Here is a 57,671-nt window from a genome sequence, read left to right as displayed (position 1 = left end):
TAATTCTTTCTGGTCTAATTGGATTTGAACGTGAGTTAAAAAATCATTCTGCAGGTTTTAGAACACATATACTAGTTGGTGTTGGAGCTTGTTTAATGATGGTATTATCTTTGTACGGATTTGAAGCGTTTATCGAGTCCTCGGATAATATTCGCTTTGATCCAGCTCGAATTCCGTCGTATGTAATAAGCGGTATAGGTTTTCTTGGTGCTGGTACAATCATGGTAAACGGAATGACTATAAGAGGATTAACAACAGCTGCTTCGATTTGGGCAGTAGCTGGTTTAGGTTTAGTGGTTGGAGCTGGGATGTACGCTACAGCAGTATTTACTACCTTGGTTATCCTTCTTAGCTTAGTTTTCTTAAATAATTTTGAAAAGTTGTTTAAGAAAGGCGTCTATTCAAATTTAATTGAAATTGTTGCATTACCAGGACTACAGATAAATAACATAATATCGATCTTTGAATCGCATGAATTAACGATTAAAAAGGTTGAAATAGAACGTGTGGATAAAGACACCCGGAACATTTTTATAAAGATTGATCAAACAGCGGGCTTAGATCGTGTTTCATTATTAGAAGAAATATCAAAAGCCGATCAGGTTAAAAATGTTATTGAACGTAATTAAACTGCATTCCTATACATCATCAGCATGAAGCACTTGAATCGAAATATCGATTAGGTGCTTTTTTATTCTTAATTTTCGTTTTAATTTTGTCTCTATTGGCGAAAATAGGGTAGAACAATGTATTTGCATCTCTACTTAAAATAGGTATAATATAATTAAAGTCAAAGATAGTCAAAGTCAATAAAGTAGAGGCATATATATTAACGAGGAGGAGCCCTTTTGAGTAATATATCTGATATCATTGAACAGCATTTAAAAGAGATATTAGAGGCAGCAAGACAAGATGCTATTGAGATAAAGCGAAGTGAAATTGCTGATCGCTTTCAATGTGTTCCATCGCAAATAAATTATGTGATTAACACACGCTTCACTGTGGAAAAAGGGTATATAGTAGAAAGTAAACGTGGTGGAGGGGGTTATATACGCATTATTCGTATAAAGTACCAGGAAAAGTCAGAACTCATTGATGAAATTATTGAATTGATTAACCCAACTGTTACACAGCAGGCGTCTATAGATATTATAGATCGGTTAGTGGAAGAAGAACTAATCACCACTAGAGAGGCAAAATTAATTATAAGTGTTATGGATCGTAATGTATTAGCATTTCAGTTACCAATTCGAGATGAAGTGAGAGCAAGAGTACTTACAGCAATGCTTACAACTTTAAAATATTTGAACGCGTAAAAAGGAGGGGAACTAATGGAGTGCCAAGAATGTAATCAACGTCCCGCTTCCTTACATTTTGCACAGGTCATTAATGGTACTAAAACAGAGATTCATTTGTGTGAAATATGTGCGAAAGAAAAAGGTTATATGACATATCCAGAAGAAGGCTATTCTCTTCATAGTTTATTATCCGGACTTTTTAATTTCGATACGTCATCAATAAGCACTCATAATTCATCTACAAGTAATCAAACAAAGGAATTACAATGTCCGAAATGTGAAATGAATTTTTCTGAATTTAAACGAGTTGGAAAGTTTGGATGTGCAGAATGTTACCGTACTTTTTCCGATCGATTAGACCCCATCTTGCGGAGGGTTCATAGCGGTAATACAAAACATAGCGGAAAAATACCTAAGCGCCAAGGCGGGAATTTACACACCAGAAAGCAAGTGGATGAATATAAAGCAAAGTTAGCACATTTAATTGAAGATGAGGCTTTTGAAGAGGCAGCTGAAATACGTGATAAAATTCGTGAATTAGAAAAAAGAATGCATGGAACGGATGAAGAAGGTGATCAGGAATGACGTTGCAACATTTCATGAATGAAGCAATTAGTCCTTGGATGCGTTGTGATGGTCCAGATAGTGACATTGTGTTAAGTAGCCGAATTCGATTGGCCCGTAATTTTGCCCATGCTGCGTATCCAATTATAGCTGAAGAAGAAGAACTTGATAGCATAAAAAGCTTTTTTCAAAATGAATATGAGCACAAGTCTTTTCAGGAATACGAGGACTTTCAATTTGTATCTATGCAAGATCTAACACCAATTGAAAAACGTGTTCTAGTAGAAAAGCATTTGATTAGCCCTCATCTAGCCAAACACGCTAATACAGCAGCATCATTAATTTCTAAAAGCGAGCAAGTATCCGTGATGATTAATGAGGAGGATCATATTCGAATTCAGCTTTATTTTCCAGGCTTTCAATTAAACAAGGCGTTGGAGAAAGCTTTTGAGTTTGATGATTGGTTAGAGGAAAAAATAAATTACGCATACGATGAAACAAGAGGATATTTAACAAGCTGCCCTACAAATGTTGGAACTGGAATGCGTGCTTCCGTAATGATGCACTTGCCAGCGTTAGCGTTGACCCAACAGATTAATCGTATGATTCCTGCTATAAACCAGTTAGGGTTAGTGGTTCGTGGAATATATGGCGAGGGAAGCGAAGCTGTAGGCAATATTTTTCAAATTTCAAATCAAATCACACTTGGAAAATCGGAAGAGGATATAGTCGAAGATTTGCAAAGTGTTGTTCAACAACTCATCGAACAAGAACGAGCTGCTAGAAATAGAATAATGGAACAATCCAGTACACAGCTTGAGGATCGAATATATCGTTCCTATGGTATTTTAGAGTATAGTCGAGTAATTGAGTCGAATGAGGCTGCTAAACGTTTGTCCAATGTTCGATTGGGAATAGATTTAGGGATGATTAAAAATGTTTCAAGAAGCATACTTAATGAATTAATGGTTTTAACACAGCCAGGCTTTTTACAGCAATATGCAAAGAAAACGTTAACCCCAGGGGAGCGGGATGTGTTGAGAGCAACACTTATTCGTGAACGTTTACAGTTAGAAAAAAAGTAGGAGGGAAAGCTATATGATGTTTGGCCGTTTTACAGAACGAGCACAAAAAGTATTAGCGTTATCACAAGAGGAAGCAGTCCGTTTAGGGCATAACAATATTGGTACAGAGCATATTTTATTAGGATTAGTTCGTGAAGGAGAAGGGATTGCGGCAAAGGCAATGCAGTCACTTGGACTTGAAATTGATAAAATCCAACAGGAAGTCGAGCAATTAATTGGTGTGGGGAAGCAACCAATGCAATCTATTCATTATACACCTCGGGCTAAAAAGGTAGTGGAGTTATCACAGGACGAAGCAAGAAAGCTCGGTCATACCTATGTTGGTACAGAACATATTTTACTTGGCCTGATTCGTGAAGGAGAGGGTGTTGCAGCTCGCGTTTTAAATAACCTTGGCGTTAGCTTGAACAAAGCACGTCAGCAAGTATTGCAACTGTTAGGCAGTAATGAGTCACAAGCAAATCGACAAGGTCGCGGAGGCCAAGCGACTAGTGCAAACACCCCTACTCTTGATTCACTTGCTCGTGATTTAACCGCGATTGCAAAAGAAGGAAACGTGGACCCAGTGATTGGTCGTGGTAAAGAAATTGAACGGGTTATTCAGGTACTTAGTCGACGCACTAAAAATAATCCAGTGCTTGTTGGTGAGCCCGGTGTTGGTAAAACTGCGGTAGCAGAAGGGTTAGCCCAACAGATTATTGATAATGAAGTACCAGAGACATTACGTGATAAACGAGTTATGACCTTAGATATGGGTACGGTTGTAGCTGGTACAAAATATCGTGGTGAGTTCGAAGATAGACTAAAAAAAGTTATGGAAGAAATTCGTCAGGCAGGTAATATCATTTTATTTATTGATGAACTTCATACATTAATTGGTGCGGGAGGTGCAGAAGGAGCAATTGACGCTTCTAACATTCTAAAACCATCTCTTGCCCGTGGAGAATTACAATGTATCGGGGCAACAACTCTTGATGAATATCGCAAATACATTGAAAAAGATGCGGCGTTAGAACGACGTTTCCAACCAATTCAAGTAGATGAACCAACCCTTGACGAGACAATTCAAATATTGCGTGGACTTCGTGATCGTTATGAAGCACACCATCGTGTAACGATTACGGATGAGGCAATCGAGGCTGCGGCTAACTTATCAAACCGTTATATAACCGACCGCTTTTTACCAGATAAGGCAATTGATTTAATTGATGAGGCAGGATCAAAAGTTCGTTTACGTTCGTATACTATTCCACCGAACTTGAAGGATTTGGAGCAGAAACTAGAAGAAGTACGTAAGGAAAAAGATGCCGCGGTACAAAGCCAGGCTTTTGAAAAAGCTGCTTCCTTACGTGACTCAGAACAAAAATTAAGAGAAGAATTGGAACAAACGAAAAATCAGTGGAAAGAAAAACAAGGTCAAGAAGACTCTGAAGTTACAGTAGATGACATTGCAGCTGTTGTTTCTATCTGGACTGGTGTTCCTGTCTCCAAATTAACGAAGGATGAAAGTGATCGATTATTAAATATGGAAGAAACACTTCATAATCGTGTTATCGGACAAGAGGAAGCGGTAAAAGCAATATCAAAAGCAATTCGTCGTGCAAGAGCAGGGTTAAAGGATCCAAAACGCCCAATCGGTTCATTTATTTTCCTTGGCCCAACTGGAGTAGGTAAAACAGAGCTAGCGCGTGCATTGGCTGAATCAATGTTCGGCGATGAAGATGCAATGATTCGTGTAGATATGTCGGAGTATATGGAAAAACACTCTACATCTCGTTTGGTCGGTTCCCCTCCGGGATATGTGGGATATGAAGAAGGCGGACAATTAACTGAAAAAGTACGCCGTAAGCCATATTCTGTTGTGTTACTAGATGAAATTGAAAAAGCACACCCTGAAGTATTTAACATTCTTTTACAAGTGTTAGAGGATGGAAGATTAACCGACTCAAAAGGCCGCCTAGTAGACTTTCGGAATACAGTTTTAATTATGACGTCCAATGTTGGGGCAAGCGAATTAAAGAAAAATAAACATGTCGGCTTTAACCTCGATGAAGGGGATCAAGATTATAATGATATGAAATCTAAGATTACCGAAGAAATGAAAAAAGCATTCCGACCAGAGTTTTTAAACCGTATTGATGAAATTATTGTGTTCCATTCATTAGAGAAAAAGCATATGAAGGATATTGTAACGCTTATGATCGAACAGCTTCAACGACGATTAAAGCAGAATGAGATTGAGTTTACGCTGACGGATAAGGCTTTAGATAAAATCGCAAATGATGGTTTTGATCCAGAGTATGGAGCGCGGCCATTGCGACGTTCCATCCAAAAAAATGTAGAAGATTTGCTTTCTGAAGAACTGCTTAAAGAAACGATTGCAAAAGGTGAAAAAGTAAAAATTGGTCTAAATAATAAAGGTGAATTTATCGTTTTACCGTAGAAAAGTTAAAAATAGCTAAAAAGATAAAGGTAAAAAGCTAGAAGGGTGCATCCTTCTAGCTTTTTACCTTCTTTCTAAATTGAAAAGCCATGATAAACTAGATATGTGGCATATCTGTGGAAAAAAGTTTATAAATTTGATAGAAACCTGTAACCTTTGGACGGGTTAATTCGTATACAATAGAGGTATAGGTTTGAAAGGAATGAATCATTTTGGCAAAACGTAAGACAAAGTTTGTATGCCAGGAATGTGGCTATGAGTCTGCCAAATGGATGGGCAAATGCCCTGGCTGTAATAATTGGAATACGTTCGTAGAAGAAGTAGAGATTACAGGTAAAGCAAATCGCCATACGGGTGGAAGCATTTCAAATCTGCAAAGTAAACCAGAAAAAATAACATCAATAGAATCAGATAAAGAACCACGAATCACAACGCAAATGAAGGAATTTAATCGCGTTCTTGGCGGCGGAGTAGTCCCAGGCTCACTCGTATTAATTGGCGGGGACCCGGGAATTGGGAAATCAACATTACTTCTGCAGATTTCTTCCCAATTAGCAGACAAGCAGTTACCAGTCTTATATATATCTGGTGAAGAGTCAGCTAAGCAAACGAAGCTACGTGCAGATCGATTAGGAATCAAATCCGATTTACTATACGTGCTAGCAGAAACAAATTTATACGATATATCTAATCAAGTCACTCAATTAAAACCTTCTTTTGTCGTGATTGATTCAATCCAAACGATATTCCGAGAAGAAGTTACTAGTGCACCTGGAAGTGTTTCACAGGTTCGTGAATGTACAAGTGAATTAATGAAACTTGCCAAATCAAATGGAATACCAATATTCATTGTTGGTCACGTAACAAAAGAAGGTTCCATTGCAGGTCCACGTTTACTCGAGCATATGGTGGATGCGGTATTATATTTCGAGGGTGAGCGTCATCATACGTACCGAATTCTGCGTGGGGTAAAGAATCGTTTTGGAAGTACGAATGAAATGGGCATCTTTGAGATGAAAGAAGAAGGACTAAGAGAAGTTATGAATCCTTCTGAAATCTTTCTAGAAGAACGTTCACAGGGTGCTGCTGGATCTACTGTTGTGGCATCGATGGAAGGAACAAGACCTGTTTTAGTGGAAATTCAGGCATTGATCTCGCCTACAAGCTTTGGTAATCCGAGGCGAATGGCAACGGGAATAGATAACAACCGTGTACCACTGCTAATGGCTGTTTTAGAAAAGCGAGTTGGTTTGATGCTTCAAACGCAGGATGCCTATGTCAAGGTAGCGGGTGGAGTGAAATTGGATGAACCAGCAATTGATTTAGCCATAGCAGTAAGTATTGCTTCTAGTTTTCGTGATCAACCAACAAAACCGGATGATATTTTTGTCGGCGAAGTTGGTTTAACTGGAGAAATCAGACGAGTTTCACGAATTGAACAAAGGGTGCAAGAAGCGGCTAAACTTGGTTTTAAACGTGTCATTTGTCCAAAAAAGAATCTAGAAGGATGGACACCACCAGCTTCCATTCAAGTTATTGGTGTAGATACTGTGCAAGAAGCACTACAAATCGGAGTTTCCAGGTAAATGGAACTAGAAAAGCGCAAGCGCCTTGAAAGACACGAAAAGCATAAGCAGAACGTTGCAGTGTGGGTGAGATTACCACACGAAACCGGACTGCTTATGACTCGAGTGTCTAGGCGCAGGAGCTAGACACGAAAAGCGCAAGCGACTGTTCAGCGACGTACAAATAGATAGGCACGTGAAAAGTAGGGTTGTTTTCCCTACGTTCATACTGACTAACTATTTGTTAGGCGCTAGGCGCAGGAGCTAGACATGGGATGATAAGGATTTCTTCCAAAATAATACAAATTGACACTTAAGTACTATTGTGGTAAAATTTTATTTTTGCTAAATTGACTGAAAATAACTGTTATGCTATTCTTTAAATATAGAAAATGCTAGTCATAGCGTGATTCAGTGGTTATTTCTTGTGAAAATAGGTAATACTAAATGACAGGAGGTGAACGTGGTGCTGAAAAAAATTGTGCATTTATTTTTTTTAATTGCAGGAGGTACCATAGGGTATTTATATATTCCGGATATTATTACATTATTAAACTTTACAGACTCTGCTTGGGTTACATCCCCGTATTTGGGATTATTGCTAGGTGCAATTATTTTATTTTTTATCACGTATTGGGCAACAGATTATATCGTAGGTTTTCTACGGTGGACTGAAGATGCGCTCATCAAGGTTCCTGTCGGTGATTTATTTTTTGGTAGTTTAGGATTAATCATTGGATTGGTAATTGCATTTTTGATCAATATTCCATTAACAGATATTCAGATTCAACTAGTTTCACAAGTCATTCCGCTGTTTTTAACTTTCTTCTTAGGTTACTTTGGGTTTCAGGTTGGCTTCAGACGTCGTGATGAGTTTTTAACATTATTGACGGTTAACCGAAAAGATCGAGATCGTAAAAAGACAGACGGACCAGAAGTTACTGAAAAAGTACAACCTAAAGCAAAGATTCTTGATACTAGTGTCATAATTGACGGTCGAATAGCTGATATTTGTCAAACTAGCTTTTTAGAAGGGACAATTGTTATTCCGCAGTTTGTTTTAGGAGAATTGCAACACATCGCGGATTCATCTGATGTGTTAAAAAGAAATAGAGGCCGACGTGGTTTAGATGTATTGAACCGTATTCAAAAAGAAATTCCAGTGAATGTAGAGATTTATGAAGGTGATTTTGAAGACATTCAAGAAGTTGATAGTAAATTAATTAAATTAGCTAAAGTAATTGATGGTATAGTCGTAACGAATGATTTTAATTTAAATAAAGTTTGTGATTTCCAGGGAGTCCATGTACTAAATATTAATGACTTAGCAAATGCTGTTAAACCAGTTGTACTACCTGGAGAAGAATTGATGGTTCAAGTTATTAAAGACGGTAAAGAACAAAACCAGGGAATTGCATACTTGGATGACGGAACAATGATTGTTGTAGAAGAAGGCCGAAATTATATTGGGAAGACAATTGAGGTATTAATAACAAGTGTTCTTCAAACTTCTGCAGGAAGAATGATTTTCGCAAAACCAAAATTACTTGAAAAAGCACAGTAAAAACGGTATAACATAAAAAGGAAACAAAAAGTGATAACATATTGTGTTATCGCTTTTTGATGTACGTCGATTTATAAAAAATAGCGGTGGAAGGGGTAACATCATGACAAACGATGTCCGTGTACGATACGCGCCAAGTCCAACAGGTCATTTACATATTGGAAATGCGCGAACAGCATTATTTAACTATTTATATGCTAAACACTTTGGTGGTAAATTCATCATTCGAATAGAGGATACTGACGATAAACGAAATGTAGCAGGTGGAGAAGAAAGTCAGTTATCATTTTTGAAATGGCTAGGTATTGAGTGGGATGAAAGTGCTGATGTGGGTGGCGACTATGGACCATATCGTCAAATGGAGCGCTTAGATCTTTATTCAAAATATGTCAATGAACTTTTAGAGCGTGGATTAGCTTATAAATGCTACATGACGGAAGAAGAGCTGGACGCAGAGCGTGAGGAACAAAAAGCCAATGGACAAGTTCCAAAGTATTCTGGCGCACATAGTAATCTGTCCGAAGTGGAAATTGCTGCATTTGAACAAGAAGGACGTAAGCCGAGCATTCGGATGCGTGTTCCTACAAACAAAACATATACGTTTAACGATATTGTTAGGGGAGAAATTAACTTTGAATCAAGTGATTTTGGTGATTGGGTCATTGTTAAAAAGAATGGAATTCCAACCTACAACTTTGCGGTAGCAATTGATGATCATTTGATGCGAATTACACATATCTTACGTGGAGAAGAGCATATCTCCAATACACCAAAGCAAATGATGATTTATGATGCATTCGGTTGGGAGCCCCCTCAATTTGGTCATATGACATTGATCCTAAACGAGGAACGTAAAAAGCTAAGTAAGCGGGATCAACACGTTTTACAGTTTATTGAGCAGTATCATAATATGGGATACATGCCAGAAGCGATGTTCAATTTCATTACGTTACTTGGATGGTCTCCTGTCGGTGAAGAAGAGATTTTCGATAAAGAAAAACTAATTGAAATATTTGATCCAGAGCGACTTTCTACTTCTGCTGCTATTTTTGATCCACAAAAGTTAAAGTGGATGAACAATCAATACATTAAAACATTAGATCATGATGCAATTGTTCAGCTTACTTTACCACACTTAGTGGATGCAGGTCGTTTACCAAGCGATATGAATGATGAGCAAAGAGCTTGGGCAGAGAGTGTAATCTCTTTATACGAGGAACAGCTTCGCTACGGTGCCGAAATTGTTGAATTAACTGAAATGTTCTTCCAAGAAAAAATTGCCTATGATGAAGAAGCTATGGAGGTTCTTCATGGAGAGCAGGTACCGGAAGTGCTACAGGTATATACTGACAAACTTATTCACCTAGATGAATTTAACAAAGATACAATTAAAGCGGCAATTAAAGAAACGCAGAAAGAAACGAAGCAAAAAGGAAAAAATTTATTCATGCCAATACGTGTTGCAACAACTGGACAAACACATGGTCCAGAATTACCTATGGCAATTGAATTATTAGGTAAAGATGTGATTGTAAAGCGGCTTGATGAAATTCTTCGTGAGTTAAAAGCTTAAATTGTTCACATTCCATTCGATTTGTAATATAGTAATAATACAATATTGAACGTTGATAAGGAGAAGTAGAAAACCGCTGGCTTATTTAGAGAGAGTCATCATCGGCTGAAAGTGACTTTAAGTGAAGTTTTCGAAATGCACCTTTGAGTCTGTTATGGAAACTAGTATATAACAGCGGTACTCTTCCGTTATAAGAGACAAAGTTGGGGGCAAATTTGCCCCAAACAGAGTGGAACCGCGCCATCAGCGTCTCTGTGTATAGTCATACACAGGGACGTTTTTTTATTTTCAACAGTTTCGTAAATTTGAATTTAATTAACTTCGGTGAAGGAAAATGCGAACTAGTGGAAAGTTTATGATTAGTGTTGACCGCTGTGGAAAAACACTACGCTTTCCGCGGGAGTCTCCGTGTTTTCCCTCCGCTGGAGTTGAGCTCATAACTCTTTTTTCTTTTATATGGCAGTTGATTGGAGTGGAGGGCAGTCGACTCCTTGAAAAAGAAAAGCACTTTTTCTTCGTGCGATGCCTTTTCAGGGAAGCTTTCCTTGTCCTGCGGGATTAATAGGCATAGGTGAGACCCCGGAGTGCGTTAAGTAAGGAAGGCCGACTAAAACCGTCCTTTGCGGACAACGGCGGCATACCCCTTGCCGGGGCAAGGAGGCTCACCAACCGCCCTAAGGTGCGCGACTGCCCGCAGCGGAAATCAACGTTGCTGTTACCCTAAGAACTTATTAATGAAACATATGTCTACTAGTAGCGAAGTGGAATTTAGCGGACACCAGAACCCTTATTCAAGCAAAATTGGAGCAAATGTGGTTGTTCGCGGACACAGGAGCCCTTATTTAGTAAAAAAAGCCTGATTTCAACCTGTTTTTACCTAAATAAGGCACCCTGAGTCCGCTAGACCCATAAAGCATGCCCGAAAAGTAAAAATAAGGGCTTCTGTGTCCGTTACCGAGCGGTTCTTGGTCACCATTACTAGTTCGCAGTTTACGATTTTTTGTCTATAACAATATAAACATTTATTTTACCTAAGGGAGGTGCTGATAATGGGTTTATTTAAGCGAATGAAAGAAGATATGGATGTGGTGTTCGAACAGGATCCTGCAGCAAGGACGTATTTTGAAGTATGTTTAACCTATTCTGGACTACATGCAATATGGTCTCATCGAATTGCACATACTTTTTATAAAAGAAATTTATTTTTTATCGCACGAGTCATTTCTCAAATTAACCGGTTCTTTACCGGAATTGAAATTCATCCAGGAGCAGTAATTGGGAAAAGGTTTTTTATTGACCACGGAATGGGTGTGGTTATCGGTGAAACATGTGAAATAGGAAATAATGTAACAATTTATCAAGGTGTGACTCTTGGAGGAACAGGGAAGGAAAAAGGAAAGCGTCACCCGACAATAAGAGACAATGTATTAATAGCGACTGGAGCAAAGGTATTAGGATCCATTGTTATTGGCGAAAATTCAAAAATTGGCGGGGGATCTGTCGTGTTACATGATGTACCAGAAAACTCTACAGTTGTCGGTATTCCAGGACGTGTCGTTGTGCAAAATGGAGAAAAAGTAAGGCGAGACCTGGATCATCATAAGTTACCGGACCCTGTATCAGACCGGTGTAATCAATTAGAAACGGAAATTCGGTTGTTAACCGCTGAAGTAGCCAAATTGAAAGAGGGGAAATCACATGACAATCAAAATCTATAATACGTTAACGCGAGAAAAAGAACCGTTTATACCACTTGAAGAAGGTAAGGTTAGTATGTACGTTTGTGGACCAACCGTCTATAACTATATTCACATTGGAAATGCTAGGCCAGCAATTGTTTTTGATTCCGTTCGCCGTTATTTAGAATATAAAGGGTTTGCAGTAGACTATGTCTTAAACTTCACTGATGTCGATGATAAAATTATTAAGACAGCTAATGAATTGGGTGAAGAAATCTCTGTACTAACGAATCGTTTTATCGATGCGTACTTGGAAGACATTACAGCACTCGGTGTGAAGAAAGCAACATACAATCCGCGTGTTACAGACACAATGGATGATATTATTACGTTTATTGCTGCATTAATTGAAAAAGGCTTCGCATATGAGGTTGATGGAGATGTCTACTTTAAACCTCGTTCCTTTGAGGGATACGGAAAACTATCGCATCAATCAATTGATGAGCTTCGTTCAGGTGCACGTATTCAAATTGGTGAGAAAAAAGAAGACCCACTTGATTTTGCGCTTTGGAAAAAGGCAAAGGATGGAGAAATTGCATGGGATTCACCGTGGGGGCAAGGTCGTCCCGGTTGGCATATTGAATGCTCGGCAATGGCTAAAAAATACCTTGGAGAAACAATAGATATTCATGCAGGCGGGCAGGATTTGACGTTTCCACACCATGAAAATGAAATTGCTCAATCAGAAGCTAATAACGGAGCATCATTTGCAAAGTATTGGATGCATAATGGGTATATTAATATTGACAATGAAAAAATGTCGAAATCTCTCGGTAATTTTGTCTTAACGAGAGAATTAATTGAACAACATGACCCGCAGATTATTCGATTTTTCATGCTAAGTGTTCATTATCGTAATCCGATAAATTTTAGCGAAGAACTATTAGAAGCAGCCAAAAATAGTTATGAACGAATTCAAAATGCGTATGAAAATTTAGCGCATCGAAAGAAATCAAGTACAAATCTGGACAATGAAATAAATGAATGGTTAGAAAAAATTGCGCAGCAGCAACAGGCTTTTGAAGTAGCGATGGATGATGATTTCAATACCGCGAATGCTATCTCGGTTCTATTCGATTTGGCAAAAGATGCAAATGTTTATTTGCAATCAAAGCAAACATCCACAAAGGTGATCGAAGAATTTCAGGATAAAATTTCTACAATCTTGTCGGTACTGGGGATTCAAATTGAAAAAGAAGAAACATTGCTTGATGATGAAATTGAGTCGCTAATTCAAGAACGTACTGAAGCGCGTAAGAACCGTAATTTCGCTCGTGCAGACGAAATCCGGGATTTGTTGAAAGAAAAAAATATTATGCTAGAGGATACTGCACAAGGGCCGCGTTGGAAAAGAGGTTAATGAATGGATTTGGATGTAAAACAACTGAAGAGTCTAGCGCTTGCATACATGGGTGACGCTGTTTATGAAGTGCGTGTTCGGGAGCATTTGATTCACTCAGGACAAGTGAAACCGAATAACCTTCATAAAAAGGCGGTTACTTTTGTCTCAGCTAAAGGACAAGCTAAGGTCATCTTGCACTGGCTAGAAATGAATTTATTGTCAGAGGAAGAAAAACGAATTGTTGCACGAGGTAGAAATGCTAAGTCTGGATCCATTCCTAAAAATTCAAGTGTGCAAACCTATCGTTATAGCACGGCTTTTGAAGCATTACTAGGTTACCATCATTTGCAAAAAAATGAAGAACGACTAGAAGAGTTGTTAAAAAAAGCGATTTATTTTATTGAAGAAGGGAGTGAATAAAATGGACCAAGAAATAATTATTGGCAAGAATCCAGTATTCGAAGCTTTGACCTCGGGACGCTCTGTTAACAAAGTGTTGATATCGGATCAACTAAATATAAACGCAAGTAAAAAAGCAAATCAACTAGCAAAGGCTGCGAATACAATTGTGCAAAAGGTGCCGAAAACAAAACTGGATCAACTAGTAGAAGGAAATCACCAAGGGATAGTCGCGTATGTTGCTTCCTATCAATACGCAGAGTTAGATGATTTGTTCCAAATTGCGGAATCCAGAGACGAGTCTCCATTCTTTATCATATTGGACGAGCTTGAAGATCCTCATAATTTAGGCTCTATTCTACGAACAGCTGATGCTACGGGTGCACATGGCGTAATTATTCCTAAGAGGCGTTCTGTTGGACTTACTGCTACCGTTGCCAAAACATCAGCTGGTGCGATTGAACATATTCCTGTCGCACGAGTGACAAATATCGCTACAACAATTGATGAACTTAAAGAAAGAAATGTATGGGTTGTGGGAACTGCTGCGGAAGGGACGGAAGATTATCGAGCATTGGATGGGACAATGCCTCTCGGACTAGTTATAGGTAACGAAGGAAAAGGGATAAGTCGCCTTGTTAAAGAAAAGTGTGATTGGACTGTAAGTTTACCAATGAAAGGAAAAGTTTCTTCCCTAAACGCGTCTGTAGCATGTAGTCTATTGCTTTATGAAGTATTTCGTAAAAGGTTTCCCTTTGGTGAATAGATGATGGATGTACTAGTTGTGGACGGATATAACATAATTGGTGATTGGGTAGAGTTAAACCAGTTGAAGGATATTGACTTAGAACACGCACGAAATCGTTTGATTGAAAAAATGGCAGAGTATAAAGCCTATACTGGATACCGGGTAATCATTGTTTTTGATGCATATTATGTTCCAGGCATAGCGAGTAAGTTAAAAGAATCAAAAGTTGAGATTATTTATACAAAAGAAAATGAGACAGCGGATGAGCGAATCGAAAAGATTGTTAAAGAACTAAAAAATGTGGTGAATCACGTCTATGTTGCTACGTCTGATTATGCGGAGCAACGAACTATATTTGGAAGAGGGGCATTACGGAAGTCCGCACGTGAGTTACAGATTGAATTGTTAGATATGGAAGTGGAAATAGAGCGGACAATTAAACAACATGAACTGGCAAAAAAACAAATTAAAATTCCACTTCCCGATGATATTTTAGAAAAATTCGAAAAGTGGCGCCGTGGCAACAAATAGAGGCCCAGAACGCCGATATGGTGCGCTCTCTAATAGCAATTGTTATTGACGATATGGAAAGGCTTACTGTATAATATTTCTATATTGACAGGGTTTCGGTCGGGAGGTCTTTTTGTGAGTGTCAAGCAGGTAGAGACAGAAAACGATAACTTAAACATGCTTGATGATGATGCGATTATTCAATTAATCCATCAAGGTGATAGCCGTGCACTCGATTTTCTAATCCATAAATATAAAAATTTTGTACGGGCCAAAGCGCGGACATACTTTTTAATTGGTGCTGATAAAGAGGATATTGTACAAGAAGGTATGATAGGTCTTTATAAAGCGATCCGTGATTTTGACTCGGACAAGCTATCATCATTTAAAGCATTTGCCGAACTATGTATTACTAGACAAATTATTACAGCAGTAAAAACATCTACACGACAGAAACACATACCACTTAATTCATATGTTTCTCTTGATAAACCAGTATATGATGAAGAATCTGATCGAACATTATTAGATATTATTGCGGGTTCAAAAGCAATTGATCCGCAAGAATTACTCGTAAATCGTGAAAAATTCGCTGACATGGAATCTAAATTGTCTGAATTATTAAGCGAATTAGAGAAAAAATCACTACACTTGTATTTAGATGGTCAATCCTATCAAGAAATATCTGTTGAATTAAAGCGCCATGTAAAATCGATAGATAATGCATTGCAAAGGGTTAAACGGAAATTCGAACAATTAATAGAATCTAGAGAAATAACATTATAGACAAGCATTGACACAATAATGTAACAATGCTACATTATTAGAAGTGACAAAACCCTAGTTACGGGGTGATAGAATGACGAAAAAGATCATTTTAGCGTGTGCAGAATGTTCAAGTAGAAACTATTCGACTAATAAGAATGTATCCACACAATCTAACCGCTTGGAAGTTCGTAAGTATTGTAAAACATGTGGGAAACATACACTGCACCGTGAAACGAAATAAGAGCATCCTTCGGGTATAGTTTGGGGGTACTACCATGAATGTTTTTAAATTTTTAAAGAATGTATCACGTGAGATGAAGAAAGTTAGCTGGCCAAAAGGGAAAGAGCTAACTAGTTATACAATTACTGTTATTACAACTGTTATTTTTGTAGCAGTGTTCTTTGCAGTAGTAGATCTTGGGATTACACAAATTTTAAATACATTTTTTGAATAATAAGGCTAAAGTTATGCTATAATGGAAATTAATAACGTTTTTCGAAAAAAACCCGATCTTACGGGTTTTTTAATATTGTAGAAATTTATCTTTTATGGCAGGTAAGAAAGTATAAATCTCTTCTTACTGCATAAGTGCAACTAAGGCTTCTGCCATAAAGGCTTGGCGAAAAGCCAAGTTTTCTAATATATGTTCGGATGTTGTCTTGATAGTTATAAAAATGCCCTCCATTTCTTTTGGGCAACTAAGGCTTTCGTCATTAAATCTTTGCGAAAAGCCAAGTTTCCTAATAAAGAAACGATGGGTGCAAACTTCATATAAAGGGAGGGAAGGGCAAGAAATTTGTCCTGTTCAAATGGAGAAAAATTGGTATGTCGTTCATACTTATTCTGGGTATGAAAACAAAGTAAAAACGAATTTGGAAAAACGTGTAGACACAATGGGTATGGAAGACAAAATCTTTCGTGTAATTGTTCCTGAAGACGAAGAAACGGAAATTAAAAATGGGAAGAAAAAGGTTTCGAAAAAGAAATTCTTTCCTGGCTATGTTCTGACCGAAATGATTATGACGGATGATTCCTGGTATGTTGTTCGGAATACTCCAGGGGTAACAGGATTTGTTGGTTCTAGTGGCCATGGTTCAAAGCCAACACCATTATTGCCTGACGAAGTAGAAACTGTTCTGAAGCGGATGGGTGTTACAGAAGCGGTTACGCAAATTGACTTTGATCTAAAAGAAAATGTACGTGTAAACGATGGACCGTTTGCAAACTTTACAGGAACGATCGAACATATTGATATGGACAAGCAAAAAGTTAAGGTTCACGTAAATATGTTTGGTAGAGAAACACCTGTTGAACTCGACTTTTCACAAATAGAGAAATTGTAAAACGGTGTTATGTAGATACCGTTGCTTTAAGTATTTTCCATATATTTTTCTCTTATAAAGAGTCTAAGTAAATACGGGCTGCTTTTTTGAGAAGGACTAGTTTGGAAATATGTGAATAGTATACTAGCGTAGGAAAAACATGAAGACTCCTTGAAAAAGAAAAGCACTTTTTCTGCGTGCGATGTCTTTTCTGGGAAGCATCCCTTGTCCTGCGGGGTCTCGCCGATCTCTTACTTCCCGAGGAGTCTCCGTATATTCAAGATGCTAAGTAAAGGTGAAAGGTAAAAGTTTTCAAATCCACCACTTTTTCTGTGGCCCCGAAAGCGAAGTGTTTTTCCGTAGCGGTAGTACGCTATAAAAACGACAATCATTTTGAAAACAGCAAAAGTCTATTAATACAACTTGCAATCTTTTCTATTTCATGCTAAAATTCTTTTGTTATTTATGTCCTCGAAATAGAGGGAAATGGCTAATATTGAGTGGGAGGGTATAACCCTATTACCACATCACGGACTTTAAGGAGGTGTGTCTCGTGGCTAAAAAAGTAATTAAGATTGTAAAACTACAAATTCCAGCTGGTAAAGCAAATCCAGCACCACCAGTAGGACCAGCATTAGGTCAAGCAGGTGTGAATATCATGGGATTTTGTAAAGAATTTAATGCTCGTACGCAAGATCAAGCTGGTATGATTATCCCGGTTGAAATCTCGGTATTTGAAGACCGTTCATTTACATTTATTACAAAAACTCCACCTGCTGCAGTATTACTGAAAAAAGCAGCTGGTATCGAATCTGGTTCTGGTGAACCAAATCGTAATAAAGTCGCTACTGTTAAACGCGATAAAGTAAAAGAAATTGCAGAAACAAAAATGCCTGACCTAAACGCCGCTGATGTAGAAGCAGCGATGCGCATGGTTGAAGGAACTGCGCGAAGCATGGGTATTACAATTGAAGACTAATACCTTATAGCTTCTAGACGAGCTTGGTTGCGATAGTGGGATTCCATTTCTCGCAACCTTTTTCGTGAATATGTGACATCTTGTATAAATGGATGTCTGGGTATGCTTTTGTAAAAGCTGTCTTGGCTTTTATAAGTGGGAGGTATTACCGCTATAAACCACAACCTGAGGAGGAAACAAAATGGCTAAAAAAGGAAAAAAGTATCAAGAAGCAATTAAGCTTGTTGATCGTACTAAATATTATGATGTAAAAGAAGCTATTGCTTTAGTAAAGAAAGCTTCTCGTGCAAATTTCGACGAAACTGTTGAAGTAGCTTTCCGTTTGGGTGTTGATCCGAAGAAAGCTGACCAACAAATCCGTGGTGCAATGGTATTGCCGCACGGTACTGGTAAAACACAACGTGTATTAGTATTCGCTAAAGGTGATAAAGCAAAAGAAGCTGAAGCAGCTGGTGCTGACTACGTTGGTGACCAAGACATGATCAACAAAATTAACCAAGGATGGTTTGATTTCGACGTTATCGTTGCGACTCCAGACATGATGGCTGAAGTTGGTAAACTTGGACGTGTTTTAGGACCAAAAGGTTTAATGCCTAACCCTAAAACAGGAACTGTAACGTTTGAAGTTGAAAAAGCTGTTAACGATATTAAAGCTGGTAAAGTGGAATATCGTGTAGATAAGTCAGCTAACATTCATGTTCCAATTGGTAAGCTTTCATTTGATGATGAAAAGCTATTTGAAAACTTTGTAGCAATTACAGAAACACTTGTAAAGATTAAACCACAATCTTCAAAAGGTGTTTATATGCGCAATGTATCTGTAACTTCTACAATGGGACCTGGTGTAAAAGTTGATGTTTCTGAATACGCACGTCGCTAATTAAATGTTGACTTTTTGAGCGGGATCAGATATACTGTAACTCGTTATATAAATGAATACGTTGTACCGTAGACAGTAGGTGCGAGAGATCGCTTAATTTCCTGCCGAGGTGTTAAAAGCAAACGATAATCTAACTATGATTATTAATTGTATATAAAACCTCCATGTCTGCATGGAGGTTTTTCTTGTCTTAACAGACGCTTACGCTTTTCGAATGTCTAGCTTCAGCGTCTACCCCCTCTAGGTCTTAAGTCAATCCTCTTTGTGACAAAGAACGTCACATAGAGGCTCGACTTAAGCTTTTCGGGGGTAAACAAGACGCTTACGCTTTTCAATGTCCGGTATAATGATGATTTTTAACAGGAGGTGGAACAATGTCAAAAGTTATCGAGTCAAAAAAGCAGGTTGTTCAAGAAATCGCTGATAAGTTTCAAAATAGCCAATCAACTGTACTAGTTAATTATCGTGGCCTTGATGTTGCTGAAGTTACAGAACTTCGTAAACAGCTACGCGCAGAAGGTATCGACTTCAAAGTGTACAAAAACACAATGACACGTCGTGCTGTTGAACAAGCGGAATTAACAGAGTTGAGCGATACATTAGTTGGACCAACTGCTATCGCATTCAGTAAGGATGATGTAGTAGCGCCAGCTAAGATCTTGAGCAATTTTGCTAAATCTCATGACGCACTTGAAATTAAAGGTGGCGTTATTGAAGGTAAGGTAGCAACACTTGAGCAATTAAGTGAACTTGCAGAACTTCCAAACTACGATGGTCTTGTTTCTATGCTACTAAGTGTACTACAAGCACCTATCCGCAATTTGGCATATGCAACGAAAGCTATCGCAGAACAAAAGGAAGAACAAGGAGCATAATATTGCATTTAGCAATATAGCTTTACGATTAAATAAAACCATATGAAATTAGGAGGATTTAAATCATGACTAAAGAACAAATTATTGAAGCAGTAAAAGAAATGTCAGTTTTAGAATTAAATGATTTAGTTAAAGCAATCGAGGAAGAATTCGGCGTAACAGCGGCAGCACCAGTTGCAGTAGCAGGTGGAGCTGGAGCAGAAGCGGCTGAAGAGAAAACTGAATTTGATGTAGTTCTTGAAAGTGCTGGAGCTTCAAAAATCAAAGTAGTTAAAGCAGTACGCGAAATCACTGGTCTTGGACTTAAGGATGCAAAAGATCTAGTAGATAACGCACCTAAAGCTATCAAAGAAGGCGTTTCAAAAGAAGAAGCTGAAGAAGTTAAAGGTAAGCTTGAAGAAGCAGGCGCATCTGTAGAAGTTAAGTAATTTTATATAAAGAGAGCCCGTCGTATACGTCGGGCTCTCTATTATCTTCTCTAAAATACACAACAAAGTAGGTGCTTTAGATGTCTGAGCATTACTTTTCACAAAAACCCCAATCTTTAAGTTCACCCAAGACATGGAATTATCAATTAAGAGGAAAAGAATACGCATTTACAAGTGATGTTGGTGTCTTTTCAAAGGATGAAGTGGATTATGGCTCGCGTTTTTTGATCACAAAATTTGTTGAACCGACGATACCGGGGGCTATTCTGGATATCGGATGTGGTTACGGTCCGATTGGTATTGCAATTGCGGGATCTTATCCTGGGCGTCAAGTAATGTTGGCAGATGTAAATGAACGAGCAATTAAGCTTGCGGAACAGAATGCTGCGCAAAACAAGATTAACAATGTGGAAATTGTAATGAGTGACCGATATTCAAATCTAACTGATTACACTTTTGCATCTATCGTTACCAATCCACCGATTAGAGCGGGTAAGAAAGTTGTTCACGCAATGTTAGAAGAAAGTAAGCAATTTTTAGCCGATCAGGGAGAGCTTTGGGTAGTTATACAAAAAAAACAAGGGGCCCCTTCAGCTAAAGAAAAATTAATGAATGTTTTTGGGAATGTCGAAGTTGTAGCGAAGGATAAAGGTTATTTTATCTTGCACTGTAAGAAAGTATAAAATTTTGAGGATTACAGTATAAGGGCAACTAAGGCTTTCGCCATTAAAGCCTGGCGATAAGCCAATTTTTCTAAAAAGCTATTAATGTTTGACCTTGTAATTCTCTTATGATATTATAATAAAATGCTAAGATGGACTTTCTTTGTCAAGAAGAATTTCTATTTAAAAGAAACGTATATTTCATCGGTATTGGGAGACAATGGTAAAGTAAAAAATTTAACACTATGGGTTTTTTTCTCAAAAAACCTTTTTTTCTTTTAATGCGTTAGAAGAAATATTTTAATCAATTGTGTAAGAATTTGCTTAAACAGTTGATTTTTTGCACTGTTAGGAAATTGCAACTTTATAGATACACTGAAGGCAGTTATCATGTAAGCTCTCCGACTCCATGAGTTTTATTTCCGATGAAAAAGTTGTTTGACGTTGTTAAGATTCGAAAAGCACACTATAACTATAGTTTGTTTTTCTAATATAATAGCCATTTTTATACGATACACTATTCGTATGAAAATGCAGGATTTGAGGGGTGAAGCAGTTGACAGGTCAACTAGTTCAGTATGGACGGCACCGCCAACGCAGGAGCTATGCACGCATCAGCGAGGTGTTAGAATTACCAAATCTAATCGAAATTCAAACCGCTTCTTATCAATGGTTCTTAGAAGAAGGTTTGAAAGAAATGTTTAAGGATATTTCACCAATTGAAGATTTCACAGGTAATCTATCACTAGAGTTCGTTGATTATAGTCTAGAGGAACCAAAATATCCTGTAGATGAATCAAAGGATCGAGATGTGACGTATAATGCTCCGCTTCGCGTGAAGGTTCGTTTAATCAATAATGAAACCGGTGAAGTAAAAGAGCAAGAAGTTTTCATGGGAGATTTCCCGCTCATGACAGACACAGGTACGTTTATCATTAATGGAGCTGAACGCGTTATTGTTTCACAGCTCGTTCGTTCACCAAGTGTCTATTATAATGAAAAAATTGATAAAAACGGAAAAAGAGGCGTTACTGCAACTGTGATTCCTAACCGTGGTGCATGGTTAGAATTTGAAACGGATGCAAAAGACGTAGCTTATGTTCGTATTGATCGTACGCGTAAATTGCCTATTACTGTGCTTTTACGTGCTCTTGGCTTTAGTACAGATCAAGAGATTATTGATCTACTAGGCGAAAACGAATACTTAAAAAACACCTTAGATAAAGATAATACAGAAACAACCGAAAAGGCATTGTTAGAAATCTATGAGCGACTTCGCCCGGGTGAACCACCGACAGTCGAAAACGCAAAAAGCTTATTGGTTTCTCGCTTTTTCGATCCAAAGCGTTATGACTTAGCGCATGTTGGTCGTTACAAAATGAACAAGAAACTTAACATTAAAAACCGCCTATTTAATCAAGTTCTTGCAGAACCAATTGTTGACCAGGAAACTGGAGAGGTTCTTGCACAAAAAGGTGATAAATTAGAGCGGAAACTATTGAATAAAATTATTCCTTATTTAGAAAAAGAGGAAGATAAAGTTGGCGAGCATATTGTTGAGCCAAATGAAGGAGTACTAGAGGATCCGATAACGCTTCAGTCAATTAAAATTATTGATCCAACAGATCCTAGTGGTGAACGTGAATTAAATGTAATAGGTAATGCTGCTATAGAAAAAAGCATTAAGAATATAACTCCAGCTGACATTTTGGCTTCCATTAGTTATTTCTTTAATCTATTACATCGTGTTGGCGATACAGATGATATCGACCATCTTGGTAACCGTCGCCTCCGTTCAGTAGGAGAGTTGTTACAAAATCAATTCCGTATCGGACTATCTCGAATGGAACGCGTTGTTCGTGAGCGTATGTCAATTCAAGATACATCAAGCGTAACACCGCAACAGTTAATTAATATACGTCCAGTAATTGCATCGATTAAAGAGTTTTTCGGTAGTTCACAGCTTTCGCAATTTATGGACCAAACGAATCCACTTGCGGAACTTACGCATAAGCGTCGTTTGTCTGCTTTAGGGCCTGGTGGTTTAACGCGAGAACGTGCTGGCTTTGAAGTGCGTGACGTACATTATTCACACTATGGTCGTATGTGTCCAATTGAAACACCTGAGGGACCGAACATTGGATTGATTAACTCACTTTCGAGTTATGCAAAAGTAAATAAATTTGGCTTTATTGAAACACCGTATCGTCGGGTTGACCCAGATACCGGTTTGGTAACAGCTCAAATTGATTACTTAACAGCTGATGAAGAAGACAATTATGTTGTGGCACAGGCAAATGCTAGATTAGATGAGACTGGTCACTTTATGGATGAAGAAGTAATTGCGCGTTTCCGTGGTGAAAACACAGCTGTACCACGTGAAAACATTGATTATATGGATGTATCACCAAAGCAGGTAGTTTCTGCAGCGACTGCTTGTATCCCATTCTTAGAAAATGATGACTCCAACCGTGCGTTGATGGGTGCAAACATGCAGCGACAAGCTGTACCGTTAATGAAGCCAGAGGCACCGATTGTTGGTACTGGAATGGAATATGTATCAGGGAAAGATTCTGGTGCAGCAGTTATTTGTCAGAATCCTGGTATTGTGGAACATGTTGAAGCAAAAGAAGTTCATATTCGTCGCGTTTCGGAAGTAGACGGTAAAGAAGTACAAGGCGATTTAGATCGCTATCGTTTACAAAAGTATATTCGCTCAAATCAAGGTACTTGCTATAACCAACGCCCGATTGTAAGTAAGGGTGACCGTGTTACAAAAGGAGAAATCCTTGCTGATGGACCATCAATGGAAGACGGTGAGTTAGCACTTGGCCGTAACGTCCTTGTCGGTTTTATGACATGGGAAGGTTATAACTATGAGGATGCGATTATCATGAGTGAGCGACTTGTGAAAGATGATGTGTATACTTCTATTCACATTGAAGAATATGAGTCGGAAGCACGTGATACGAAGCTAGGGCCAGAAGAAATTACACGCGATATTCCTAACGTAGGAGAAGAAGCGCTGAAAAATCTTAACGAACAAGGAATTATCCGTGTTGGTGCAGAAGTTTCCGATGGTGATATTTTGGTCGGGAAAGTTACACCAAAAGGAGTTACCGAATTATCTGCTGAAGAACGTTTACTACATGCCATTTTCGGTGAAAAGGCACGAGAAGTTAGAGATACTTCATTACGTGTACCACATGGAGCTGGCGGAATTGTACTAGACGTTAAAATCTTTAACCGCGAGGATGGCGATGAGCTTCCACCTGGTGTGAATCAACTCGTTCGTGTATATATTGTGCAAAAGCGTAAGATTCATGAAGGTGACAAAATGGCTGGACGTCACGGTAATAAGGGTGTTATCTCGAAAATATTACCAGAAGAAGACATGCCATTCATGCCTGATGGAACGCCGGTTGATATTATGTTAAATCCGTTAGGTGTACCATCGCGAATGAATATCGGACAAGTGTTTGAGCTACATTTAGGTATGGCTGCACGCGCTCTCGGTATCCACGTGGCAACTCCAGTTTTTGATGGCGCAGACGAGGAAGATGTTTGGGAAACGTTACAAGAAGCTGGTATGCCGAAAGATGCAAAAACAATTTTATATGATGGACGTTCTGGAGAACCATTCGATAACCGTGTCTCTGTTGGTGTTATGTATATGATTAAACTTGCACACATGGTCGATGATAAACTTCACGCTCGTTCAACAGGTCCTTATTCACTTGTTACCCAGCAACCACTTGGTGGTAAAGCACAATTTGGTGGGCAACGTTTTGGTGAGATGGAGGTATGGGCACTTGAAGCATATGGTGCTGCATATACGTTACAAGAAATTTTAACCGTTAAATCAGACGACATCGTTGGTCGTGTAAAGACTTACGAAGCTATTGTTAAAGGTGATAACGTTCCTGAACCTGGTGTTCCTGAATCGTTTAAAGTATTAATCAAAGAGCTTCAAAGTCTCGGCCTAGATGTAAAAATGCTTTCTAGTGACGAACAAGAAATTGAACTTCGTGAACTGGAAGAAGAGGAAACAGAACAAGCAAGCAAGCTTAATTTAGAAGTAGAAGAAAATTAATCATGCAACGAAGTGTTGGCTTTCATGAAGGATTCGTTTTATGAAAGTCAGCAATTCCTGCTTTATCATAAAAACTCTGTTCCAAGCTTATGGTAAATCGGACACACTAAAAGGGAGGTTGGCCCCTTGCTAGATGTAAATAACTTTGAGTATATGAAAATTGGTTTAGCATCACCTGAAAAAATTCGCTCCTGGTCATACGGCGAGGTAAAAAAACCAGAAACAATTAACTACCGTACACTTAAGCCTGAGAAAGATGGGTTATTTTGTGAACGTATTTTTGGTCCGCAAAAAGACTGGGAATGTCATTGCGGAAAATACAAACGTGTACGCTATAAAGGCGTTGTTTGTGATCGATGTGGCGTAGAAGTAACAAAAGCTAAAGTGCGTCGTGAACGAATGGGACATATTGAATTAGCGGCTCCTGTATCACATATTTGGTATTTCAAGGGAATTCCAAGTCGTATGGGACTCGTTCTAGATATGTCGCCACGTGCATTAGAAGAGGTTATCTATTTTGCGGCGTACATCGTTACAGAATCAGGTAATACCCCACTTGAGAAAAAACAATTGTTATCAGAAAAAGAATACCGTGCTTATTACGATAAATACGGTAAGTCTTTTAAAGCCCAAATGGGTGCTGAGGCAATTCGTAAACTTTTACAAGATATCGACCTTGAAAAAGAGGTAGATGGATTAAAAGAAGAACTGAAGACTGCAAAAGGTCAACGTAGAACTCGTGCAATCAAACGTTTGGAAGTATTAGAGTCATTCCGTCATTCTGGAAACGACACGTCATGGATGGTTTTAGACGTACTACCGGTTATTCCACCGGAAATTCGTCCAATGGTTCAACTTGACGGTGGTCGTTTTGCAACATCAGATCTAAACGATCTATATCGTCGTGTTATTAACCGTAACAACCGTTTAAAGCGACTACTTGATCTTGGTGCTCCAAGCATCATCGTTCAAAACGAGAAGCGTATGCTACAAGAGGCTGTAGATGCGTTGATTGATAACGGTCGTCGTGGTCGTCCAGTAACTGGTCCAGGAAATAGACCATTAAAGTCACTTTCACATATGTTGAAAGGTAAACAAGGTCGTTTCCGTCAAAACTTACTTGGTAAACGTGTTGATTATTCAGGACGTTCCGTTATCGTTGTTGGTCCACATTTGAAAATGTATCAATGTGGTTTACCAAAAGAGATGGCTCTAGAGCTATTTAAGCCGTTCGTAATGAAAGAATTAGTAGGTCGTGGATTAGCACATAATATTAAATCTGCGAAGCGTAAAATTGAGCGCGTACACCCTGAGGTTTGGGATGTGTTAGAAGAGGTTATTCGCGAGCACCCTGTATTACTTAACCGTGCTCCAACATTGCACAGATTAGGTATTCAAGCGTTTGAACCAACACTAGTTGAAGGGCGCGCAATTCGTTTGCATCCGCTAGTTTGTACTGCATATAATGCCGATTTTGATGGTGACCAAATGGCAGTACACGTTCCTTTATCTGCAGAAGCACAGGCTGAAGCACGTATTTTAATGCTTGCTGCTCAAAACATATTGAATCCAAAAGATGGAAAGCCTGTTGTTACACCATCACAGGATATGGTTTTGGGTAACTATTATCTAACGATGGAACGTGAAAATGCTGTAGGTGAAGGTAGTATTTTCAAAGACACGAATGAAGCATTGATCGCTTATCAAAATGGATACGTTCATCTGCATACTAGAATTGCTGTTCAAGCTAGTAGCTTAAACAACAAGACTTTCACGGATGAACAACAAAATCAATTGCTATTAACGACAGTTGGTAAATTAATATTTAATGAGATCCTACCGGAGTCATTTCCGTATATTAACGAACCAACGAATAGTAACTTAGAAATTTGTACTCCAGATCAATATTTTGTTGACAAAGGAATAAATGTAAAAGAAGAAATTCAAAAACGCGAGACAATTTTGCCGTTTAAGAAAGGTATCTTAGGTGATATTATCGCCGAGGTATTTAAGCGATTCAAAATTAGTGAAACGTCTAAAATGCTTGACCGTATGAAGGACCTAGGCTTTAGTTATTCTACAAAAGCTGGTATGACAGTAGGTATATCGGACATTGTGGTTCTTAAGGAGAAAGAAGTTATTCTTGTTGAGGCACAAAAGAAAGTGGATAATGTTCAGAAACAATTCCGCCGAGGTTTAATTACCGAAGAGGAACGCTATGATCGAGTAATTGCTGTGTGGTCACAAGCAAAAGACGATATCCAAGCGAAGTTAATGAAATCACTAAATCCTAGAAACCCTATCTTTATGATGAGTGATTCAGGAGCACGTGGTAACGCATCTAACTTTACGCAGCTTGCGGGTATGCGTGGATTGATGGCCAACCCGGCTGGACGTATTATCGAATTGCCAATCAAGTCAAGTTTCCGTGAAGGATTAACAGTACTAGAATACTTTATCTCTACGCATGGTGCTCGTAAAGGACTTGCAGATACAGCGCTAAAAACAGCTGACTCTGGTTATCTAACTCGACGTTTAGTTGATGTGGCGCAAGATGTTATTGTTCGTGAAGCAGACTGTGGAACTGATAGAGGATTGAAAGTTACTGCGATCCAAGACGGCGCAGAATTGATTGAGCCATTAATAGACCGCTTGATTGGAAGAACGATCTTTGAAACAATCAAACACCCAGAAACAGGCGAAGTGATTGTAGAAACTGACTCCGTTATTTCTGAAGACCAAGCAAAAGTTATTGTTGATTCAGGAATAGAGGAAGTAACAATCCGTTCAGCGTTCACATGTAATACGAAACATGGCGTATGTCAAAAATGTTATGGACGCAACCTTGCTACTGGTGATGAGGTTGAAGTGGGCGAGGCAGTAGGTATTATTGCTGCTCAATCAATCGGTGAACCAGGTACACAGTTAACGATGCGTACATTCCATACAGGTGGAGTAGCTGGTGACGATATTACACAAGGTCTACCACGTATCCAAGAAATATTTGAAGCACGTCATCCTAAAGGTCAGGCTGTAATTAGTGAAGTTCAAGGAACAATTCACGAGATTAGAGAAGTGAAAGATAAGCAAGAAATTGTTGTTCAAGGTGAAGTGGAGCAACGTGCTTATGCAGTTCCTTACAACGCTCGAATTAAGGTTGCTGAAGGCGACGAGGTAATCGCTGGTCAAGAACTAACAGAAGGTTCTGTTGATCCGAAAGAGCTACTTCAAGTTCAAGGGGTTGACGGAGTTCAGACATACCTTCTTCGTGAAGTTCAACGCGTATACCGTATGCAAGGTGTAGAAATCGGTGATAAACACGTCGAGGTTATGGTTCGTCAAATGCTTCGTAAAATTCGTGTGGTTGATTCTGGAGATACCAATGTATTACCAGGATCATTACTGGAAATCCATCAGTTCAAAGAAGCTAATCATGGCATCTTGAATGAAGGAAAACAGCCTGCAGTAGGTAAGCCAGTATTACTTGGTATCACAAAAGCATCTCTTGAGACTGACTCATTCTTATCTGCAGCTTCATTCCAAGAAACAACTCGCGTATTAACTGATGCTGCAATTAAAGGTAAACGTGATGAATTGTTAGGATTGAAAGAGAATGTAATCATCGGTAAACTTGTTCCAGCTGGTACTGGAATGCAGCGTTATCGTAAGATCCAAGCTTCATTAGATGAATTGAAATCAAATTCAGATGAAAATGAAGAAGCAGAAGTAGAGACAGAAACAGTAAATTAATTAAAGTTAAACAAGTGATGTGAAATCAGAAGCACCAAAATAGTTAAATTTAAGTTGACATTAAAAAACGAGAATGATACTATATTCAGGGTGCTTCTGATTATACTTGTTGCTTTGGAGGATATATCGATGTCTTATGAAAAAGTAACCCAAGGACAGTCACGTTTAATAATCGGGACAAAACAAACACTGAAAGCTATGAAAAATGGTCATGTCAGTGATGTTTTTCTTGCGGATGATGCAGATAAACAGCTAACTCAAAAGGTAGCTGATCTAGCTGAAGAGCTAGGGATACCGTGTCATCAAGTAGATTCAATGAAAAAGCTAGGAGCCGCTTGTGGCATAGACGTTGGCGCATCTACTGTAGCAATCAAAAAAAATTAGTTTTGGCGAGGTTTTATCGCGAAAGCTTTGTTTTTTGCTTGAAGATGAACCACCTGGATATGTGGTATTACACAATTTAATAAATTCGGTGGTTGCTGGTCTATTTTTGCTAGCAATTTTCACACAAAAAGGAAAGGAGGAAAACTAAATGCCTACTATTAATCAACTAGTACGTAAAGGTCGTGTAAATAAACCAAAAAAGTCTGACTCTCCAGCACTTAACAGAGGGTACAACAGCTTTAAAAAGAAGTTCACGAATGAAAACTCACCACAAAAACGTGGAGTTTGTACTCGTGTTGGTACATTAACACCAAAGAAACCTAACTCAGCACTTCGTAAATATGCCCGTGTTCGTTTATCAAATAACATGGAAGTAACAGCATACATCCCAGGGATTGGACACAACCTACAAGAACATAGTGTTGTATTAATCCGCGGAGGACGTGTAAAAGACTTACCGGGTGTGCGCTACCATGTAATTCGTGGTGCATTAGATACTGCTGGTGTTGAAGGACGTGCACAAGGACGTTCTAAATACGGAACAAAACGCCCTAAAAAGTAAGTAAGAAAAGCGAAGGCGACTGACCAGAAACGGACGCATAAGAAAGGAACCGAAAACGCCTGAACTGTGGCGTTGTAGTGTTCATTGCTTATGACGGCAGTTTCTAGGAGGCGCAGCTAGACAAGAAAAGCGAAGCCGCCCGTATAGCGGCGTACAAATAGATAGGACAGTGAAAGTACGGTGAACTTTCCGTACATTCATCTGAACTAACTATTTGCTAGGCGATGGGTGTTGTAGCTAGACAAATTATAACAACATAGATTGAGGAAAGGAGGGGGACATATGCCACGTAAAGGACCTATCCCAAAACGCGATGTCTTACCAGATCCACTTTATAAATCAAAACTTGTGACTCGTTTGATCAACCAAATCATGATTGATGGAAAAAGAGGTAAAGCACAAAAAATTCTTTATAATGCATTTTCATTAATCGAAGAACGTAGCGGTCAAAATGCTATGGAAGTATTCGAACAAGCAATGAAAAACGTAATGCCGGTATTAGAAGTTCGCGCACGTCGTGTTGGTGGTTCAAACTACCAAGTACCGATGGAAGTACGCCCTGAACGTCGTCAAGCACTTGGACTTCGTTACGTTGTTAATTACTCACGCCTACGCGGAGAAAAGACAATGGAAGAGCGTCTTGCGAATGAAATTCTAGATGCTTCAAACAATACTGGAGCAGCCGTTAAGAAACGTGAAGAAATGCATAAAATGGCGGAAGCAAATAAAGCATTTGCTCATTACCGCTGGTAAGAAAAGCGCAAGCGACTCAGACAGTCCCGAAAACCCACGTCAAGTGGGCCGTGCGGGCTAGTCGCTGGAGTTTTACAGTAAGAATAACCTAATCAAAGCTTTTTACAGGAAGGAGAAGAATACATGGCAAGAGAGTTCTCCTTGGAAAAGACGCGTAACATTGGTATTATGGCACACATCGATGCAGGTAAGACCACTACTACTGAGCGTATTCTTTTCTATACAGGACGTATTCATAAAATTGGTGAAACCCATGAAGGTGCATCTCAGATGGACTGGATGGAACAAGAGCAAGAGCGTGGTATTACAATCACGTCTGCTGCAACAACAGCCGCATGGAAAGAGCACCGTATTAATATCATTGATACACCAGGCCACGTAGACTTCACAGTTGAAGTGGAACGCTCTTTGCGTGTACTTGATGGTGCAGTAACAGTACTTGATGCGCAATCAGGTGTAGAACCACAAACAGAAACTGTATGGCGTCAAGCTACAACTTACGGTGTACCACGAGTAGTATTCATTAACAAAATGGATAAAATCGGTGCAGACTTCATGTATTCTACAGGAACGTTGAGCGACCGTTTGGGTGCAAACGCACACCCAGTTCAGTTACCAATCGGTGCTGAAGATGACTTTGAAGGAATCATTGATCTTATTACAATGGAAGCTTATTTCTATGAGGATGATTTAGGAACTCGCGCAGAAGCACGCGAAATCCCTGCTGAGTATAAAGACAAAGCAGAAGAATTACGTGCTAGCCTAATAGAAGCTGTTTCTGAATTAGATGAAGATTTAATGATGAAATTCCTTGAAGGGGAAGAAATCTCTAACGACGAGCTTAAAAAAGCTATTCGTCAAGCAACTTTGGACGTAGAATTCTACCCAGTATTTTGCGGATCAGCATTCAAAAACAAAGGTGTTCAATTAATGCTTGATGGTGTAATTGATTATTTACCTGCACCTACAGATGTGCCACCAATCGAAGGTATTGTACCTGGCACTGAAGATAAGGTTACTCGTAAGGCAGATGATAGTGCACCATTCTCAGCATTAGCATTTAAGGTTATGACAGATCCGTTCGTTGGTAAACTAACATTCTTCCGCGTGTACTCTGGAACATTAGATTCTGGATCATACGTGAAAAACTCAGTGAAAGATAAGCGTGAGCGTGTAGGTCGTATTCTTCAAATGCATGCAAACTCTCGTGAAGAAATTTCTAGAGTTTACTCTGGTGAGATTGCTGCTGCAGTTGGACTAAAAGATACTTCTACAGGGGATACACTATGTGATGAAAAAGACCTTGTTGTCTTAGAATCTATGGAATTCCCTGAACCAGTAATTGGTGTTGCAATTGAACCAAAAACAAAGGCAGACCAAGACAAAATGTCAATTGCTTTAGGTAAACTTGCTGAAGAGGATCCTACATTCAAAACAGAAACAAACGTGGAAACTGGCCAAACAATCATCTCTGGTATGGGTGAGCTTCACTTGGATATCATTGTTGACCGTTTAAAACGTGAATTTAAAGTAGAAGCAAATGTTGGTGCACCACAGGTTGCGTATCGCGAAACATTCCGTGGATCTGCTGAGGTCGAAGGTAAATTCGTACGTCAGTCAGGTGGACGCGGACAGTACGGACACGTTTGGGTTAAATTTGAGCCTAACGAAGAAGGTGCTGGCTATGAATTTGTAAATAAGATCGTTGGTGGTGCAGTGCCACGTGAATATATCGGATCTGTTGAACTTGGTATTAAAGAAGCAACAGAAAGCGGTGTACTTGCTGGGTACCCATTGATTGATCTTAAGGCTACACTTTATGATGGTAGTTACCATGATGTTGACTCAAACGAGATGGCATTTAAAATAGCTGGATCAATGGCTTTGAAAGCTGCGAAAAACAAATGTAACCCTGTATTACTAGAGCCAATGATGCGAGTAGAAATCGTAATCCCTGAAGAATACATGGGTGATATTATGGGTGATGTTACAGCTCGTCGTGGACGCGTGGAAGGTATGGAAGCACGTGGACCTGCACAGGTTGTTAAATCATTCGTTCCACTTTCTGAAATGTTTGGTTATGCAACAGCATTACGTTCAAACACGCAAGGCCGTGGAGTATTTACAATGCATTTTGATCATTACGAAGAAGTGCCAAAGAGCATCTCTGAAGAAATTATCAAAAAAAATGCTGGTGAATAATTGATTTTTTAAAGAATCTACAGTATAACTTTTATTGAAGGATAGGAAATAAAGTTTTATTTCTTAGACTTAATAAAATAAATATTAAACTTTTAATTAATTAAAGGAGGAACTATAAATGGCTAAAGAAAAGTTCGACCGCTCGAAAAGTCACGTAAACATTGGAACAATTGGACACGTTGACCATGGTAAAACAACATTAACTGCTGCAATTACAATCGTAATGCACAAGAAATCTGGTAAAGGTACTCAAATGGCATATGATCAAATCGATAATGCTCCAGAAGAGAAAGAACGCGGAATTACTATCGCAACTTCTCACGTAGAGTACGAAACTGATACTCGTCACTATGCACACGTTGACTGCCCAGGTCACGCTGACTATGTTAAAAACATGATCACTGGTGCTGCACAAATGGACGGAGCTATCCTTGTAGTATCTGCTGCAGATGGCCCAATGCCACAAACTCGTGAGCACATCTTGCTTTCACGTAACGTTGGTGTACCATCAATCGTAGTATTCCTTAACAAAACTGACATGGTAGATGACGAAGAACTTCTAGAACTAGTTGAAATGGAAGTACGTGATCTATTAACTGAGTATGACTTCCCTGGTGATGACGTACCAGTAGTTAAAGGTTCTGCTCTTAAAGCTATCGAAGGCGATGCAGATTACGAAGAAAAAATCGTTGAACTTATGAACGCTGTTGATGAGTACATCCCAACTCCAGAGCGTGACACTGACAAACCATTCATGATGCCAGTTGAGGACGTATTCTCAATCACTGGTCGTGGTACTGTTGCTACAGGACGTGTTGAGCGTGGGGAAGTAAGAGTTGGTGACGAAGTAGAAATCATCGGTCTTGCTGAAGCACCTTCTAAAACAACCGTAACTGGTGTTGAAATGTTCCGTAAGCTTCTTGACTATGCAGAAGCTGGAGACAACATTGGTGCGCTTCTACGTGGTGTTTCACGTGATGATATCGGCCGTGGACAAGTACTAGCTAAGCCTGGTTCAATCACTCCACACACAAACTTCAAAGCTGAAGTTTACGTATTATCAAAAGAAGAAGGTGGACGTCATACTCCATTCTTCGGAAACTATCGCCCACAGTTCTATTTCCGTACTACTGACGTAACTGGTGTTATTCAGTTACCAGAAGGCGTAGAAATGGTAATGCCTGGTGATAACATTGAAATGAGCGTTGAGCTTATTTCACCAATCGCTATCGAAGACGGTACACGTTTCTCTATCCGTGAGGGTGGACGTACAGTTGGATCTGGCGTTGTATCAACAATCGAAAAGTAAGTAAATAAATGAAAACAGGTAGCGTGACGACGCTACCTGTTTTTTATGTTTATACATTGGATCGTGAGTGTATCCATTAAGCTTGCCAGTTACCTGGAGCATATCCGGTATACGAGAAAAGTTGAAAATTGTCTAGATAGAATAGTTTGCGGACACAGAGTGCGTTATTTGCCAAAAAACCACCATATTGAGTCAACTATCGGACCACAGATACGTTATTAAAGCAAGCTCATGCTAAAAACAACAGATAATAGTTAAATAGCGAATCGTGAGTCCGCTAAACAATAAAAATGACCTGTTTTAAACTTAATAAGGAATCCTGTGTCCGATAAGATTCCCCAACTTCCTCAAATCCCCAAATTCCCACACTTCAGATTTCCCAGTCTCACAAATCGATCAACGGTTCTCAGCGAATTTCACCACAAAATTATCCGTTATTTTCCCCGGCACTTAACAGACAATTCTCACCAATACAGCTGGAAAATACCTCCTTAAACAAAAAACATAAAAAATCCCTATGATTCCTTGCATTCTATGAAAAAAGTTTGTATAATACATAGATGTGCAAATACGTGTTTTGAGTAAATAGGTATTGCATTGCCCACGTTTTTTCTATATAATAAGAACGTTGGTCATAAAAGGCGATGAAGTGAAAGGTTGTCGATACACCCGGCCCCTTTGCCATGGCGGGTGATAGAGTAATTTTCACGGAGTATGTCTGTTAAAAAAATAGGCGAAAAGGAGGGAAAATAATGGCAAAAGAAAAGATTAGAATCCGTTTAAAAGCGTATGATCACCGTATTTTGGATCAATCTGCTGAGAAAATTGTAGACACTGCGAAACGTTCAGGTGCTAATGTTTCTGGACCGATCCCGCTACCTACAGAAAAATCTGTTTATACTGTATTGCGTGCGGTGCACAAATACAAGGATTCACGCGAGCAATTTGAGATGCGTACACATAAACGGTTAATCGACATTGTTAATCCAACACCACAAACTGTTGATTCGCTAATGCGTCTTGACTTACCATCTGGTGTGGATATTGAGATCAAATTATAATAAATTAGTTTTAACTATAGGAGGTGTAACGGATGACGAAAGCAATCTTAGGTCGTAAAATCGGCATGACTCAGTTATTTTCTGAAGAAGGCGAATTAGTACCTGTAACAGTGATTCAAGCTGAGCCAAACGTTGTTTTACAAAAAAGAACGTTAGAAAACGATGGCTATGAAGCGATTCAACTTGGATTTGTAGATGCGAAAGGTGCTCACGTTAATAAGGCAAAACAAGGTCATGCTGAGAAAGCAAACACAAACACTAAGCGCTACGTTCGTGAATTCCGTAATACAAATCTTGACGAATATGAAGTTGGTCAAGAGATCAGCGTTGATACTTTCAAAGCTGGAGATAAAATTGACGTATCTGGTAAATCAAAAGGTAAAGGTTTCCAAGGGGCAATTAAACGCCATAATTTCCAACGCGGACCAATGTCTCACGGTTCTCATTTCCATAGAGCGCCAGGTTCATTAGGTGCTGTTGACCCGATGCGTGTATTTAAAGGTAAGAAACTTCCAGGTCACATGGGTAGTGAAAATGTAACAATCCAAAACCTAGAAGTAGTGAATGTTGACACAGAACGTAATTTACTTTTAATTAAAGGAAACGTTCCTGGTGCAAAAAAATCATTCGTGAAAATTACGAGTGCAATAAAGGCTAACTAATCACATAAACGAAGGGAGGATATGTCATGCCTAAAGTAGCACTATTTAAACAAGATGGTTCACAAGCTGGAGAAGTAGAATTGAATGATTCGGTATTCGGTATCGAGCCAAACACACATGTTTTACACGAAGCGGTAGTTATGCAACGTGCAACTATGCGTCAAGGTACACATGCTGTGAAAAATCGTTCGGAAGTACGCGGCGGTGGTCGTAAACCATGGCGTCAAAAAGGAACTGGCCGTGCTCGTCAAGGTTCTATCCGTTCACCACAATGGGTTGGTGGAGGAACTGTATTTGGACCTACACCACGCAGCTACAGCTACAAGCTTCCTAAAAAAGTTCGTCGTTTAGCACTTAAATCTGCTTACTCTTCAAAAGTGAAAGAAGAAAACCTAGTAGTTTTAGAAAACATCGCACTTGATGCACCTAAAACGAAAGAAGTAGTTAAAATGCTAGGCGCATTAAATGTTGATACAAAAGCGCTAATTGTAACAGCGGAAAAAGACGAGAACGTAATTCGTTCTGCAAACAACCTTCAGTCAGTAAAAGTACTTACTGTTGAACAAGTTAATGTCTTAGACTTGCTTATGCATGACAAGCTGATCTTAACAAAGGATGCAGCTGAAAAAGCAGGGGAGGTGCTTGCATAATGAAAGATCCACGTGATATTATTAAGCGCCCTGTCATTACGGAAAACTCTGCTGATTTAATGGCAGATAAAAAATACACTTTTGAAGTTTACCCAAAAGCAAATAAAACAGAGATTAAAGATGCTGTTGAACTAATTTTTGGTGTAAAAGTAGTAAAAGTGAACACAATGAATCTTAAAGGTAAATTCAAGCGAATGGGTCGTTACGGTGGGTACCGTTCAGACCGTAAAAAAGCTATTGTACAGCTTTCAGAAGACAGCAAAGAGCTAGACTTCTTTGAAGGTTAATAACTAGAAAAAAGCGAAGGAGGGAAAAAGATGGCGATTAAAAAGTATAAACCAACTAGTAATGGTCGACGCGGAATGACAACTTTAGATTTCGCTGAGATCACAACAGATAAGCCGGAGAAATCCTTGTTAAGCCCGTTATACAAGCGCGGTGGACGTAACAACCAAGGAAAACTAACGGTTCGTCATCAAGGTGGCGGTCATAAACGCCAATACCGCGTGATTGATTTCAAACGTGATAAAGATGGAATACGCGGACGCGTTGCTACGGTCGAATACGATCCAAACCGTTCAGCTAATATTGCATTAATTAATTATGTTGACGGAGAGAAAAGATATATTTTAGCTCCAAAAGGTATTAAAGTAGGCCAAGAAATTGAGTCTGGTAAAGAAGCAGATATTAAAGTAGGTAACGCTCTTCCACTTCAAAACATCCCAGTGGGTACAATTATCCACAATATTGAATTGAAGCCTGGACGTGGTGGTCAGCTAGCTAGATCTGCAGGTGCTGAAGCACAAATTCTTGGACGTGAAGAAAAGTATACACTAGTACGCTTATCTTCTGGAGAAGTACGTTTAGTGCTTTCTACTTGCCGCGCGACAATCGGTCAAGTTGGAAACATCGAACACGAGCTTGTAAACATTGGTAAAGCAGGACGTTCTCGTTGGTTAGGCAAGCGCCCAACTGTTCGTGGTTCTGTTATGAACCCTAACGATCACCCACACGGTGGTGGTGAAGGACGCGCTCCAATCGGACGTAAATCACCAATGTCTCCTTGGGGTAAACCAACTCTTGGATATAAAACTCGTAAACGTAACAAACCTACCGATAAATTTATCGTTCGTAAACGTAAAAAATAACGGAAAAGTGAGCGGGTTATAACACCCGGTTTTCTCAATTGCGAAAGGAGGTTTATCCATGGGTCGTAGTTTGAAAAAAGGACCTTTTGCAGATGACCATCTATTGAAAAAGATCGACAAACTAAATGAAGATGACAAGAAACAAGTAGTAAAAACTTGGTCTCGTCGCTCTACAATTTTCCCTACATTCGTAGGTCACACTGTAGCTGTATACGATGGACGTAAACACGTACCAGTGTATGTTACAGAAGATATGGTCGGACATAAATTAGGTGAATTCGCGCCAAGCCGTACGTACAAAGGACACGCTGGCGATGACAAGAAAACAAAACGCTAATGAGAGGAGGCACTCAGCATGCAAGCTAAAGCCGTTGCAAAATCTGTTCGTATTGCTCCTCGTAAAGTACGTTTAGTAGTAGATTTAATTCGAGGAAAAAATGTTGGCGAAGCGGTAGCAATTTTACGCCATACACAACGTGGTGCTTCTCCAGTCGTAGAAAAGGTTCTAAAGTCTGCTATGGCAAATGCGGAACACAACTACGAAATGGATACAGATAACCTAGTAGTGTCTGAAGCATTCGTAAATGAAGGTGCAACATTGAAACGTTTTCGTCCACGTGCACAAGGACGTGCAAGTAAAATCAACAAACGCACTAGCCACATTACAGTGGTTTTAACAGAAAAGAAGGAGGGATAGTCAGTGGGTCAAAAAGTAAATCCAACCGGTCTTCGCGTTGGCGTCATTAAAGACTGGGAGTCAAAATGGTATGCTGGCAAAGACTATGCAGACTTACTACATGAAGATATTAAAATCAGAGAATATCTTGAAAACCGTTTGCGCATTGCTGCTGTTTCTTCTATTGAAATCGAACGCGCAGCAAACCGTGTAAACATTACCATTCATACTGGTAAGCCTGGTATGGTAATTGGTAAAGGTGGATCTGAAGTAGAAGCATTACGTAAATCATTAAATAGCTTAACTGGTAAACGTGTACACATTAATATTGTTGAAGTGAAAAAAGTTGATTTAAATGCAACTTTGGTAGCTGAAAACATCGCACGTCAACTAGAAAATCGTATTTCATTCCGTCGTGCTCAGAAGCAATCAATTCAACGCGCAATGCGTGGTGGAGCAAAAGGAATTAAAACACAAGTTTCCGGCCGTCTAGGTGGAGCAGACATCGCTCGTGCGGAACATTATAGTGAAGGAACAGTACCACTACACACATTACGTGCTGACATCGATTATGGTACAGCAGAAGCTGATACAACTTACGGTAAGTTAGGTATAAAAGTGTGGATCTATCGTGGAGAAGTCCTTCCAACTAAAACTAACAAATAAGGAAGGGGGATATGCATTATGTTAATGCCCAAACGTGTTAAGTATCGTAGACAACATCGTGGTAAAATGAGAGGTCAAGCAAAAGGCGGTACAACTGTATCTTTTGGTGAATACGGTTTACAAGCGCTTGAAGCATCATGGATCACAAACCGCCAAATTGAGTCTGCTCGTATTGCAATGACTCGTTATATGAAACGTGGCGGTAAAGTTTGGATTAAAATCTTTCCAGACAAACCATATACTGCAAAGCCCCTAGAAGTTCGAATGGGTTCCGGTAAAGGTGCTCCTGAAGGATGGGTTGCAGTAGTAAAACCAGGTAAAATTATGTTTGAAATCGCAGGTGTAAGTGAAGAAGTTGCGCGCGAAGCATTGCGTCTTGCTTCTCATAAACTACCGATTAAAACTAAGTTCGTAAAACGTGAAGAAATTGGTGGTGAAATCAATGAAGGCTAATGAAATCAGAGAACTAACCACTGCCGAAATTGAACAAAAGGTAAAAACATTAAAGGAAGAACTATTTAATTTACGCTTTCAACTAGCAACTGGATCTTTAGAAAATACTGCACGTATTCGTGAAGTACGTAAGTCCATTGCTCGTTTAAAAACAGTTGTACGTCAACGTGAACTAAGTGTAAATAACTAGAAACCCGAGAGGAGGTTAGCCTCAAAATGAGTGATCGAAATAATCGTAAAGAGTACACAGGTCGTGTTGTATCTGACAAAATGGATAAAACAATCACTGTATTAGTGGAAACATACAAGTTTCATAAATTATACGGTAAGCGTGTTAAATACTCTAAAAAATTCAAAACACATGATGAGAATAACCAAGCTAAAACTGGTGATATCGTTCGTATCATGGAAACTCGTCCGCTATCGGCTACGAAACGTTTTCGTTTAGTAGAAGTTGTGGAGGAAGCGGTAATTATATAATTAAAGTTCGGGTTCGCTCGGAAGGTATCCGAAGGGAGGTCACAGCGATATGATTCAACAAGAGACTCGTTTAAAAGTGGCAGATAACTCTGGAGCTCGTGAATTGCTAACGATTAAAGTGTTAGGTGGTTCTGGACGCAAAACTGCAAACATTGGTGATGTAATTGTTTGTACGGTCAAACAAGCAACACCAGGTGGCGTTGTCAAAAAAGGTGAAGTAGTAAAAGCAGTTATCGTACGTACTGTAAGTGGCGTGCGTCGAAAAGATGGATCGTACATTCGTTTCGATGAAAATGCTGCTGTCATCATTCGTGATGATAAAGGTCCAAGAGGGACTCGTATTTTCGGACCAGTTGCACGTGAATTACGTGATGGAAACTTTATGAAAATCGTATCTCTAGCACCAGAAGTTTTATAAGAAGTATTGAAAAGCCTTGTCAAGGAGGTGCGTCAAGCATGCATGTAAAAAAAGGTGATAAAGTAAAAGTGATTTCCGGTAAAGACCGCGGAAAACAAGGTACTGTTTTAGAAGCATATCCAAAAAAGGATCGTGTACTTGTAGAAGGAATTAACATGGTAAAGAAACACGCAAAACCTTCACAAGATAATCCACAAGGTGGAATATTAAATCAAGAAGCAGCTATTCATGTTTCTAACGTAATGCCGATTGATCCTAAATCCGGAGAACCAACTCGTGTTGGATATGAAGATCGTGACGGAAAGAAAGTCCGCATCGCTAAAAAATCCGGTGAAGCATTAGATAAATAGTTTAGCGACGAAAGGAGGGCGACATGATGAACGAACTTAAACAAAAATATCATGATGACGTAATGCCATCTTTGATGAATAAATTTAATTACAATTCAGTAATGGAAACACCTCGTGTAGAAAAAATCGTTATTAACATGGGTGTTGGTGATGCGGTTCAAAACTCGAAAGCACTAGATAGTGCTGTAGAAGAACTTGCATTAATTTCTGGGCAAAAACCAATGGTGACACGTGCGAAGAAATCAATCGCTGGTTTCCGTTTACGTGAAGGAATGCCAATCGGTGCTAAAGTAACACTTCGTGGTGAGCGCATGTATGAATTTTTACAAAAGCTTGTACAGGTTTCACTTCCACGTGTTCGTGACTTCCGTGGTATTTCAAAAAAGGCTTTTGATGGCCGTGGAAACTATACATTAGGTGTGAAAGAACAACTAATTTTCCCAGAAATCAACTATGATAAAGTAAGTAAAGTGCGCGGTATGGATATTGTTATCGTAACAACATCAAATACTGACGAAGAAGCGCGTGAACTTTTGGCTCAACTAGGCATGCCTTTCCAAAAATAAGCTTAGAGCTAAAACAAGGAGGGAAAATTGTGGCTAAAAAATCAATGATTGCGAAACAAAAACGCCCACAAAAGTATAAGGTACAAGAATATACACGTTGTGAACGTTGTGGTCGTCCACATTCTGTAATTCGTAAATTTAAACTATGCCGTATTTGTTTCCGCGAACTTGCCCATAAAGGTCAAATTCCTGGTGTTAAAAAAGCAAGCTGGTAAACCCCGATACGGGAAGGAGGTAATGAGTAATGGTTATGACAGATCCAATCGCAGATATGCTTACTCGTATTCGTAATGCAAACATGGTACGCCATGAAAAATTAGAGCTTCCGGCTTCTAAGATGAAAAAAGAAATCGCTGATATTTTAAAACGTGAAGGTTTTGTACGTGATTATGAATTCATTGAAGATAACAAGCAAGGTGTTCTGCGTATTTTCCTTAAGTACGGTGTAGGAAGCGAACGAGTAATTACAGGTATCAAACGTATAAGCAAACCAGGACTACGTGTTTATGCAAAAGCTGATGAGGTGCCTCGTGTACTAAACGGTTTAGGTATTGCTATCGTATCAACATCTAAAGGTGTGTTATCTGATAAAGAAGCACGCAATCAAGCTGTTGGTGGCGAAGTTCTAGCTTATGTTTGGTAATTAACATTTTTAAGACAGGAGGTGCATGGAATGTCTCGTATAGGACTTAAGCCAATTGAAATTCCAGAAGGCGTAGAAATTAAGTTAAACGGAAACGTTGTTACTGTTAAAGGACCTAAAGGTGAATTAACAAGAACGTTCCATAACGATATGAAAATTGTTATTAACGACAATGTATTAACAGTTGAACGCCCGAGTGATCATAAAGAACATCGTGCATTACATGGTACAACTACCAGCATCATCGGTAACATGGTGGAAGGAGTTCATAAAGGTTTTGAAAAAAAACTTGAGCTTATTGGGGTTGGTTATCGTGCACAAAAGCAAGGTAATAAACTTGTATTGAACGCTGGTTATTCACATCCAGTTGAAATGGAAGCACGTGAAGGTATTGAAATAGATGTTCCTAAAAACACAGAAATCGTTGTAAAAGGAATCGATAAAGAATTAGTTGGAGCAGTTGCTTCAAATATTCGCGCGGTACGCCCACCTGAGCCTTATAAAGGTAAAGGAATTCGTTATGAAGGCGAATATGTACGTCGTAAAGAAGGTAAAACTGCTAAGTAAGATTGGTTAGGGAGCAGAAAGGAGTGACCTAGATGATCACAAAACCTGACAAAAATGGTTTGCGTAAAAAAAGACAAAAGCGTGTTCGTAAAAACCTTTCCGGTACAGAACAACGCCCTCGCTTAAATGTTTATCGTTCAAACAAAAACATTTATGCACAGCTAATAGATGACGTAAATGGTGTTACATTAGCAAGTGCTTCTACAGTTGATAAAGAATTGTCTGCTGAAGGTACTGGTAATGTTGATGCTGCTAAAAAAGTCGGAGAATTGATCGCTAAACGTGCCCAAGATAAAGGTTTCAAATCGATTGTGTTCGATCGCGGAGGCTACCTTTATCATGGACGTGTAAAAGCATTAGCAGATGCTGCTCGCGAAGCAGGTCTTGAATTTTAATCGATAGATAAAGGAGGGACATAGATGCGTACAAGCATAGATCCGAACAAATTAGATCTTGAAGAACGTGTTGTAACGATTAACCGTGTTGCAAAAGTTGTTAAAGGTGGACGTCGTTTTCGTTTTGCTGCACTAGTTGTAGTTGGCGATAAAAACGGTCATGTTGGATTCGGTACTGGTAAAGCACAAGAAGTACCTGAAGCAATTAAGAAGGCTGTAGATGATGCAAAGAAAAACCTGATTACAGTACCAATCGTTGGAACTACTATTCCACATGAAATTCACGGAAGATTTGGTGCAGGTAATGTCTTAATGAAACCAGCTGCAGAAGGTACTGGGGTTATCTCAGGTGGACCTGTTCGTGCAATTTTAGAACTTGCTGGTGTAGGTGATATTTTAACAAAATCACTAGGTTCAAACACACCTATTAATATGATTCGCGCTACATTAAATGGACTAACAAACTTGAAACGCGCAGAAGAAGTTGCTAAACTACGCGGAAAGTCTGTAGAAGAACTGTTAGGATAAGGAGGGAAATACTATGTCTAAAAAATTAGAAATCACCCTCACGCGCAGTGTTATTGGAAGAACAGAGGTACAAAAACGTACTGTTCAGTCTTTAGGACTTAAAAAAATTCGTCAATCCGTGGTACGTGAAGATACTCCAGCCGTTCGTGGAATGGTTAACAAAGTATCTCATCTCGTTGCGGTTAAAGAGGTTTAAATACACATTAGCGTAAAAGGGAGGTGCTCGTATGAAACTTCATGAATTGAAAGCAGCAGAAGGAAGCCGTAAAGAACGAAATCGTGTAGGTCGTGGAACATCTTCTGGTAACGGAAAAACTTCCGGAAGAGGGCATAAAGGACAAAAGGCACGTTCAGGTGGCGGAACTCGTCCGGGCTTTGAAGGTGGTCAAATGCCATTATTCCAACGTTTACCGAAACGTGGATTTACAAACATTCATCGTAAAGAATTCGCTGTGGTAAATCTTGATGCTTTAAATCGATTTGAAGACGGCACAGAAATTACACCAGAACTTCTTCTTGAAGAAGGTGTAGTAAGCAAACTGAAGGCAGGTATTAAGGTACTTGGCAACGGTGCTGTTGAAAAGAAATTTACTGTAAAAGCACATAAGTTCTCTGCTTCAGCTAAGAAAGCTATTGAAGCAGCGGGCGGTCAAACAGAGGTGATTTAATGTTCCGTACAATCTCCAATCTTATGCGCGTGGGTGACATCAGACGGAAAATCATTTTTACATTACTCATGTTAATCGTCTTCCGTCTGGGTACGTTTATTCCCGTGCCATATACTGATAAAGAAGCAATTGATCATTTAATGAATCAAGGAAGTGTTTTTGGTTTTCTAAACACATTTGGTGGTGGGGCATTACAGAACTTCTCCATTTTCGCAATGGGAATTATGCCTTATATCACAGCATCGATCATCATGCAATTACTTCAAATGGATGTTGTACCGAAATTTACCGAGTGGAAAAAGCAAGGGGATATGGGCCGTAAGAAGCTGGCTCAGGTCACAAGATACGGTACCGTTGGTCTTGCATTTGTTCAAGCAATCGCCATGTCCATTGGATTCAACCAATTGGCAGGTGGTCAGCTAATTAGTAACCCTAGTATCCTAACATTTTGTGTCATTGCACTTGTTTTGACAGCAGGTACGACTTTCTTAATGTGGGTCGGGGAGCAAATAACTGCAAATGGTGTTGGAAATGGGATATCCATTCTAATCTTTGCTGGTATCGTAGCTGCAGTACCAAATGGTGTTAATCAATTATATAGCCAGTATTTCGTAAATCCTGGTGATGAATTGTTTATCAACGTGGTTATTGTTGCGATGATTATTTTGGTTGTTATCGCTGTTACTGTTGGTGTTATTTTCATTCAACAGGCACTACGTAAGATACCTGTTCAATATGCTAAAAAATTGGTGAACCGTTCACCAGTTGGTGGTCACTCAACGCATTTACCGTTAAAGGTTAATGCTGCAGGTGTTATTCCGGTAATCTTTGCTATTGCTTTTATTATCGCACCGAGCACGGTTGCAGGATTCTTTGAAGGTGATGTTGCAGCAACAATCGAACGAATTTTTGATTATACCCAACCAATTGGTATGACCATTTATGTTGTGCTAATTATTGCATTCACATACTTTTATACATTTGTTCAGGTTAACCCAGAACAAATGGCTGAGAATTTACAAAAACAAGGTGGATATATTCCTGGAATTCGACCAGGAAAAAACACAGAAACGTATTTAACAAGAGTAATGTATCGACTTACCTTTGTAGGATCGATCTTCCTTGCTGGAGTTTCTGTACTACCTATTGTATTGGGCGGTTTGGCTGATTTACCTACCGCTGTACAAATCGGCGGAACAAGTTTACTAATCGTTGTAGGTGTTGCACTTCAGACAATGAAGCAATTAGAGAGTCAGTTAGTAAAACGCCATTACAAAGGATTTATCAAGTAAGACTTGTTACCAATGAGAGCGAGGGGAACTTTGTTGAATTTAATTTTAATGGGTCTTCCTGGTGCTGGTAAGGGCACGCAGGCCGAAAAAATAAGTGAAAAATATAACATCCCTCATATCTCAACAGGAGATATGTTCCGTTTAGCAATAAAAGAAGGAACTGACCTTGGAAAGAAAGCAAAAGAATTCATGGATCAAGGGGATCTTGTTCCTGATAAAGTTACGATTGGAATTGTTGAAGAGCGTTTACGTAAAGATGATTGTAAAAATGGATTTCTACTAGATGGATTTCCACGTACAATTGCGCAAGCAGAAGCTTTACAAGCGCTTCTTTCCAACATGGATGAAGACATTGACTATGTACTACATGTAGACGTTCCTAAAGAACAACTAATAAAGCGTCTGACTGGTCGTAGAGTTTGTCCGACATGTGGTTCTACGTACCATGTTATGTATAACCCTCCGAAAGAAGAAGGTATATGTGACAAAGATGGTACAGAGCTAATCCAACGTAAAGACGACACACCTGAAACAGTGAAAACTCGTTTGGATGTAAATGTCAAACAAACGAAGCCACTGCTAGACTTTTACAATGAAAAAGGATATCTTGTAACCATTGATGGATCAAAGGAAATTAATGTTGTTTTTCAAGATATTCAAACGAAATTAGAAAAATAAGCATGAAAACTGTATAATAACAGGATGGATGCATTTCTATTTGTTAAAAGGTATAATAGAAGTCGTGATTGATCGAAAACGAGTATTGTAATAAAAGTGACACAGGATGTTGCTAGTAACTTAAAATAAATCCTTTTAAAAGGTAGCATTAAAACTATAGCCTAAGTGAAGGTGATCGTTGTTGAGCGAAGCTGATTCGATTCCGCGAATAGGTCAAATTGTTCGTATTATGCAAGGCCGTGAAGAAGGACAATACGCGGTTGTAATTAATATGATAGACGACGGGTATGTCATGCTAGCAGATGGGGAAAAACGTAAGTATGATCGACCAAAGAAAAAGAATATCCATCATATCGAATTGATGGATTACATTTCCCCTGAAGTTCAAAATAGCCTTCTAGAAACTGGTCGTGTCACAAATGGTAAGTTAAGATTTGCCATAGCTAAATTTGTCAATGAAGTTGTGACTGATTTGAAGAAGGGAGACCAACACGATGGCGAAAGACGATGTAATTGAAGTTGAAGGTACAGTAACGGATACATTGCCCAATGCAATGTTTAAAGTTGAGCTTGAAAACGGTCATACGGTTTTAGCACATGTTTCAGGTAAAATTCGTATGCACTTCATCCGTATTTTACCTGGTGACAAAGTGACAGTTGAACTCTCACCGTATGATTTAACTAGAGGACGGATTACGTACCGTTATAAATAACCGAGAGAGCTCCGATATTAAAGGAGGTAAAGAAGATGAAAGTAAGACCATCTGTAAAACCAATTTGCGAAAAGTGTAAAGTTATTAAGCGTAAAGGCAAAGTAATGGTGATTTGCGAAAATCCAAAACACAAGCAAAAACAAGGCTAATTATCAAGGAGGTGCAAGAAATTTATGGCACGTATTGCAGGTATTGATATTCCACGTGATAAACGTGTAGTTATTTCATTAACATATATTTATGGTATTGGAAAGAATACTGCACAGAAAGTCCTTAAAGAAGCAGGCGTTTCTGAAGACACTCGTGTGCGCGATTTAACAGAAGATGAACTAGGTAACATTCGTAAAGCACTTGAAGCTCATACTGTTGAAGGTGACCTTCGTCGTGAAGTATCCCTTAACATCAAGCGTTTGATCGAGATTGGATCATATAGAGGTATCCGTCATCGCCGTGGATTACCAGTTCGTGGTCAAAAAACAAAAAACAACTCACGTACTCGTAAAGGCCCACGTCGTACAATGGCTAACAAGAAAAAGTAACGTGAAGGAGGTAAGCTAATCAATGGTTCGTAAAACTAATACACGTAAGCGTCGTGTGAAAAAGAATATTGATACTGGTATTGCACATATCCGTTCTACGTTTAACAACACAATCGTTACAATTACGGATGTGCAAGGTAACGCTGTTAGCTGGAGCTCAGCTGGATCACTTGGCTTCAAAGGTTCTCGTAAATCAACACCTTTCGCAGCACAAATGGCAGCTGAAACAGCAGCTAACGCTGCTATGGATAATGGAATGAAAACACTAGAAGTAACTGTTAAGGGCCCTGGAGCTGGTCGTGAAGCAGCTATCCGTTCCCTTCAAGCAGTAGGCCTAGAAGTAACAGCTATTCGTGACGTAACACCAGTTCCTCACAATGGTTGTCGCCCACCAAAACGTCGTCGTGTGTAATTGTACCGTATATAATTTGTCACCCTGTCTATAATGGGTTATGATAGCTAAAAGTATGGAGGGTAGGAAGGAACGTCCTTTTTACACCATCCTAAACAGAAAGCATCGATGAACGACAGACAATACGAAAGAAATACAATAGTGCAGAAACGCCAACTGCCTATTTGGGGAATTTCGGTTAGACCGTTTTGTCTAGCCGGGGTTTCGACGTTTTAGAGGAGGGTTTTGTTGAATGATCGAAATTGAAAAACCAAAAATAGAAACAGTAGAGATCAGCGATGATGCCAATTTTGGTAAATTCGTCGTCGAACCGCTTGAACGTGGATATGGTACTACTCTAGGAAACTCCTTGCGTCGTATCCTATTATCCTCACTTCCGGGCGCTGCTGTAACGGCAGTTCAAATCGATGGAGCACAGCATGAATTTTCAACGATTGATGGAGTCGTAGAAGATGTTACAACAATCATATTGAATTTGAAGAAGCTTGCTCTTAAAATCTACTCTGATGAAGAAAAAACTCTAGAGATTGATGTGCAGGGAGAAGGAAAAGTTACGGCTGCAGATCTAACGTATGATAGTGATGTTGAAGTATTAAATCCAGAACTTCCTATTGCTACAATTAACAACAATGGAAGCTTGCATATGAAAATAACTGCGGAGCGTGGTCGCGGTTATCGTCCTGCAGAAGGAAATAACCATGACGATCAACCAATCGGTGTTATCCCAGTTGACTCAATCTTTACACCAGTTTCACGCGTAACATACCAAGTTGAAAATACTCGTGTCGGACAGATCGCGAACTTCGATAAGTTAACATTAGATGTATGGACCGATGGAAGCATTCGTCCTGAAGAAGCTGTTTCATTAGGCGCAAAAATATTTACCGAGCACCTTAATATTTTTGTAGGGTTAACTGACGAAGCTCAAAATGCTGAAATAATGGTTGAAAAAGAAGAAGATCAAAAAGAAAAAGTAATGGAAATGACAATTGAAGAGCTTGATCTATCGGTTAGATCCTATAATTGTTTGAAACGTGCTGGTATTAATACAGTTCAAGAGCTTTCAAATAAATCAGAAGAAGATATGATGAAAGTGCGTAACTTAGGCCGTAAATCACTTGTTGAAGTAAAAGTAAAACTTGAGGATCTTGGCTTAGGATTACGTAATGACGACTGATAACGATAGACACCTTTAGACTTTCAAAAAGGGAGGGATAGTCCATGGCTAGAAAACTAGGACGTACTACAGATACTCGTATGGCATTACTTCGCAATCTTGCGTCAGACTTAATCATTCATGAACGCATTGAAACTACTGAAGCAAAAGCGAAAGAATTAAAATCTGTTACGGATAAAATGATTACACTAGGCAAGCGCGGTGATTTACATGCGCGTCGTCAAGCCGCATCATTCTTATACAACCAAGAAGCTAATGAAAACGAAAACGTTATTCAAAAGCTATTCGGTGAAATTGCAGAACGTTACGAAGAACGACAAGGTGGATATACACGTGTTCTTAAGCTTGGAGCTCGTCAAGGTGACGGAGCAAAGATGGCAATTATCGAACTAGTATAATGAAGCTTTTGCGCATTAAGGGCAGGACTGAATCTCTTCCACGAGGTGAAGCCAAGCCCTTTTTTTGTAGTAAGAAAAGCGAAGTGGGCTCGCCCAGCGGCGACAAGCGTAAGCAAGAGACCGTAGAGCACTGGGTTTGTGCTCGGAGTGTCAATTGCTTACGTCTCGAGCCGCTAGCCCACGGAGCTAGACAAAGAAAAGCGAAGGCGACTGTTTAGCGGCGTGGGCGGACACAGAGTACCTTATTTAAGTTAAATTAATGAAAATACAGTGCTTAACGGACACAGGGTACGCTATTTGCGAAAAAGTACAGGAAAACACTGCTTTTTTGTTAAATAAGGGATCCTGAGTCCGCATACTGAATAAAATAGGGCATTATTATACAAATAAGGAATCGTGTGTCCGTTAGATGCGTGCAAATGTCACCGGTTGGATGCTTAATTAGAAATAACACGAGAAAAAACCCAGGCGATGAGCTGAGCTAGAGGAGGTAACACCAATGCGAGAAAAGTTAATAGAGTTTAGAAATGTATCGTTCCGATATGGAGAAGAAGAGCCTTGGGTGCTTAAAAATTGTAGTTTTCATATTTTCAAAAATGAATGGATAGCCATTATTGGACACAACGGGTCAGGAAAATCAACAATTGCTAAATTATTGAACGGTTTACTCTTTCCACAGGAAGGCGAGATCCTCATAAATGGAGTAAAGATAACAGAGGAATCGATTTGGGAAGTCCGTAAAGATGTTGGAATGGTATTTCAAAATCCGGATAACCAGTTCGTAGGTACAACTGTTCAGGATGATGTTGCATTTGGAATGGAAAACCGTGGAATTCCGCGAGAAGAAATGATTAAGCGTATTGATACAAATTTAAATGCTGTGGGGATGCAAGATTATAGAATGACAGAGCCACACCGATTATCTGGCGGACAAAAACAACGTGTTGCGATTGCAAGTGTATTGGCAATTTCACCGGAAGTTCTTATTTTGGATGAAGCAACAGCGATGTTAGATCCAAAAGGTCGGAAAGAAATCATGAATACAGTATCAAGTGTGCAAAAAGAGCATCAGCTTTCATTGATTACGATTACTCATGATTTGCAGGAGGTTGTACAAGCAGAAAGGGTAATCGTCATGAATGAGGGGGAAATTTGGGACGAGGCTAATCCGCGTGATATTTTTGCTAAGAAACAAGAGCTTCGTGAAATTGGACTTGATGTTCCTTTTGTGGCTATTTTAGTAGACGAGTTAAAGCAGCTTGGTGTTCCTATCACGGATGAGGCCTTAAATCATGAGGAATTGTTGGAGGACTTATGGACATTACATTCAAGAACGTAAGCTATATATATCAACAGAATACACCATTTGCCCATAAAGCGATTGAAGATTTGTCATTTCAAATACCATCTGGCTCTTTTGTTGCTATTATAGGACATACTGGTTCAGGCAAATCTACCTTAATTCAGCATTTAAACGGTCTCGTGATGCCTAGTGAAGGAGAAGTAACGATTGGTAATTTTCGTTTAACAAATGAAGAGAAGCCAAAGAACTTAAAGGAATTACGGAGCAAGGTTGGAGTCGTATTTCAGTATCCAGAACACCAATTGTTTGAAGAAACAGTGGAAAAAGATATTGCATTTGGCCCTGAAAATTTTAATGTATCGAAAGATGAAATTAAGAAACGTATCAAACAAATCACTCCTGCTGTAGGATTAAATGAAGAATTGCTATCACGTTCCCCATTTGACCTTAGTGGTGGACAAATGCGACGGGTAGCTATTGCAGGTGTATTAGCGATTCAACCCGAGGTACTTGTATTGGATGAACCAACCGCAGGACTCGATCCTCGTGGTCAAAAAGAAATCATGGAAATGTTTCATACGCTTCATCATGAACAGAAGTTAACGACCATTCTGGTTACACATAGCATGGAGGACGCTGTTAAATATGCTGATCATGTCATCATTTTAAACAAAGGGAACAAATACATGGAAGGTAAGCCGGAAGAAGTTTTTATTCAACAAGAAGCGTTGAATAAAGTACAACTTGATATCCCAGAAGCGGTTCAATTTCTAACTTCATTTGAAAAAAAGTTTGATAGAAAAATACCGTTTCATAGACAGACAACAAAAGAAATTGCAGAAGCGATTCAGCAAGCACTAAAGGAGGCTGAATCCGTTGAATAATGCATTGATAATTGGTCAATATGTGCCAGGACAATCACTTGTTCACAAATTGGATCCGAGAACAAAGATAACCGTCATTTTCTTTTTTGTTTTCATTGTATTCTTGGCAAACAACTTTGTAAGCTACGGCATTTTAACTGTCTTTGCACTTGCCTGCACGTTTACTACTAGAATTCCCATTCGTTTTATTTTAAAAGGGTTAACCCCAGTATGGTTTTTAATTATTTTTACCTTTTTCCTTCACCTTTTCGTTACAAAAGAGGGAACAGTGTTAGTTGAAATTTTTTCATTTAATATTTATTCAGGTGCATTAATTCAAGGTATCAAAATTTCGATGCGGTTTTTCCTTTTAATTCTCGTAACATCATTGTTGACGCTAACTACCACACCGATCGAAATTACGGATGCAATTGAGGATCTTTTACATCCACTCAAAAAAATAAAGTTTCCGGTACATGAACTGGCATTAATGATGTCGATTTCATTACGGTTTATTCCTACGTTAATGCAAGAAACGGAGAAAATTTCCCGGGCACAGGCTTCCCGTGGAGTAGACTTTCGTACAGGTAAAATGAAGGAGCGCATTAAGGCTGTAGTGCCATTGCTTGTCCCATTATTTGTCAGTGCATTTAAGCGTGCAGAGGAACTAGCAATGGCGATGGAAGCACGTGGATATCAAGGTGGGGAAGGTCGAACAAAACTACGTGAATTGAAGATAGAGAAACGAGATATCGCTATCTATATTTTATTTATTTGTGTTGTAATAGTTTTATTGTTATTTAGAAATTATTAAGCAAGGTGGCTGGATGAAGTGGAACGAATTAAATGTGTAATTAGCTACGATGGTACTAACTTTTCAGGATTTCAAATCCAGCCAAAAAAACGAACGGTTCACGGTGAACTAGAAAAAGCATTAACGAAGATTCATAAAGGGGAGCATATTCGCATTCAAGCATCTGGGCGTACCGACACAGGTGTCCATGCGAAAGGGCAAACGATTCATTTCGATTCATCGTTAAGCATCCCACAGGATAATTGGAAACGTGCACTTAACACGTTATTACCTGATGACTTATATGTTAAAAAGGTAGAGAAAATGCAAGCTACTTTTCATGCTAGATATGATGTAGTCGAAAAAGAGTATCGCTATTATATATGGAATGAAAAAGAGCGAGATGTTTTTAAACAGAACTACGCTTACCAATTTCCTTATCAACTTGATGTCGAAGCAATGAAAAAAGCTTGCGAGCATTTAGAGGGAGAACACGACTTCACAACGTTTTCCTCTGCAAAAGCAACTACTAAAGGGAGTAAAGTTAGGACACTTTATCAAGTAAGCTGTGTAAGTAATGGAAATGAAATTGAATTTATTTTTCGAGGAAGCGGTTTTTTATATAATATGGTTCGAATTATCGTCGGGGCAATGCTAGATGTTGGGCAAGGTAGGCGTCGACACGATGATATGATTGATCTATTAGAAAAGAAAGATCGTAGGCTATTAGGGGAAACGGTTCCACCCCAAGGATTATATTTGTGGAATGTAAAATATGAGGAAAAAAGCTTGTAACTCCTTGACATAGGGCTATCAAGTAGTATATGATGATATATGGCATTTTATTTCAAAACCATGATTAGCCCCGGAAAACTAATTATGATGAAATAAACGAAATTGATTGATGTAAATTAGGAGGGAAACTATCATGCGTACAACGTTCATGGCTAACGAAAGTAACATTGAACGCAAATGGCTTGTTGTAGATGCTGAAGGACAACGTCTAGGTCGTCTAGCAAGTGAAGTTGCGACTTTGCTACGTGGTAAACATAAACCAACGTATACACCACATGCAGACACTGGTGATAACGTAATTATTATTAACGCTGAAAAAATCGAGCTTACTGGAAATAAACTTAACGATAAAATGTATTATCGTCACTCAAACCACCCAGGTGGATTGAAAGCACGTAATGCTAACGAAATGCGTACGAAATATCCTGAGCAAATGCTTGAGCTTGCAATTAAAGGCATGCTTCCAAAAGGATCACTAGGACGTAAAATGAGTAAAAAATTGCACGTATATAAAGGTTCAGAGCATAACAACCAAGCACAAAAACCAGAAGTTTACGAACTTCGCGGATAATTAAAAGGAGGTCAACCAAGTGGCACAAGTACAATACTACGGCACAGGTCGTCGTAAAAAATCAACTGCACGTGTACGTCTAGTTCCAGGTAACGGTAAAGTTGTCATCAACGGCCGTAACGCTGCTGACTATTTTCCATATGAGACACAACTATTAATCATGAACCAACCGCTTTCTGCTACAGAAACGGAAGGCACATACGACGTTTTAGTTAACGTTCATGGTGGAGGATTCACTGGCCAAGCTGGTGCTATCCGTCATGGTATCTCTCGCGCACTACTAGAAGCTGATCCAGAATACCGCGCTTCTCTTAAACGTGAAGGTTACCTAACTCGTGACGCTCGCATGAAAGAGCGTAAGAAGTATGGTCTTAAAGGCGCACGTCGTGCACCACAGTTCTCAAAGCGTTAAGCTTTTCTATCAAATACCCTTTCTCCTTTGTGGAGAGAGGGTATTTTTTATGTATCGATACGAATATATAAACTTATCTTCTGATTTTTCCTAGTTCAATTTTTAAAAAAAGATAGAATATTATCGAACATTGCGTTAAGATTAAATTGGAATAGAAAACCATTTCATAGAATTATAGCAAAGGAATGTGCTGTATGACATATCATTTTAATTTAATTAAATTTTTCTTTCCGATTGATGATAGTTTGTATCGAATCAAAGAAGCGGAAAAGGTATATAACGTATGGAAAGTTACAGGATTACTTGTTTTATTAAGCATGATTATATATGCATGGATGGCATCGCTAGGCATGGGCACCGACATGATCTCATCTGGTGCACCTTCATTAAGTGAATTAACGTATGAACAAAGCAAATTATGGTTTGTTGTAGGAAGGATAGCATATGCCATATTATTGACTGCGTTCCTTTTATTTGTGCCTGCACTTATTTTTCGTTTAGTAGCAGAAATACCTTATCAAAAGCTGTTAATCATGCAACAGGTAGTATTATTTGTCATGCTGATAGAGCGTGTGATTTGGATACCGGTGTATATTAACTTCGGCTTGGATTGGTATGTTTCACCACTTTCATTCGGGATCATTGTTTCGTATTTGACGGAAGCGGATTGGCCGGTATATTTTTTCGGAGCTATATCGCTCGTGCAGATTTGGGTTATTTGGTTTCAGGTACGGTATATCAGTTTTCTATCTAACTTGAAGCGGCATTGGATATGGATTAATGTCCTATCACTACATATTTTTTACTGGTTTATTGTCGCGTTTTTAACATACTTCGATAGCTTTATGATAAGTAGGTGGTTTGAATGAAGCGTAGAAAAATTATGATAGCTTGCATCATTTTGTTTACCGCAATTAACGGCTTATTAGTTTACTTGGATGATAACGGCACAGTTGAAAGGAAATCATATGTAAACGAATGGTCAGAAGTTTTTCAAGCTAATCTATATAATAAGATGGAGAAGTCTGGTGTACTAACAGCAATTAATAAAAACAATGTCTATTTCGATAAAAGCCTAGGTAGCTTCCAGGAGTTTTTGGTCGAAAAAGGTACGCAGGTTAATCAAGGTGATCAGTTATATACATATCGAGTACACGATTATTATGAAACAAAAGAATATTTAACGAGTCAGGCGGACCAACTAGAGGGAGAAATAGCGGCAATTGAGGATGCGATTGCAGAGATTTCATCATACCGAATTCCAACTGTTCAAATACAAACGGGTGAAGATGAGGAAGGCAACGAAATTGTAACGACACTTCCTTCTATTGAATCAGAATATATGAAAGAGCAATACTTGATTGAAAAGGAAAAAGAATTAGGCCGGGCGGAAGCAAAGCTTGCAAGTATTGAATCACAGCTAACAGAGCTAGATTCAAGCGGTGATACTATTACTGTGGAAAGTCCTTATAATGGAAAAGTAACACTAGTATCTGAATCGTTACAAGATCCAATAATTACAATTGCAGCGCAAGGGTTGCATATTGAAGGGGAATTAACAGAGAAGGAACGCACGATTATTCAACAAGAAATGCCAGTTGAAATAGCGGTAAATGAAAATAATGTGATGCTAAAGGGCTCTATTGCGACTGTTAGTGAATTACCGGAGAATATTGATTTGCATAACAAGAGTGAGTATCCGTTTAGTGTTGCCTTTGCAGAAGATGCTGACTTAGAAGGTTTATTGCCAGGATATCATGCAAATTTGTCTATCACTACAAAAAAAGCAGAGAATGCAACTGCTTTATTTGAGGATACTATTTATAGTAATACAATTTGGAAAATGAGAAACGACGGAACGCTTTATCAACAAAAGATTGAAACTGGCATGGAAATGGCAAGTATGCAACAAATCACAAAAGGTGCTAAAGTAGGGGAATGGATAGCCGAAGACCCAGAAGAGGAGTTTCGGACTGGTGCTACGTTTGTTACTCCTTTAAAGGAAAGCAAAATCAATTGGAACGATGCAATTCATTTCACATACAAGGATTGGGGAAAGTATCTGGTTATAGGAGTTTTGGCGAGATAAAGTAATTCGTTTAGGTTATCATTAAAAGTGGAATAAGTCTGTTACAAGGAGGCTATGACATATGGAATTTGTATATATAGGTGTGTTTCTTTGTGCAATAGCATTTGCGATTGTTACAATCTATATTGCCAAAGTTTTACTCAGGCTTACGAATGTACAAAAATCGCTTGGTATCACGCTGGGTGAAGTAGAAACAAAGTTACACTACATAACATCCGAATTAGAAAACACAATAAAAGAAACAGACAAAACAATTGATGATGTGGAAAATAAGCTTCGAGCGACAGATGGCTTATTCGAAACCTTAGAAAATGTTGGAACGTCAGTGGAGAATCTTAATCGTGCTGCTGATCGACAAACAAAAAAGCTTTCGTCTGATCGTACTTTGCGTGATGTGCGTTCAGTTGCACATAGTGTTCAGTGGAGTGAGGTCGCCTTTCGATTGTTTTCTAAATGGAAAAGTAATGAGAGAAATGAGGGAGAAGTATGAGTCTGACTGGATTAGGTGTACTACTTATTGGCTTAGCATTTTTAATTTTAGCATTATTTATTGCAAAGGCACTTAATAATTTGGCATCCGTGCTTGAAGGTGTTGACAAAACAGTTACACAGCTTCCTCACCAAATTGATGAAGTGCTAAAAGAAACAAGCACATTAATACGACATAGTAATGAAACACTTGCAGATGTAAATGAAAAGTTACGTGGCTTAAGCCCACTATTTTACATTGTTGGTGATATTGGAGAATCATCAAGGAAACTTTCATCTTCGTTAGTGGATGTCAGCGCATCAGTTAGAAATAAATCAGATGATAGACGTTCTACAGGAAAACGCAATTATTTAAGTAGTGTTTATGGTTCTTTTGCACTCGGTTATTATTGGTTCAGAAAGCGTAAAGAACTAACAAAAGGATCGAAGCTTTTTAATGAAGGACAAAAACAATCGTCCAAGTTGAAGAAAATCAAACAGGACGTACAAACAGAAGTTAACAAATAGCATCTAGGAGGAGGTAAGAAGTATGGATTGGTTAGGAATTGGAGTGCTAGTCATTGGTATTGCATTTGTTGGGCTAGTAATAGTCTTAATAAAGCCTCTTAATAATCTTGGAAATGTACTCTTTAGTATTCAACGTACGACAGATGATTTACCTCATAATATTAATGTTGTCGTTGATCAAACAAAAAGTACGTTACAAGCTAGTACAGAAGCTATAGCAAGTGTGAACAAGCAAATGAATGAATTGAGCCCGTTATTTCATATTGTTGGTGATGTTGGTCGTTCAACTGAAAAGCTGTCATCTAAGCTAGTCGATGTTTCCGTATCAATGAAAGGAAATACAGAAGAAGGAAAAAATTTCATTGATCGCCACAACCTTGAAGGGTTATATGGTGCTCTTACACTGGGATATTACTTAGCTCAAAAACGGAAAGCTTCCAAATAATATTTGGAACGGGATTAGGGATAGCATACCATTTATCATTTGGTATGCTATTTTTTGATACTATCGTTTAAAGTTATGATTACCGCTGCGGAACACTCCAACTTCCAAAAAAGCGCAGGGAAATTGAGCTAAGCGGACACAGGATACTTTATTTATGCAAAATAGAGGTAAATGGGACTGCTCGCGGTCACAGGGTACCTTATTAAGACAAAAACAAGGTGAAATTACACTTTTTATACTGAATAAGGCATCCTGTGTCCTTTCAACCTCTAAAACACGTTCGAAAAGTAAAAATAAGGTCTTCTGTGTCCGCTACTGAGCAGTGCCCATTCAATACTAGGCGGTTTACCTCCATTGAAAATCGAGGTAGAGTTATAACTTTTTTAACCCAATTTCATTTATTAAAAGTCGGTAAGCGTCAAATACTCCCCACATATTAATGCTAGGTCATTCATGCGATAATCTT

At 38.9% G+C, this 57,671-nt stretch carries 70 protein-coding genes and 2 other annotated features (1 of these 72 running past the window's edge); all 70 genes read left to right on the top strand.

Features of this window, described 5'->3' with window-relative positions:
• Positions 1-629 carry the 3' portion of an MgtC/SapB family protein gene (locus ACY9Z2_RS17410; RefSeq protein ID WP_463610941.1) on the top strand. The gene continues 70 nt to the left of window position 1, outside the view, so only the last 629 of its 699 coding nucleotides appear in the window; its start codon lies off the left edge, out of view; the stop codon is at positions 627-629.
• Positions 630-848: 219 nt separating this feature from the next.
• Positions 849-1,316, top strand: a complete 468-nt coding sequence (locus ACY9Z2_RS17405) for a CtsR family transcriptional regulator (RefSeq protein ID WP_463610940.1) — start codon at positions 849-851, stop codon at positions 1,314-1,316.
• A 15-nt stretch (positions 1,317-1,331) separates the two neighbouring features.
• Positions 1,332-1,883 carry a protein-arginine kinase activator protein McsA gene (gene mcsA, locus ACY9Z2_RS17400; protein WP_463610939.1) on the top strand — a complete coding sequence of 184 codons (552 nt, stop codon included), beginning with the start codon at positions 1,332-1,334 and terminating at the stop codon, positions 1,881-1,883.
• Positions 1,880-2,947 (top strand): protein-arginine kinase McsB, encoded by a 1,068-nt coding sequence (gene mcsB / locus ACY9Z2_RS17395; RefSeq protein ID WP_463610938.1) that lies wholly within the window; start codon positions 1,880-1,882, stop codon positions 2,945-2,947. The genes mcsA and mcsB overlap by 4 nt, the downstream gene beginning before the upstream one ends.
• Positions 2,948-2,960: 13 nt before the next feature.
• Positions 2,961-5,390 (top strand): ATP-dependent protease ATP-binding subunit ClpC, encoded by a 2,430-nt coding sequence (gene clpC, locus ACY9Z2_RS17390; protein ID WP_463610937.1) that lies wholly within the window; start codon positions 2,961-2,963, stop codon positions 5,388-5,390.
• Positions 5,391-5,602: 212 nt separating this feature from the next.
• Entirely contained in the window at positions 5,603-6,976 is a 1,374-nt protein-coding gene (gene radA / locus ACY9Z2_RS17385; protein WP_463610936.1) for a DNA repair protein RadA, read from the top strand.
• Between the two features lie 445 nt (positions 6,977-7,421).
• Positions 7,422-8,519, top strand: a complete 1,098-nt coding sequence (locus ACY9Z2_RS17380; RefSeq protein ID WP_463610935.1) for a PIN/TRAM domain-containing protein — start codon at positions 7,422-7,424, stop codon at positions 8,517-8,519.
• A gap of 103 nt (positions 8,520-8,622) precedes the next feature.
• Positions 8,623-10,092 carry a glutamate--tRNA ligase gene (gene gltX / locus ACY9Z2_RS17375; protein ID WP_463610934.1) on the top strand — a complete coding sequence of 490 codons (1,470 nt, stop codon included), beginning with the start codon at positions 8,623-8,625 and terminating at the stop codon, positions 10,090-10,092.
• A 43-nt stretch (positions 10,093-10,135) separates the two neighbouring features.
• Positions 10,136-10,349, top strand: a binding site (T-box leader).
• Positions 10,350-11,141: 792 nt separating this feature from the next.
• Positions 11,142-11,810: a serine O-acetyltransferase gene (cysE, locus tag ACY9Z2_RS17370; protein ID WP_463610933.1), complete on the top strand. Its 669-nt coding sequence runs from the start codon at positions 11,142-11,144 to the stop codon at positions 11,808-11,810.
• Positions 11,791-13,191, top strand: coding sequence for a cysteine--tRNA ligase (gene cysS / locus ACY9Z2_RS17365; protein ID WP_463610932.1), 1,401 nt, complete (start codon positions 11,791-11,793; stop codon positions 13,189-13,191). Before cysE ends, cysS begins: the two co-directional genes overlap by 20 nt.
• Before the next feature lie 3 nt (positions 13,192-13,194).
• Positions 13,195-13,593, top strand: a complete 399-nt coding sequence (locus tag ACY9Z2_RS17360; RefSeq protein ID WP_463610931.1) for a Mini-ribonuclease 3 — start codon at positions 13,195-13,197, stop codon at positions 13,591-13,593.
• A 1-nt stretch (position 13,594) separates the two neighbouring features.
• Positions 13,595-14,338, top strand: coding sequence for a 23S rRNA (guanosine(2251)-2'-O)-methyltransferase RlmB (gene rlmB, locus ACY9Z2_RS17355; RefSeq protein WP_463610930.1), 744 nt, complete (start codon positions 13,595-13,597; stop codon positions 14,336-14,338).
• 3 nt (positions 14,339-14,341) lie between these two features.
• Positions 14,342-14,851, top strand: a complete 510-nt coding sequence (locus ACY9Z2_RS17350) for an NYN domain-containing protein (protein ID WP_463610929.1) — start codon at positions 14,342-14,344, stop codon at positions 14,849-14,851.
• A gap of 45 nt (positions 14,852-14,896) precedes the next feature.
• The gene (gene sigH, locus ACY9Z2_RS17345; RefSeq protein WP_463610928.1) at positions 14,897-15,616 is read left to right on the top strand and encodes an RNA polymerase sporulation sigma factor SigH; all 720 of its coding nucleotides are present in this window, start codon (positions 14,897-14,899) and stop codon (positions 15,614-15,616) included.
• Positions 15,617-15,689: 73 nt separating this feature from the next.
• Positions 15,690-15,839, top strand: coding sequence for a 50S ribosomal protein L33 (gene rpmG / locus ACY9Z2_RS17340; protein WP_463610927.1), 150 nt, complete (start codon positions 15,690-15,692; stop codon positions 15,837-15,839).
• 34 nt (positions 15,840-15,873) lie between these two features.
• On the top strand, positions 15,874-16,053 hold the full coding sequence (gene secE, locus ACY9Z2_RS17335) for a preprotein translocase subunit SecE (protein ID WP_463610926.1): 180 nt from the start codon (positions 15,874-15,876) through the stop codon (positions 16,051-16,053).
• Positions 16,054-16,408: 355 nt separating this feature from the next.
• On the top strand, positions 16,409-16,942 hold the full coding sequence (gene nusG, locus ACY9Z2_RS17330) for a transcription termination/antitermination protein NusG (protein WP_463610925.1): 534 nt from the start codon (positions 16,409-16,411) through the stop codon (positions 16,940-16,942).
• Between the two features lie 532 nt (positions 16,943-17,474).
• Positions 17,475-17,900 (top strand): 50S ribosomal protein L11, encoded by a 426-nt coding sequence (gene rplK, locus ACY9Z2_RS17325; RefSeq protein WP_141554316.1) that lies wholly within the window; start codon positions 17,475-17,477, stop codon positions 17,898-17,900.
• Between the two features lie 181 nt (positions 17,901-18,081).
• Positions 18,082-18,780, top strand: a complete 699-nt coding sequence (gene rplA, locus ACY9Z2_RS17320; RefSeq protein WP_463610924.1) for a 50S ribosomal protein L1 — start codon at positions 18,082-18,084, stop codon at positions 18,778-18,780.
• 48 nt (positions 18,781-18,828) lie between these two features.
• Positions 18,829-18,974, top strand: a sequence feature (ribosomal protein L10 leader region).
• Positions 18,975-19,154: 180 nt separating this feature from the next.
• Positions 19,155-19,655 (top strand): 50S ribosomal protein L10, encoded by a 501-nt coding sequence (rplJ, locus tag ACY9Z2_RS17315; protein WP_463610923.1) that lies wholly within the window; start codon positions 19,155-19,157, stop codon positions 19,653-19,655.
• A gap of 65 nt (positions 19,656-19,720) precedes the next feature.
• The gene (gene rplL / locus ACY9Z2_RS17310) at positions 19,721-20,083 is read left to right on the top strand and encodes a 50S ribosomal protein L7/L12 (protein WP_463610922.1); all 363 of its coding nucleotides are present in this window, start codon (positions 19,721-19,723) and stop codon (positions 20,081-20,083) included.
• An 80-nt stretch (positions 20,084-20,163) separates the two neighbouring features.
• A complete protein-coding gene (locus ACY9Z2_RS17305; RefSeq protein ID WP_463610921.1) occupies positions 20,164-20,766 on the top strand; it encodes a class I SAM-dependent methyltransferase in 603 nt (200 codons plus the stop codon).
• Positions 20,767-21,301: 535 nt separating this feature from the next.
• Positions 21,302-24,838 (top strand): DNA-directed RNA polymerase subunit beta, encoded by a 3,537-nt coding sequence (gene rpoB, locus ACY9Z2_RS17300; RefSeq protein WP_463610920.1) that lies wholly within the window; start codon positions 21,302-21,304, stop codon positions 24,836-24,838.
• Positions 24,839-24,964: 126 nt separating this feature from the next.
• Entirely contained in the window at positions 24,965-28,588 is a 3,624-nt protein-coding gene (gene rpoC, locus ACY9Z2_RS17295) for a DNA-directed RNA polymerase subunit beta' (RefSeq protein ID WP_463610919.1), read from the top strand.
• Between the two features lie 129 nt (positions 28,589-28,717).
• Positions 28,718-28,972, top strand: coding sequence for a 50S ribosomal protein L7ae-like protein (locus ACY9Z2_RS17290; RefSeq protein ID WP_463610918.1), 255 nt, complete (start codon positions 28,718-28,720; stop codon positions 28,970-28,972).
• A gap of 148 nt (positions 28,973-29,120) precedes the next feature.
• Positions 29,121-29,534, top strand: a complete 414-nt coding sequence (rpsL, locus tag ACY9Z2_RS17285) for a 30S ribosomal protein S12 (protein ID WP_463610917.1) — start codon at positions 29,121-29,123, stop codon at positions 29,532-29,534.
• A gap of 282 nt (positions 29,535-29,816) precedes the next feature.
• Entirely contained in the window at positions 29,817-30,287 is a 471-nt protein-coding gene (gene rpsG, locus ACY9Z2_RS17280; RefSeq protein ID WP_463610916.1) for a 30S ribosomal protein S7, read from the top strand.
• Positions 30,288-30,410: 123 nt separating this feature from the next.
• Positions 30,411-32,489, top strand: a complete 2,079-nt coding sequence (gene fusA / locus ACY9Z2_RS17275) for an elongation factor G (protein ID WP_463610915.1) — start codon at positions 30,411-30,413, stop codon at positions 32,487-32,489.
• A 118-nt stretch (positions 32,490-32,607) separates the two neighbouring features.
• The gene (gene tuf, locus ACY9Z2_RS17270; protein ID WP_463610914.1) at positions 32,608-33,798 is read left to right on the top strand and encodes an elongation factor Tu; all 1,191 of its coding nucleotides are present in this window, start codon (positions 32,608-32,610) and stop codon (positions 33,796-33,798) included.
• Positions 33,799-34,550: 752 nt separating this feature from the next.
• Positions 34,551-34,859, top strand: a complete 309-nt coding sequence (gene rpsJ / locus ACY9Z2_RS17265) for a 30S ribosomal protein S10 (protein ID WP_021292712.1) — start codon at positions 34,551-34,553, stop codon at positions 34,857-34,859.
• A gap of 32 nt (positions 34,860-34,891) precedes the next feature.
• Positions 34,892-35,521, top strand: coding sequence for a 50S ribosomal protein L3 (gene rplC / locus ACY9Z2_RS17260; RefSeq protein ID WP_463610913.1), 630 nt, complete (start codon positions 34,892-34,894; stop codon positions 35,519-35,521).
• Positions 35,522-35,547: 26 nt separating this feature from the next.
• The gene (rplD, locus tag ACY9Z2_RS17255) at positions 35,548-36,171 is read left to right on the top strand and encodes a 50S ribosomal protein L4 (RefSeq protein ID WP_463610912.1); all 624 of its coding nucleotides are present in this window, start codon (positions 35,548-35,550) and stop codon (positions 36,169-36,171) included.
• Entirely contained in the window at positions 36,171-36,458 is a 288-nt protein-coding gene (rplW, locus tag ACY9Z2_RS17250) for a 50S ribosomal protein L23 (RefSeq protein WP_463610911.1), read from the top strand. Before rplD ends, rplW begins: the two co-directional genes overlap by 1 nt.
• Before the next feature lie 30 nt (positions 36,459-36,488).
• Positions 36,489-37,319, top strand: coding sequence for a 50S ribosomal protein L2 (rplB, locus tag ACY9Z2_RS17245; RefSeq protein WP_463610910.1), 831 nt, complete (start codon positions 36,489-36,491; stop codon positions 37,317-37,319).
• A 58-nt stretch (positions 37,320-37,377) separates the two neighbouring features.
• Positions 37,378-37,656: a 30S ribosomal protein S19 gene (gene rpsS, locus ACY9Z2_RS17240; RefSeq protein ID WP_463610909.1), complete on the top strand. Its 279-nt coding sequence runs from the start codon at positions 37,378-37,380 to the stop codon at positions 37,654-37,656.
• An 18-nt stretch (positions 37,657-37,674) separates the two neighbouring features.
• Positions 37,675-38,016 (top strand): 50S ribosomal protein L22, encoded by a 342-nt coding sequence (rplV, locus tag ACY9Z2_RS17235; protein ID WP_463610908.1) that lies wholly within the window; start codon positions 37,675-37,677, stop codon positions 38,014-38,016.
• A gap of 3 nt (positions 38,017-38,019) precedes the next feature.
• Positions 38,020-38,661: a 30S ribosomal protein S3 gene (gene rpsC, locus ACY9Z2_RS17230; RefSeq protein WP_463610907.1), complete on the top strand. Its 642-nt coding sequence runs from the start codon at positions 38,020-38,022 to the stop codon at positions 38,659-38,661.
• Between the two features lie 18 nt (positions 38,662-38,679).
• Positions 38,680-39,114, top strand: coding sequence for a 50S ribosomal protein L16 (gene rplP / locus ACY9Z2_RS17225; RefSeq protein WP_463610906.1), 435 nt, complete (start codon positions 38,680-38,682; stop codon positions 39,112-39,114).
• Positions 39,104-39,304, top strand: coding sequence for a 50S ribosomal protein L29 (rpmC, locus tag ACY9Z2_RS17220; RefSeq protein WP_463610905.1), 201 nt, complete (start codon positions 39,104-39,106; stop codon positions 39,302-39,304). Before rplP ends, rpmC begins: the two co-directional genes overlap by 11 nt.
• Positions 39,305-39,330: 26 nt before the next feature.
• Positions 39,331-39,594: a 30S ribosomal protein S17 gene (gene rpsQ, locus ACY9Z2_RS17215; protein WP_463610904.1), complete on the top strand. Its 264-nt coding sequence runs from the start codon at positions 39,331-39,333 to the stop codon at positions 39,592-39,594.
• Positions 39,595-39,643: 49 nt separating this feature from the next.
• On the top strand, positions 39,644-40,012 hold the full coding sequence (gene rplN / locus ACY9Z2_RS17210) for a 50S ribosomal protein L14 (RefSeq protein WP_463610903.1): 369 nt from the start codon (positions 39,644-39,646) through the stop codon (positions 40,010-40,012).
• A gap of 38 nt (positions 40,013-40,050) precedes the next feature.
• Entirely contained in the window at positions 40,051-40,362 is a 312-nt protein-coding gene (rplX, locus tag ACY9Z2_RS17205) for a 50S ribosomal protein L24 (RefSeq protein ID WP_463610902.1), read from the top strand.
• 26 nt (positions 40,363-40,388) lie between these two features.
• Complete coding sequence (rplE, locus tag ACY9Z2_RS17200; RefSeq protein ID WP_463610901.1) at positions 40,389-40,928, top strand: 50S ribosomal protein L5; 540 nt, start codon at positions 40,389-40,391, stop codon at positions 40,926-40,928.
• 29 nt (positions 40,929-40,957) lie between these two features.
• Positions 40,958-41,143 carry a type Z 30S ribosomal protein S14 gene (locus tag ACY9Z2_RS17195; RefSeq protein WP_089060905.1) on the top strand — a complete coding sequence of 62 codons (186 nt, stop codon included), beginning with the start codon at positions 40,958-40,960 and terminating at the stop codon, positions 41,141-41,143.
• A gap of 29 nt (positions 41,144-41,172) precedes the next feature.
• Positions 41,173-41,571, top strand: coding sequence for a 30S ribosomal protein S8 (gene rpsH, locus ACY9Z2_RS17190; RefSeq protein WP_463610900.1), 399 nt, complete (start codon positions 41,173-41,175; stop codon positions 41,569-41,571).
• Positions 41,572-41,601: 30 nt separating this feature from the next.
• Positions 41,602-42,138 carry a 50S ribosomal protein L6 gene (gene rplF / locus ACY9Z2_RS17185; protein ID WP_463610899.1) on the top strand — a complete coding sequence of 179 codons (537 nt, stop codon included), beginning with the start codon at positions 41,602-41,604 and terminating at the stop codon, positions 42,136-42,138.
• Between the two features lie 32 nt (positions 42,139-42,170).
• On the top strand, positions 42,171-42,533 hold the full coding sequence (gene rplR, locus ACY9Z2_RS17180; RefSeq protein ID WP_463610898.1) for a 50S ribosomal protein L18: 363 nt from the start codon (positions 42,171-42,173) through the stop codon (positions 42,531-42,533).
• A gap of 24 nt (positions 42,534-42,557) precedes the next feature.
• A complete protein-coding gene (gene rpsE, locus ACY9Z2_RS17175) occupies positions 42,558-43,061 on the top strand; it encodes a 30S ribosomal protein S5 (RefSeq protein ID WP_463610897.1) in 504 nt (167 codons plus the stop codon).
• 13 nt (positions 43,062-43,074) lie between these two features.
• A complete protein-coding gene (rpmD, locus tag ACY9Z2_RS17170; protein ID WP_463610896.1) occupies positions 43,075-43,257 on the top strand; it encodes a 50S ribosomal protein L30 in 183 nt (60 codons plus the stop codon).
• 31 nt (positions 43,258-43,288) lie between these two features.
• Entirely contained in the window at positions 43,289-43,729 is a 441-nt protein-coding gene (rplO, locus tag ACY9Z2_RS17165) for a 50S ribosomal protein L15 (protein WP_463610895.1), read from the top strand.
• Entirely contained in the window at positions 43,729-45,021 is a 1,293-nt protein-coding gene (gene secY, locus ACY9Z2_RS17160; protein WP_463610894.1) for a preprotein translocase subunit SecY, read from the top strand. The genes rplO and secY overlap by 1 nt, the downstream gene beginning before the upstream one ends.
• A 33-nt stretch (positions 45,022-45,054) precedes the next feature.
• Positions 45,055-45,699, top strand: coding sequence for an adenylate kinase (locus ACY9Z2_RS17155; RefSeq protein WP_463610893.1), 645 nt, complete (start codon positions 45,055-45,057; stop codon positions 45,697-45,699).
• A gap of 181 nt (positions 45,700-45,880) precedes the next feature.
• The gene (locus tag ACY9Z2_RS17150) at positions 45,881-46,216 is read left to right on the top strand and encodes a KOW domain-containing RNA-binding protein (RefSeq protein ID WP_463610892.1); all 336 of its coding nucleotides are present in this window, start codon (positions 45,881-45,883) and stop codon (positions 46,214-46,216) included.
• The gene (infA, locus tag ACY9Z2_RS17145; protein WP_010652072.1) at positions 46,194-46,412 is read left to right on the top strand and encodes a translation initiation factor IF-1; all 219 of its coding nucleotides are present in this window, start codon (positions 46,194-46,196) and stop codon (positions 46,410-46,412) included. The genes ACY9Z2_RS17150 and infA overlap by 23 nt, the downstream gene beginning before the upstream one ends.
• Positions 46,413-46,447: 35 nt before the next feature.
• Positions 46,448-46,561, top strand: a complete 114-nt coding sequence (gene rpmJ / locus ACY9Z2_RS17140; RefSeq protein ID WP_002509257.1) for a 50S ribosomal protein L36 — start codon at positions 46,448-46,450, stop codon at positions 46,559-46,561.
• A 24-nt stretch (positions 46,562-46,585) separates the two neighbouring features.
• Positions 46,586-46,951: a 30S ribosomal protein S13 gene (gene rpsM, locus ACY9Z2_RS17135; protein WP_463610891.1), complete on the top strand. Its 366-nt coding sequence runs from the start codon at positions 46,586-46,588 to the stop codon at positions 46,949-46,951.
• 22 nt (positions 46,952-46,973) lie between these two features.
• Positions 46,974-47,363 (top strand): 30S ribosomal protein S11, encoded by a 390-nt coding sequence (rpsK, locus tag ACY9Z2_RS17130; RefSeq protein WP_463610890.1) that lies wholly within the window; start codon positions 46,974-46,976, stop codon positions 47,361-47,363.
• Between the two features lie 232 nt (positions 47,364-47,595).
• On the top strand, positions 47,596-48,540 hold the full coding sequence (locus tag ACY9Z2_RS17125; protein WP_463610889.1) for a DNA-directed RNA polymerase subunit alpha: 945 nt from the start codon (positions 47,596-47,598) through the stop codon (positions 48,538-48,540).
• 44 nt (positions 48,541-48,584) lie between these two features.
• A complete protein-coding gene (rplQ, locus tag ACY9Z2_RS17120) occupies positions 48,585-48,938 on the top strand; it encodes a 50S ribosomal protein L17 (protein WP_463610888.1) in 354 nt (117 codons plus the stop codon).
• Between the two features lie 499 nt (positions 48,939-49,437).
• Positions 49,438-50,277, top strand: coding sequence for an energy-coupling factor ABC transporter ATP-binding protein (locus ACY9Z2_RS17115; protein WP_463610887.1), 840 nt, complete (start codon positions 49,438-49,440; stop codon positions 50,275-50,277).
• A complete protein-coding gene (locus ACY9Z2_RS17110) occupies positions 50,253-51,125 on the top strand; it encodes an energy-coupling factor ABC transporter ATP-binding protein (protein WP_463610886.1) in 873 nt (290 codons plus the stop codon). Before ACY9Z2_RS17115 ends, ACY9Z2_RS17110 begins: the two co-directional genes overlap by 25 nt.
• Complete coding sequence (locus ACY9Z2_RS17105; RefSeq protein ID WP_463610885.1) at positions 51,118-51,918, top strand: energy-coupling factor transporter transmembrane component T family protein; 801 nt, start codon at positions 51,118-51,120, stop codon at positions 51,916-51,918. Before ACY9Z2_RS17110 ends, ACY9Z2_RS17105 begins: the two co-directional genes overlap by 8 nt.
• Before the next feature lie 18 nt (positions 51,919-51,936).
• Positions 51,937-52,692, top strand: coding sequence for a tRNA pseudouridine(38-40) synthase TruA (gene truA, locus ACY9Z2_RS17100; protein ID WP_463610884.1), 756 nt, complete (start codon positions 51,937-51,939; stop codon positions 52,690-52,692).
• A 133-nt stretch (positions 52,693-52,825) separates the two neighbouring features.
• Positions 52,826-53,263, top strand: a complete 438-nt coding sequence (gene rplM / locus ACY9Z2_RS17095) for a 50S ribosomal protein L13 (protein WP_463610883.1) — start codon at positions 52,826-52,828, stop codon at positions 53,261-53,263.
• A 19-nt stretch (positions 53,264-53,282) separates the two neighbouring features.
• On the top strand, positions 53,283-53,675 hold the full coding sequence (gene rpsI / locus ACY9Z2_RS17090; RefSeq protein WP_463610882.1) for a 30S ribosomal protein S9: 393 nt from the start codon (positions 53,283-53,285) through the stop codon (positions 53,673-53,675).
• A 194-nt stretch (positions 53,676-53,869) separates the two neighbouring features.
• Complete coding sequence (locus tag ACY9Z2_RS17085) at positions 53,870-54,544, top strand: hypothetical protein (RefSeq protein WP_463610881.1); 675 nt, start codon at positions 53,870-53,872, stop codon at positions 54,542-54,544.
• The gene (locus ACY9Z2_RS17080) at positions 54,541-55,764 is read left to right on the top strand and encodes an efflux RND transporter periplasmic adaptor subunit (protein ID WP_463610880.1); all 1,224 of its coding nucleotides are present in this window, start codon (positions 54,541-54,543) and stop codon (positions 55,762-55,764) included. Before ACY9Z2_RS17085 ends, ACY9Z2_RS17080 begins: the two co-directional genes overlap by 4 nt.
• Positions 55,765-55,825: 61 nt before the next feature.
• Positions 55,826-56,254, top strand: a complete 429-nt coding sequence (locus ACY9Z2_RS17075) for a DUF948 domain-containing protein (protein WP_463610879.1) — start codon at positions 55,826-55,828, stop codon at positions 56,252-56,254.
• The gene (locus tag ACY9Z2_RS17070; RefSeq protein WP_463610878.1) at positions 56,251-56,760 is read left to right on the top strand and encodes a DUF948 domain-containing protein; all 510 of its coding nucleotides are present in this window, start codon (positions 56,251-56,253) and stop codon (positions 56,758-56,760) included. Before ACY9Z2_RS17075 ends, ACY9Z2_RS17070 begins: the two co-directional genes overlap by 4 nt.
• Before the next feature lie 22 nt (positions 56,761-56,782).
• A complete protein-coding gene (locus tag ACY9Z2_RS17065; RefSeq protein ID WP_463610877.1) occupies positions 56,783-57,205 on the top strand; it encodes a DUF948 domain-containing protein in 423 nt (140 codons plus the stop codon).
• The last annotated feature ends 466 nt before the right edge of the window (positions 57,206-57,671 follow it).

It is taken from the genome of Virgibacillus sp. GM2-2 (assembly GCF_055329585.1).
The sequence above is the reverse complement of the archived record's forward strand: the minus strand, read 5'-3'. Positions and strand labels throughout refer to the sequence as shown.

Bases quoted from the DNA above. Each gene is read 5' to 3' on its own strand.
- mcsA (WP_463610939.1), top strand. From the start codon at position 1,332: ATGGAGTGCCAAGAATGTAATCAACGTCCCGCTTCCTTACATTTTGCA.
- mcsB (WP_463610938.1), top strand. From the start codon at position 1,880: ATGACGTTGCAACATTTCATGAATGAAGCAATTAGTCCTTGGATGCGT.
- clpC (WP_463610937.1), top strand. From the start codon at position 2,961: ATGATGTTTGGCCGTTTTACAGAACGAGCACAAAAAGTATTAGCGTTA.
- gltX (WP_463610934.1), top strand. From the start codon at position 8,623: ATGACAAACGATGTCCGTGTACGATACGCGCCAAGTCCAACAGGTCAT.
- cysE (WP_463610933.1), top strand. From the start codon at position 11,142: ATGGGTTTATTTAAGCGAATGAAAGAAGATATGGATGTGGTGTTCGAA.
- cysS (WP_463610932.1), top strand. From the start codon at position 11,791: ATGACAATCAAAATCTATAATACGTTAACGCGAGAAAAAGAACCGTTT.
- ACY9Z2_RS17360 (WP_463610931.1), top strand. From the start codon at position 13,195: ATGGATTTGGATGTAAAACAACTGAAGAGTCTAGCGCTTGCATACATG.
- rlmB (WP_463610930.1), top strand. From the start codon at position 13,595: ATGGACCAAGAAATAATTATTGGCAAGAATCCAGTATTCGAAGCTTTG.
- ACY9Z2_RS17350 (WP_463610929.1), top strand. From the start codon at position 14,342: ATGGATGTACTAGTTGTGGACGGATATAACATAATTGGTGATTGGGTA.
- rpmG (WP_463610927.1), top strand. From the start codon at position 15,690: ATGACGAAAAAGATCATTTTAGCGTGTGCAGAATGTTCAAGTAGAAAC.
- secE (WP_463610926.1), top strand. From the start codon at position 15,874: ATGAATGTTTTTAAATTTTTAAAGAATGTATCACGTGAGATGAAGAAA.
- nusG (WP_463610925.1), top strand. From the start codon at position 16,409: ATGGAGAAAAATTGGTATGTCGTTCATACTTATTCTGGGTATGAAAAC.
- rplA (WP_463610924.1), top strand. From the start codon at position 18,082: ATGGCTAAAAAAGGAAAAAAGTATCAAGAAGCAATTAAGCTTGTTGAT.
- rplJ (WP_463610923.1), top strand. From the start codon at position 19,155: ATGTCAAAAGTTATCGAGTCAAAAAAGCAGGTTGTTCAAGAAATCGCT.
- rplL (WP_463610922.1), top strand. From the start codon at position 19,721: ATGACTAAAGAACAAATTATTGAAGCAGTAAAAGAAATGTCAGTTTTA.
- ACY9Z2_RS17305 (WP_463610921.1), top strand. From the start codon at position 20,164: ATGTCTGAGCATTACTTTTCACAAAAACCCCAATCTTTAAGTTCACCC.
- ACY9Z2_RS17290 (WP_463610918.1), top strand. From the start codon at position 28,718: ATGTCTTATGAAAAAGTAACCCAAGGACAGTCACGTTTAATAATCGGG.
- rpsL (WP_463610917.1), top strand. From the start codon at position 29,121: ATGCCTACTATTAATCAACTAGTACGTAAAGGTCGTGTAAATAAACCA.
- rpsG (WP_463610916.1), top strand. From the start codon at position 29,817: ATGCCACGTAAAGGACCTATCCCAAAACGCGATGTCTTACCAGATCCA.
- fusA (WP_463610915.1), top strand. From the start codon at position 30,411: ATGGCAAGAGAGTTCTCCTTGGAAAAGACGCGTAACATTGGTATTATG.
- tuf (WP_463610914.1), top strand. From the start codon at position 32,608: ATGGCTAAAGAAAAGTTCGACCGCTCGAAAAGTCACGTAAACATTGGA.
- rpsJ (WP_021292712.1), top strand. From the start codon at position 34,551: ATGGCAAAAGAAAAGATTAGAATCCGTTTAAAAGCGTATGATCACCGT.
- rplC (WP_463610913.1), top strand. From the start codon at position 34,892: ATGACGAAAGCAATCTTAGGTCGTAAAATCGGCATGACTCAGTTATTT.
- rplD (WP_463610912.1), top strand. From the start codon at position 35,548: ATGCCTAAAGTAGCACTATTTAAACAAGATGGTTCACAAGCTGGAGAA.
- rplW (WP_463610911.1), top strand. From the start codon at position 36,171: ATGAAAGATCCACGTGATATTATTAAGCGCCCTGTCATTACGGAAAAC.
- rplB (WP_463610910.1), top strand. From the start codon at position 36,489: ATGGCGATTAAAAAGTATAAACCAACTAGTAATGGTCGACGCGGAATG.
- rpsS (WP_463610909.1), top strand. From the start codon at position 37,378: ATGGGTCGTAGTTTGAAAAAAGGACCTTTTGCAGATGACCATCTATTG.
- rplV (WP_463610908.1), top strand. From the start codon at position 37,675: ATGCAAGCTAAAGCCGTTGCAAAATCTGTTCGTATTGCTCCTCGTAAA.
- rplP (WP_463610906.1), top strand. From the start codon at position 38,680: ATGTTAATGCCCAAACGTGTTAAGTATCGTAGACAACATCGTGGTAAA.
- rpmC (WP_463610905.1), top strand. From the start codon at position 39,104: ATGAAGGCTAATGAAATCAGAGAACTAACCACTGCCGAAATTGAACAA.
- rpsQ (WP_463610904.1), top strand. From the start codon at position 39,331: ATGAGTGATCGAAATAATCGTAAAGAGTACACAGGTCGTGTTGTATCT.
- rplN (WP_463610903.1), top strand. From the start codon at position 39,644: ATGATTCAACAAGAGACTCGTTTAAAAGTGGCAGATAACTCTGGAGCT.
- rplX (WP_463610902.1), top strand. From the start codon at position 40,051: ATGCATGTAAAAAAAGGTGATAAAGTAAAAGTGATTTCCGGTAAAGAC.
- rplE (WP_463610901.1), top strand. From the start codon at position 40,389: ATGAACGAACTTAAACAAAAATATCATGATGACGTAATGCCATCTTTG.
- rpsH (WP_463610900.1), top strand. From the start codon at position 41,173: ATGGTTATGACAGATCCAATCGCAGATATGCTTACTCGTATTCGTAAT.
- rplF (WP_463610899.1), top strand. From the start codon at position 41,602: ATGTCTCGTATAGGACTTAAGCCAATTGAAATTCCAGAAGGCGTAGAA.
- rplR (WP_463610898.1), top strand. From the start codon at position 42,171: ATGATCACAAAACCTGACAAAAATGGTTTGCGTAAAAAAAGACAAAAG.
- rpsE (WP_463610897.1), top strand. From the start codon at position 42,558: ATGCGTACAAGCATAGATCCGAACAAATTAGATCTTGAAGAACGTGTT.
- rpmD (WP_463610896.1), top strand. From the start codon at position 43,075: ATGTCTAAAAAATTAGAAATCACCCTCACGCGCAGTGTTATTGGAAGA.
- rplO (WP_463610895.1), top strand. From the start codon at position 43,289: ATGAAACTTCATGAATTGAAAGCAGCAGAAGGAAGCCGTAAAGAACGA.
- secY (WP_463610894.1), top strand. From the start codon at position 43,729: ATGTTCCGTACAATCTCCAATCTTATGCGCGTGGGTGACATCAGACGG.
- infA (WP_010652072.1), top strand. From the start codon at position 46,194: ATGGCGAAAGACGATGTAATTGAAGTTGAAGGTACAGTAACGGATACA.
- rpmJ (WP_002509257.1), top strand. From the start codon at position 46,448: ATGAAAGTAAGACCATCTGTAAAACCAATTTGCGAAAAGTGTAAAGTT.
- rpsM (WP_463610891.1), top strand. From the start codon at position 46,586: ATGGCACGTATTGCAGGTATTGATATTCCACGTGATAAACGTGTAGTT.
- rpsK (WP_463610890.1), top strand. From the start codon at position 46,974: ATGGTTCGTAAAACTAATACACGTAAGCGTCGTGTGAAAAAGAATATT.
- ACY9Z2_RS17125 (WP_463610889.1), top strand. From the start codon at position 47,596: ATGATCGAAATTGAAAAACCAAAAATAGAAACAGTAGAGATCAGCGAT.
- rplQ (WP_463610888.1), top strand. From the start codon at position 48,585: ATGGCTAGAAAACTAGGACGTACTACAGATACTCGTATGGCATTACTT.
- ACY9Z2_RS17115 (WP_463610887.1), top strand. From the start codon at position 49,438: ATGCGAGAAAAGTTAATAGAGTTTAGAAATGTATCGTTCCGATATGGA.
- ACY9Z2_RS17110 (WP_463610886.1), top strand. From the start codon at position 50,253: ATGGACATTACATTCAAGAACGTAAGCTATATATATCAACAGAATACA.
- rplM (WP_463610883.1), top strand. From the start codon at position 52,826: ATGCGTACAACGTTCATGGCTAACGAAAGTAACATTGAACGCAAATGG.
- ACY9Z2_RS17085 (WP_463610881.1), top strand. From the start codon at position 53,870: ATGACATATCATTTTAATTTAATTAAATTTTTCTTTCCGATTGATGAT.
- ACY9Z2_RS17080 (WP_463610880.1), top strand. From the start codon at position 54,541: ATGAAGCGTAGAAAAATTATGATAGCTTGCATCATTTTGTTTACCGCA.
- ACY9Z2_RS17075 (WP_463610879.1), top strand. From the start codon at position 55,826: ATGGAATTTGTATATATAGGTGTGTTTCTTTGTGCAATAGCATTTGCG.
- ACY9Z2_RS17070 (WP_463610878.1), top strand. From the start codon at position 56,251: ATGAGTCTGACTGGATTAGGTGTACTACTTATTGGCTTAGCATTTTTA.
- ACY9Z2_RS17065 (WP_463610877.1), top strand. From the start codon at position 56,783: ATGGATTGGTTAGGAATTGGAGTGCTAGTCATTGGTATTGCATTTGTT.